55 protein-coding genes (2 of these 55 cut by a window edge) are annotated in these 56863 nt (G+C 58.4%); 36 read left to right on the forward strand and 19 right to left on the reverse strand.

Annotated elements, in window-relative coordinates; translation table 11 throughout:
* Window positions 1-246, reverse strand: the start of a protein-coding gene (locus AC2FJV_RS00845; protein WP_496712108.1) for a hypothetical protein. The gene continues 672 nt to the left of window position 1, outside the view; the window shows 246 of its 918 coding nt (coding positions 1-246); its start codon is at window positions 244-246; its stop codon lies beyond the left edge, outside the window.
* A 174-nt stretch (window positions 247-420) separates the two neighbouring features.
* Between AC2FJV_RS00845 and ettA the strand changes: the two genes are divergently transcribed.
* The 4 genes from ettA (at window position 421) to AC2FJV_RS00865 (ending at window position 4074) form a co-directional block, all read left to right on the forward strand.
* Window positions 421-2076, forward strand: coding sequence for an energy-dependent translational throttle protein EttA (ettA, locus tag AC2FJV_RS00850; RefSeq protein WP_496712110.1), 1656 nt, complete (start codon window positions 421-423; stop codon window positions 2074-2076).
* Window positions 2073-2819: a hypothetical protein gene (locus tag AC2FJV_RS00855; protein ID WP_142635632.1), complete on the forward strand. Its 747-nt coding sequence runs from the start codon at window positions 2073-2075 to the stop codon at window positions 2817-2819. The genes ettA and AC2FJV_RS00855 overlap by 4 nt, the downstream gene beginning before the upstream one ends.
* 311 nt (window positions 2820-3130) lie before the next feature.
* A complete protein-coding gene (locus tag AC2FJV_RS00860; protein WP_142635630.1) occupies window positions 3131-3337 on the forward strand; it encodes a cold-shock protein in 207 nt (68 codons plus the stop codon).
* A gap of 179 nt (window positions 3338-3516) precedes the next feature.
* Window positions 3517-4074, forward strand: a complete 558-nt coding sequence (locus tag AC2FJV_RS00865) for a L,D-transpeptidase (protein ID WP_142635628.1) — start codon at window positions 3517-3519, stop codon at window positions 4072-4074.
* Here the strand turns inward: AC2FJV_RS00865 and AC2FJV_RS00870 are convergent, their stop codons facing one another.
* Window positions 4075-4734, reverse strand: a complete 660-nt coding sequence (locus AC2FJV_RS00870; protein ID WP_496693607.1) for an arylesterase — start codon at window positions 4732-4734, stop codon at window positions 4075-4077.
* A 26-nt stretch (window positions 4735-4760) separates the two neighbouring features.
* Here AC2FJV_RS00870 and AC2FJV_RS00875 point away from each other — a divergent pair, with 26 nt between their 5' ends.
* Both AC2FJV_RS00875 and AC2FJV_RS00880 read left to right on the forward strand, forming a co-directional pair.
* Window positions 4761-5456, forward strand: a complete 696-nt coding sequence (locus tag AC2FJV_RS00875; RefSeq protein ID WP_271948339.1) for an ABC transporter ATP-binding protein — start codon at window positions 4761-4763, stop codon at window positions 5454-5456.
* Window positions 5453-7981 (forward strand): ABC transporter permease, encoded by a 2529-nt coding sequence (locus AC2FJV_RS00880; RefSeq protein ID WP_496712112.1) that lies wholly within the window; start codon window positions 5453-5455, stop codon window positions 7979-7981. The genes AC2FJV_RS00875 and AC2FJV_RS00880 overlap by 4 nt, the downstream gene beginning before the upstream one ends.
* Before the next feature lie 2 nt (window positions 7982-7983).
* Here AC2FJV_RS00880 and AC2FJV_RS00885 read toward each other — a convergent pair whose 3' ends face one another.
* Window positions 7984-8430 carry an RrF2 family transcriptional regulator gene (locus AC2FJV_RS00885; protein WP_142635622.1) on the reverse strand — a complete coding sequence of 149 codons (447 nt, stop codon included), beginning with the start codon at window positions 8428-8430 and terminating at the stop codon, window positions 7984-7986.
* Between the two features lie 93 nt (window positions 8431-8523).
* Between AC2FJV_RS00885 and AC2FJV_RS00890 the strand changes: the two genes are divergently transcribed.
* Window positions 8524-9093, forward strand: a complete 570-nt coding sequence (locus AC2FJV_RS00890; RefSeq protein ID WP_142635620.1) for a gamma-glutamylcyclotransferase family protein — start codon at window positions 8524-8526, stop codon at window positions 9091-9093.
* A gap of 51 nt (window positions 9094-9144) precedes the next feature.
* Here AC2FJV_RS00890 and gltX read toward each other — a convergent pair whose 3' ends face one another.
* Window positions 9145-10470, reverse strand: a complete 1326-nt coding sequence (gene gltX, locus AC2FJV_RS00895; RefSeq protein ID WP_281972507.1) for a glutamate--tRNA ligase — start codon at window positions 10468-10470, stop codon at window positions 9145-9147.
* A gap of 140 nt (window positions 10471-10610) precedes the next feature.
* Here gltX and AC2FJV_RS00900 point away from each other — a divergent pair, with 140 nt between their 5' ends.
* A complete protein-coding gene (locus AC2FJV_RS00900) occupies window positions 10611-11543 on the forward strand; it encodes an MBL fold metallo-hydrolase (protein ID WP_496712114.1) in 933 nt (310 codons plus the stop codon).
* Window positions 11544-11546: 3 nt separating this feature from the next.
* Here the strand turns inward: AC2FJV_RS00900 and AC2FJV_RS00905 are convergent, their stop codons facing one another.
* From AC2FJV_RS00905 to AC2FJV_RS00915, 3 genes are all read right to left on the reverse strand, one after another.
* Window positions 11547-12875, reverse strand: a complete 1329-nt coding sequence (locus AC2FJV_RS00905) for an NAD(P)/FAD-dependent oxidoreductase (RefSeq protein WP_281995372.1) — start codon at window positions 12873-12875, stop codon at window positions 11547-11549.
* Window positions 12876-13029: 154 nt separating this feature from the next.
* Complete coding sequence (locus tag AC2FJV_RS00910; RefSeq protein WP_281972510.1) at window positions 13030-13281, reverse strand: hypothetical protein; 252 nt, start codon at window positions 13279-13281, stop codon at window positions 13030-13032.
* 288 nt (window positions 13282-13569) lie between these two features.
* Window positions 13570-15228 carry an NAD+ synthase gene (locus tag AC2FJV_RS00915; protein WP_281995373.1) on the reverse strand — a complete coding sequence of 553 codons (1659 nt, stop codon included), beginning with the start codon at window positions 15226-15228 and terminating at the stop codon, window positions 13570-13572.
* Between the two features lie 146 nt (window positions 15229-15374).
* On the opposite strand from AC2FJV_RS00915, the gene AC2FJV_RS00920 reads away from it, so the two are divergent.
* Window positions 15375-16844 carry an MORN repeat-containing protein gene (locus AC2FJV_RS00920; protein WP_142635608.1) on the forward strand — a complete coding sequence of 490 codons (1470 nt, stop codon included), beginning with the start codon at window positions 15375-15377 and terminating at the stop codon, window positions 16842-16844.
* 6 nt (window positions 16845-16850) lie between these two features.
* Here AC2FJV_RS00920 and AC2FJV_RS00925 read toward each other — a convergent pair whose 3' ends face one another.
* Window positions 16851-17516: an SDR family NAD(P)-dependent oxidoreductase gene (locus AC2FJV_RS00925; protein ID WP_496712117.1), complete on the reverse strand. Its 666-nt coding sequence runs from the start codon at window positions 17514-17516 to the stop codon at window positions 16851-16853.
* 283 nt (window positions 17517-17799) lie between these two features.
* On the opposite strand from AC2FJV_RS00925, the gene AC2FJV_RS00930 reads away from it, so the two are divergent.
* On the forward strand, window positions 17800-19371 hold the full coding sequence (locus AC2FJV_RS00930) for a 2-isopropylmalate synthase (RefSeq protein WP_496688927.1): 1572 nt from the start codon (window positions 17800-17802) through the stop codon (window positions 19369-19371).
* Window positions 19372-19553: 182 nt separating this feature from the next.
* Here AC2FJV_RS00930 and rlmJ read toward each other — a convergent pair whose 3' ends face one another.
* Window positions 19554-20339: a 23S rRNA (adenine(2030)-N(6))-methyltransferase RlmJ gene (gene rlmJ, locus AC2FJV_RS00935; protein ID WP_496688929.1), complete on the reverse strand. Its 786-nt coding sequence runs from the start codon at window positions 20337-20339 to the stop codon at window positions 19554-19556.
* Window positions 20340-20493: 154 nt separating this feature from the next.
* On the opposite strand from rlmJ, the gene AC2FJV_RS00940 reads away from it, so the two are divergent.
* The 6 genes from AC2FJV_RS00940 to AC2FJV_RS00965 are packed head-to-tail and all read left to right on the forward strand — an operon-like array spanning window position 20494 to window position 27057.
* Entirely contained in the window at window positions 20494-21540 is a 1047-nt protein-coding gene (locus tag AC2FJV_RS00940) for a rod shape-determining protein (protein WP_142635599.1), read from the forward strand.
* A 55-nt stretch (window positions 21541-21595) separates the two neighbouring features.
* Window positions 21596-22498, forward strand: coding sequence for a rod shape-determining protein MreC (mreC, locus tag AC2FJV_RS00945; RefSeq protein WP_496688931.1), 903 nt, complete (start codon window positions 21596-21598; stop codon window positions 22496-22498).
* Window positions 22491-23024: a rod shape-determining protein MreD gene (locus tag AC2FJV_RS00950; RefSeq protein ID WP_496712119.1), complete on the forward strand. Its 534-nt coding sequence runs from the start codon at window positions 22491-22493 to the stop codon at window positions 23022-23024. The genes mreC and AC2FJV_RS00950 overlap by 8 nt, the downstream gene beginning before the upstream one ends.
* Complete coding sequence (mrdA, locus tag AC2FJV_RS00955) at window positions 23024-24973, forward strand: penicillin-binding protein 2 (protein WP_271948353.1); 1950 nt, start codon at window positions 23024-23026, stop codon at window positions 24971-24973. The genes AC2FJV_RS00950 and mrdA overlap by 1 nt, the downstream gene beginning before the upstream one ends.
* A complete protein-coding gene (gene rodA, locus AC2FJV_RS00960) occupies window positions 24970-26109 on the forward strand; it encodes a rod shape-determining protein RodA (protein ID WP_142635590.1) in 1140 nt (379 codons plus the stop codon). Before mrdA ends, rodA begins: the two co-directional genes overlap by 4 nt.
* A 15-nt stretch (window positions 26110-26124) precedes the next feature.
* Window positions 26125-27057 (forward strand): 2-hydroxyacid dehydrogenase, encoded by a 933-nt coding sequence (locus tag AC2FJV_RS00965; RefSeq protein ID WP_496712121.1) that lies wholly within the window; start codon window positions 26125-26127, stop codon window positions 27055-27057.
* Here the strand turns inward: AC2FJV_RS00965 and AC2FJV_RS00970 are convergent.
* The 6 genes from AC2FJV_RS00970 to AC2FJV_RS00995 all read right to left on the reverse strand — a co-directional run bounded on the left by AC2FJV_RS00970 (window position 27054) and on the right by AC2FJV_RS00995 (window position 33593).
* Entirely contained in the window at window positions 27054-29069 is a 2016-nt protein-coding gene (locus AC2FJV_RS00970; RefSeq protein ID WP_496712123.1) for a M3 family metallopeptidase, read from the reverse strand. The two genes, AC2FJV_RS00965 and AC2FJV_RS00970, sit on opposite strands and share 4 nt — an antisense overlap.
* 59 nt (window positions 29070-29128) lie before the next feature.
* Window positions 29129-30172 (reverse strand): HesA/MoeB/ThiF family protein, encoded by a 1044-nt coding sequence (locus AC2FJV_RS00975; protein ID WP_281972520.1) that lies wholly within the window; start codon window positions 30170-30172, stop codon window positions 29129-29131.
* Window positions 30172-30627 (reverse strand): dUTP diphosphatase, encoded by a 456-nt coding sequence (dut, locus tag AC2FJV_RS00980; protein ID WP_496712125.1) that lies wholly within the window; start codon window positions 30625-30627, stop codon window positions 30172-30174. The genes AC2FJV_RS00975 and dut overlap by 1 nt, the downstream gene beginning before the upstream one ends.
* Window positions 30628-30642: 15 nt before the next feature.
* Entirely contained in the window at window positions 30643-31839 is a 1197-nt protein-coding gene (gene coaBC, locus AC2FJV_RS00985; RefSeq protein WP_496688941.1) for a bifunctional phosphopantothenoylcysteine decarboxylase/phosphopantothenate--cysteine ligase CoaBC, read from the reverse strand.
* 63 nt (window positions 31840-31902) lie between these two features.
* Window positions 31903-32718, reverse strand: coding sequence for a ChaN family lipoprotein (locus AC2FJV_RS00990; RefSeq protein ID WP_496688943.1), 816 nt, complete (start codon window positions 32716-32718; stop codon window positions 31903-31905).
* Window positions 32715-33593: an RNA polymerase factor sigma-32 gene (locus tag AC2FJV_RS00995; RefSeq protein WP_281972522.1), complete on the reverse strand. Its 879-nt coding sequence runs from the start codon at window positions 33591-33593 to the stop codon at window positions 32715-32717. The genes AC2FJV_RS00990 and AC2FJV_RS00995 overlap by 4 nt, the downstream gene beginning before the upstream one ends.
* 100 nt (window positions 33594-33693) lie before the next feature.
* Between AC2FJV_RS00995 and cobU the strand changes: the two genes are divergently transcribed.
* From cobU to AC2FJV_RS01015, 4 genes are read left to right on the forward strand one after another with little or no spacing between them, the layout of a single operon-like run.
* Window positions 33694-34215 carry a bifunctional adenosylcobinamide kinase/adenosylcobinamide-phosphate guanylyltransferase gene (gene cobU / locus AC2FJV_RS01000; RefSeq protein WP_496688945.1) on the forward strand — a complete coding sequence of 174 codons (522 nt, stop codon included), beginning with the start codon at window positions 33694-33696 and terminating at the stop codon, window positions 34213-34215.
* Complete coding sequence (locus tag AC2FJV_RS01005) at window positions 34212-34790, forward strand: histidine phosphatase family protein (protein ID WP_496688947.1); 579 nt, start codon at window positions 34212-34214, stop codon at window positions 34788-34790. The genes cobU and AC2FJV_RS01005 overlap by 4 nt, the downstream gene beginning before the upstream one ends.
* A 58-nt stretch (window positions 34791-34848) precedes the next feature.
* Window positions 34849-35733, forward strand: coding sequence for a glutathione S-transferase N-terminal domain-containing protein (locus tag AC2FJV_RS01010; RefSeq protein ID WP_496712127.1), 885 nt, complete (start codon window positions 34849-34851; stop codon window positions 35731-35733).
* A 45-nt stretch (window positions 35734-35778) separates the two neighbouring features.
* Window positions 35779-37290, forward strand: coding sequence for a YifB family Mg chelatase-like AAA ATPase (locus AC2FJV_RS01015; protein WP_282021625.1), 1512 nt, complete (start codon window positions 35779-35781; stop codon window positions 37288-37290).
* Here the strand turns inward: AC2FJV_RS01015 and gshB are convergent.
* The 3 genes from gshB to rsmI are packed head-to-tail and all read right to left on the reverse strand — an operon-like array spanning window position 37287 to window position 39513.
* Window positions 37287-38219, reverse strand: a complete 933-nt coding sequence (gene gshB, locus AC2FJV_RS01020) for a glutathione synthase (RefSeq protein ID WP_281995201.1) — start codon at window positions 38217-38219, stop codon at window positions 37287-37289. The two genes, AC2FJV_RS01015 and gshB, sit on opposite strands and share 4 nt — an antisense overlap.
* 60 nt (window positions 38220-38279) lie before the next feature.
* Window positions 38280-38654 (reverse strand): YraN family protein, encoded by a 375-nt coding sequence (locus AC2FJV_RS01025; RefSeq protein ID WP_142635564.1) that lies wholly within the window; start codon window positions 38652-38654, stop codon window positions 38280-38282.
* A gap of 1 nt (window position 38655) precedes the next feature.
* Complete coding sequence (gene rsmI / locus AC2FJV_RS01030; RefSeq protein ID WP_496693592.1) at window positions 38656-39513, reverse strand: 16S rRNA (cytidine(1402)-2'-O)-methyltransferase; 858 nt, start codon at window positions 39511-39513, stop codon at window positions 38656-38658.
* An 87-nt stretch (window positions 39514-39600) separates the two neighbouring features.
* On the opposite strand from rsmI, the gene AC2FJV_RS01035 reads away from it, so the two are divergent.
* From AC2FJV_RS01035 to murJ, 3 genes are read left to right on the forward strand one after another with little or no spacing between them, the layout of a single operon-like run.
* Window positions 39601-40773, forward strand: coding sequence for a penicillin-binding protein activator (locus AC2FJV_RS01035; RefSeq protein WP_142635560.1), 1173 nt, complete (start codon window positions 39601-39603; stop codon window positions 40771-40773).
* Window positions 40733-43552, forward strand: coding sequence for a [protein-PII] uridylyltransferase (locus AC2FJV_RS01040; protein ID WP_496712129.1), 2820 nt, complete (start codon window positions 40733-40735; stop codon window positions 43550-43552). Before AC2FJV_RS01035 ends, AC2FJV_RS01040 begins: the two co-directional genes overlap by 41 nt.
* Window positions 43549-45090, forward strand: a complete 1542-nt coding sequence (gene murJ / locus AC2FJV_RS01045; RefSeq protein WP_271948384.1) for a murein biosynthesis integral membrane protein MurJ — start codon at window positions 43549-43551, stop codon at window positions 45088-45090. The genes AC2FJV_RS01040 and murJ overlap by 4 nt, the downstream gene beginning before the upstream one ends.
* Here the strand turns inward: murJ and AC2FJV_RS01050 are convergent, their stop codons facing one another.
* Window positions 45091-45777 (reverse strand): rhomboid family intramembrane serine protease, encoded by a 687-nt coding sequence (locus tag AC2FJV_RS01050; protein ID WP_142635554.1) that lies wholly within the window; start codon window positions 45775-45777, stop codon window positions 45091-45093.
* Window positions 45778-45863: 86 nt separating this feature from the next.
* Here AC2FJV_RS01050 and trpS point away from each other — a divergent pair, with 86 nt between their 5' ends.
* The 13 genes from trpS to AC2FJV_RS01115 all read left to right on the forward strand — a co-directional run.
* A complete protein-coding gene (trpS, locus tag AC2FJV_RS01055; RefSeq protein WP_281995207.1) occupies window positions 45864-46892 on the forward strand; it encodes a tryptophan--tRNA ligase in 1029 nt (342 codons plus the stop codon).
* Between the two features lie 60 nt (window positions 46893-46952).
* A complete protein-coding gene (locus AC2FJV_RS01060) occupies window positions 46953-47816 on the forward strand; it encodes a branched-chain amino acid aminotransferase (protein ID WP_496693589.1) in 864 nt (287 codons plus the stop codon).
* A gap of 60 nt (window positions 47817-47876) precedes the next feature.
* The gene (locus tag AC2FJV_RS01065; protein ID WP_142635548.1) at window positions 47877-48332 is read left to right on the forward strand and encodes a universal stress protein; all 456 of its coding nucleotides are present in this window, start codon (window positions 47877-47879) and stop codon (window positions 48330-48332) included.
* A 10-nt stretch (window positions 48333-48342) separates the two neighbouring features.
* A complete protein-coding gene (locus AC2FJV_RS01070) occupies window positions 48343-48936 on the forward strand; it encodes a 2-hydroxychromene-2-carboxylate isomerase (RefSeq protein WP_496712132.1) in 594 nt (197 codons plus the stop codon).
* A 69-nt stretch (window positions 48937-49005) separates the two neighbouring features.
* A complete protein-coding gene (locus tag AC2FJV_RS01075) occupies window positions 49006-49569 on the forward strand; it encodes a NifU family protein (protein ID WP_271948391.1) in 564 nt (187 codons plus the stop codon).
* Window positions 49559-50146: a tRNA (adenosine(37)-N6)-threonylcarbamoyltransferase complex dimerization subunit type 1 TsaB gene (gene tsaB, locus AC2FJV_RS01080; protein ID WP_271948392.1), complete on the forward strand. Its 588-nt coding sequence runs from the start codon at window positions 49559-49561 to the stop codon at window positions 50144-50146. The genes AC2FJV_RS01075 and tsaB overlap by 11 nt, the downstream gene beginning before the upstream one ends.
* Window positions 50143-50556, forward strand: a complete 414-nt coding sequence (locus AC2FJV_RS01085) for a GNAT family N-acetyltransferase (RefSeq protein WP_496712134.1) — start codon at window positions 50143-50145, stop codon at window positions 50554-50556. Before tsaB ends, AC2FJV_RS01085 begins: the two co-directional genes overlap by 4 nt.
* A 158-nt stretch (window positions 50557-50714) precedes the next feature.
* Complete coding sequence (locus tag AC2FJV_RS01090) at window positions 50715-51713, forward strand: BMP family lipoprotein (protein WP_142635539.1); 999 nt, start codon at window positions 50715-50717, stop codon at window positions 51711-51713.
* A 92-nt stretch (window positions 51714-51805) separates the two neighbouring features.
* Entirely contained in the window at window positions 51806-53335 is a 1530-nt protein-coding gene (locus AC2FJV_RS01095) for an ABC transporter ATP-binding protein (RefSeq protein WP_496688964.1), read from the forward strand.
* 1 nt (window position 53336) lies between these two features.
* The gene (locus AC2FJV_RS01100) at window positions 53337-54428 is read left to right on the forward strand and encodes an ABC transporter permease (protein ID WP_142635535.1); all 1092 of its coding nucleotides are present in this window, start codon (window positions 53337-53339) and stop codon (window positions 54426-54428) included.
* 3 nt (window positions 54429-54431) lie between these two features.
* Window positions 54432-55400 (forward strand): ABC transporter permease, encoded by a 969-nt coding sequence (locus tag AC2FJV_RS01105; RefSeq protein WP_142635533.1) that lies wholly within the window; start codon window positions 54432-54434, stop codon window positions 55398-55400.
* A gap of 356 nt (window positions 55401-55756) precedes the next feature.
* Window positions 55757-56677, forward strand: a complete 921-nt coding sequence (locus tag AC2FJV_RS01110) for a sulfite exporter TauE/SafE family protein (protein ID WP_142635531.1) — start codon at window positions 55757-55759, stop codon at window positions 56675-56677.
* A gap of 2 nt (window positions 56678-56679) precedes the next feature.
* Window positions 56680-56863: the start of a TIGR02186 family protein gene (locus AC2FJV_RS01115; RefSeq protein WP_496712137.1), read on the forward strand. It continues 584 nt past the right edge of the window; 184 of the gene's 768 nt are visible here — the first part of the coding sequence; it begins with the start codon at window positions 56680-56682; the stop codon falls past the right edge of the window.

Genomic DNA, 56863 nt, shown 5'->3' on the forward strand with positions numbered 1-56863 from the left:
ACTGATCGTGTGTGTTTTGGGCAACCTGAAGACACGGGCGGAATAGGGTTTGTCACGCACTGCGCCAGTCATAAAATCCCTAGCCCTTTGTGGTGGTGCGTAAACCCAATCGCTTTCGATCACCTCGACACTCCGGAAATCTGCAACAATAGACTCATGATCTGGTGCTGTTCTTATGTTTAGATCGCCAGCGTCTATTTCCAACTGATTTGGATGAAAACCGAAGCTAAGAGATAGCTCTGCCATAAAAATTCTCCTAGTGATCAAATACCTCAAGCATAGGCACCTTCTAACCAAACACACAAGATCGCAACTCGGACATCTAACCGAATTGTTGTCTTACCATGCGCTTATTGCCCCCACCCCACGCATCCGCTATCACACCGCCCAACCAAATTTCTCCGACCCAAAGGACGCGACATGGCCGCCTATCAATATGTCTACCACATGCAGGGTGTCTCCAAGACCTATCCCGGTGGCAAGAAATGCTTTGAAAACATCCACCTGAGCTTTCTGCCCGGCGTGAAAATCGGTGTTGTCGGCGTCAACGGCGCCGGTAAATCGACACTGATGAAGATCATGGCGGGCCTCGACAAGGATTTCACCGGCGAGGCCTGGGCGGCCGAAGGCGCCAAAGTCGGTTACCTGCCGCAGGAACCGAAGCTGGACGAAAGCCTCAGCGTGCGCGAAAACGTCATGCTGGGCGTGGCCGAGAAAAAGGCGGTCCTCGACCGCTATAACGAATTGGCGATGAACTACTCAGACGAAACCGCGGATGAGATGGCCAAGCTGCAGGACGAGATCGACAGCCAGAACCTCTGGGATCTCGACAGCCAGATCGACGTTTCGATGGAGGCCCTGCGCTGCCCGCCGGATGATGCCAATATCGCCAACCTCTCAGGCGGTGAAAAACGCCGCGTCGCGCTGTGCAAATTGCTGCTCGAAGCGCCCGACATGCTGCTGCTCGACGAGCCGACCAACCACCTGGATGCCGAAACAATCGCCTGGCTGCAACAGCACCTGATCGACTACAAGGGCACCATCCTGATCGTCACTCACGACCGCTATTTCCTCGACAGTATCACCGGCTGGATCCTCGAACTCGACCGTGGCCGTGGCCTGCCTTACGAGGGCAACTATTCTGCATGGCTGGAACAAAAGGCCAAACGGCTGGAGCAGGAAGCCCGCGAGGACAAGTCTAAGCAAAAGACCCTGCAACGCGAGTTGGACTGGATGCGCCAAGGCCAGAAGGCCCGTCAGGCCAAATCCAAAGCCCGGATCAACGCCTATAATGATTTGGCGGAACAGTCCGAGCGCGAAAAGCTGACCCGCGCACAGATCGTCATCCCCAACGGCCAGCGCCTTGGCGGTAAGGTGATCGAGGTCGAAGGCCTGTCCAAACACATGGGTGATAAGCAACTGATCGAGAACCTCGACTTTACCCTGCCCCCCGGCGGAATTGTCGGCGTCATCGGGCCCAACGGCGCCGGTAAATCGACCCTGTTCAAGATGCTTACTAGTCAAGAGCAGCCCGACGCAGGCACCATCACGCTTGGCGACACGGTTGAACTGTCCTATGTCGACCAGTCCCGCGACGACCTCAAGGACAACGACACCGTATGGGAGGCGATCACCGGCGGCGCCGAGATCATTCAGTTGGGCGATGCGCAGGTCAATTCCCGCGCCTATTGCTCGTCCTTCAACTTCAAGGGCGGCGACCAGCAGAAAAAGGTCTCCTTGCTGTCAGGGGGTGAGCGCAACCGCGTCCACATGGCCCGCCTGCTGAAAGAGGGCGGCAACGTCCTGCTGCTCGATGAACCGACCAACGATTTGGACGTCGAAACCCTGCGCGCCCTGGAAGACGCGCTGGTCGATTTCGCCGGCTGCGCCGTGGTCATCAGCCACGACCGCTTCTTCCTCGACCGGATCTGCACGCATATTCTGGCGTTTGAGGGTGATGCCCATGTCGAATGGTTCGAGGGCAACTTCGAGGATTACGAAGAGGACAAGAAACGCCGTCTGGGACCAGACGCGCTGGAGCCGAAGCGGTTGAAGCATAAGAAGTTTGCGCGATGAGACGGAAGCTCAAAAGACGGTTGGAAAAATGGCAACGTAGCGCGCTGAAAATCAGCGCGCCGCTGCGCAAGCGCATCCGGCAAATGTACAAGACAGATTACTGTGTGATCGTCGCAAGCAATGGCCGGTCGGGCAGCACCATGACCTACCATGCGCTGCGCGATGCACTGGAAAGGCTGGACCCAAACCTCTCGGGTCAGGCCAGTTTCGTGTCTCGGTTGGACGACGCCACCTTCCAGGCGCCGTTTCTTTACAAGACGCATGATTTTCCGCAGGTTTTGTCAAACTGGTCAAAAGATACCCGAGTCGTCTTTTGCTTTGGCTCGACAAAGGACTCTACCTTTTCAGTCTACACAGCGATGGAAGGCTATGGCCCTGAGTGGATAAAAAAGCACTTCTACAATCTGCATGCGACGGGCACATATGACGAGCTTTTCGAACGTGATGTGCTGCAACAGGCACGGCAGATCAAGGAATGGGTCACTTATGACGACATCCCGGTATTGTGCGTTCACTACGATGCGTTGTGGGAATATCAGGACGAAATCTCTGAATTTACCGGATTGAAATTTGTACCGGCTCCGCGGCGTGAACGGGCTGAAAAAGATATTCCGGAAGATCTGCGAAAGGCCGCGAGCCAAATCTACGATCCGATTGACGAAGTGATTTCCCAGCTTCCCAGATGTTTTGTGGCCTCGCCCGAAATGAACGAGATCGTGGGCAAATTGCCGCTCGCAAAGTGATCCTCGGACGGTCTGGCGCGTGACGTTCTTCCGGGCGCTCGCGAATCCAAAAAATTCAGTCTAACCACATAAATTGTATAGATTGTTTCAGGATATTCTGATGCGTAGATTCTGATGCCTGGCGCTAGTTTCAGTCGTTCAGGATTGCAAATCCGGCTTGTCACATCTCGTCTGAACTGGCATACTCAGAGTGCTACCGTTTTTCTATTTCGACCCACTGTCTCCTTCTACGGCGTTCAGTCTATCGATACAGACGACGACGCCAGGCTGTCGCAACTCCGTGGGCAGCACCAGATAAGGAGAACACGGATATGCCTTCAGGCACCGTAAAATGGTTCAACACCACCAAAGGCTACGGCTTTATTGCACCCGAAGATGGCGGCAAAGACATCTTCGTTCACATCTCGGCCGTCGAACGCTCGGGCCTGACCGGTCTGGCCGACAACCAGAAAGTCACGTACGAGCTGCGCTCGGGTCGTGACGGTCGCGAAAGCGCCGACGACATCCAGCTGGCGTAAGCCGCTGTAAGGGCAGGGTTTTCCTCTGCCCTTTTCTATTTGTGCCTGAGCGACCACCTGTAAAAGTGTGTCTCGGCGATTACATCACAATTCAGTTACTCTTCCCCGACGATTGACCGGATCGGATATCATCCGGACACTATGGTCATGATTTTTCTGTTGTATTGAAGAGAGCTGATATGTTGACACGCCGTACATTCCTGACTGCAACAGCAGCAGCAAGCCTTGTTTCGACCGCCGCGTCGGCAAAGAAAGCCGTCGAATACGACCCTACTCCACAATTTGTTCGAATCAAAAAGCAATTCCTGCCAGGCCAGCTTCTGGTGGTTCCACGCTCGTTCTATCTGTACTTCGTAACAGAACCTCGCAAGGCAATCCGTTACGGGTGTGGGGTGGGCAAAGCCGGGCTGGAGTTCACCGGAACAGCGACCATAGACGTCAAAAAGGAGTGGCCCACCTGGCGCCCCACCAATGAAATGATCGAGCGTGAACCAATTACATATGCTCGTTTCAAGGATAACGACTATGTGCAGCCTGGCGGTGACGGCAATCCGTTAGGTGCACGGGCGCTTTATCTGTTCCAGAACGGCGTTGACACTTATTTCCGAATTCACGGGACCACTCAGCCGCAGACCATAGGCCGTGCGGCCTCGAACGGATGTATACGCATGCTGAACACGCATGTCATCGACCTGTACCAGCGGGTGCCGATTGGAACAGTTGTGACGGTCGTCTGATCAATCTTCTGCTGAATTCACAAGTTCCAAAACCTTTGGTCCAAGGTCTTCAACGATGAGGGCCACACCACTGGCGTTGGGATGGATGCCATCTGCCTGCATGTGTTCCCGTACTTCTTCGGGGTTTCCTGCCGCAGTCAAACCTGTGAAAAAACTTGGCGCATATCCAGTCTGATATCGATCCGCCAGATCGGAGTAGATCGCATCAAATGCGGCTTTGTAATCTGGACCGTAATTCCCCGGCGCCTGCATCCCGACCAACAACACGGCGACCTCAGCGCCATCTGCTGCTTTCAGGATCGTCTCAAGATTTGCGCGTGCAACTGCCGGATCAAGCCCTCGCAACAGATCGTTCCCGCCCAATGCGACGATCATCCCATCCACGTCGGGCGTCAGTGTCCAGTCCACACGTGCCGCCCCTCCGGCGGTGGTGTCCCCGGATACACCCGCATTGATCAGGCGCACATCCGCTCCGTGATCTTTCAACCAACGATCCAGCTGCGGAACAAATCCGTCTTGCTCGGGCAGGCCGTACCCTTGAGTCAAAGAATCCCCGAGAGCTGCAATCACTACGGTTTCTGCTGTGGCCGCAAAGCCGCAACACGTGATAAGCACCGGCATCAAAGCCTTGCGCAACATCTCAACTGCTCCATATCCCATTTGATTACCTCGGTTCGGACCTACCCATGATCGCAACTGTTCTATCGCTTGAAAATGCCGCTTTATCGCTGGATGGCAATGCCGGTCAGGTAGATATCCTGCACGACATCACGCTTTCCGTACACAAGGGCGAGACACTGGGTCTGATTGGGCCGTCCGGGTCAGGAAAATCGTCGTTACTAATGCTGATGGGCGGGCTGGAACAGGCGACGGGCGGCCAGGTAACCGCACTCGGGCAAAATCTGACCCGCATGAACGAAGACGAGCTCGCGCGGTTCCGACGCAACAGCATGGGCGTTGTATTTCAGAATTTCCACCTGATCCCCACGATGACTGCCCTTGAGAACGTGGCCACACCGCTGGAGTTGGCCGGCCACAAAGATGCCTTTCAACGGGCCGAAGCCGAATTGGAGTCCGTAGGGCTGACGCATCGACGCGACCATTATCCGGCGCAGCTCTCCGGTGGAGAGCAGCAGCGCGTCGCGCTCGCCCGTGCCTCTGCCCCGCGACCACAGATCCTGCTGGCGGATGAGCCTACCGGCAATCTGGACGAAACAAACGGAGCCGCCATCATTGATCTGCTGCTTGGCCTGCGCGACAGGCATGGTGCTACTTTAGTTCTGGTGACCCATAGCCACAGCCTTGCGCGCAGATGTGACCGTGTTGTCCGGCTGCGCGATGGAAGGATTGCCGATGACACAAGGCAAGAGGCCGCCGAATGAGCCTGCGGATGGCCGGGCGGCTGGCGCGGCGGGAACTGCGCGGAGGTCTGCGCGGTTTTCGGGTGTTTCTGGCTTGTCTTGCACTTGGGGTCGCTGCCATTGCCGCAGTGGGTTCGGTCCGCCACGCCATCCAAACCGGACTGACGCAAGAAGGCGCGGCTCTGCTGGGCGGGGATGCACAGCTGGAATTCACCTATCGCTTTGCGGATGAGGCTGAGCGTGCATGGATGAACGACGCGGCCTTAGCCATCTCCGAAGTCGTCGATTTTCGGTCAATGGCAGTCGCGCAGCAGAATAGTGACCCACAGCGGGCGCTTACGCAGGTCAAATCCGTTGACGACTCCTATCCATTGTTGGGCAAGCCAATACTAGAGCCCCAGATGCCCCTGCGTGACGCCTTTACAGGCCAGCAAGGGGCGCCCGGTGCCGTAATGGCTCCCGCTCTGATCGACCGGCTTCAGCTATCGGTTGGGGATCGGTTTTCACTTGGAACTCAGGAATTTGTCCTGATGGCAGCCCTGATCCACGAATCGGACGGGGCGGCAGACGGGTTTGGATTGGGTCCGCGCACGCTGATCCGCACACAGGACTTGCTGACTTCCGGATTATTGGCACCGGGTACTCTGTTTTCCACCAAATACCGCCTGGATCTACCGCCGGGGTCTGATCTTACAGCTCTTTCGGCGCAGGCAAGCGAAGCCCTTGAAGGCAGCGGAATGCGGTGGACCGATGCACGGAACGGTGCCCCCGGCATTTCAGAATTTGTTGCCCGGCTCAGCGCTTTTCTGGTTCTGGTTGGACTATCCGGGCTGGCTGTTGGCGGCATCGGCGTATCTGCAGCGGTGCGCGCCTATCTGGCGCAAAAGACTGAAACCATTGCTACCTTGCGTACTTTGGGTGCCGATCGGGCGACCGTGTTTCAGACTTATCTGATCCAGATCGGTATTCTCTCTGGCATCGGCATTTTTCTGGGCATCATATTGGGTGGATCGGTGCCTCTGCTGCTTGCGCCGCTGATCGAAACTCGCCTGCCTGTGCCCGCAGTGTTCTCGTTCTATCCGCAGCCTCTGGCTGAAGCCGCGCTTTACGGCGTGCTCACCGCCTTTTTATTCACACTCTGGCCCCTTGCCCGTACTGAAGAAGTCCGCGCTGCGACCCTGTTTCGCGATGCGCTGTCTTCGGCGCGCTTCCTGCCCCGTGCAAAATACATCCTAGCGACAGGCATCGGGCTTGCGGCGCTGATCGGCGCAGCTGCCTTTTTCAGCGGATCGGCGCGCCTGACCCTTTGGACCAGCGGCGGGTTGGCCGGAGCGCTGGTTCTGCTTTCGATGGCAGCGCTGGCGATCCGCAAACTGGCGCGCCTGACCACAAAACCCGCCCGAGGGAATCCTCCCCTGCGATGGGCCCTGTCGGCCATTTCCGATCCGCGCGAAGGGGCCGCATCGGTTGTCCTGTCGCTGGGGTTGGGCCTGTCGGTACTGGCCGCAGTCGGGCAAATCGACGGCACCCTGCGAAACGCGATTTCAGGAAACCTGCCCGATGTCGCCCCTTCTTATTTCTTCGTCGATATCCAGAAAGAGCAGATGCCCGGCTTTACCGAACGGCTGGAAAACGACCCTGCCGTAAGCCGGATCCAAAGCGCGCCCATGCTGCGCGGGATCATCACGCAGATTAACGGGCAGCCCGCGATTGAGGTCGCCGGGGACCACTGGGTACTGGAAGGCGACCGCGGGGTCACCTATTCCGACGCCCCGCCCTCGAACGCACGGGTCACCGCCGGGGAATGGTGGTCCGAGGACTATTCCGGAACGCCTCAGGTCAGCTTCGCCGCTGAAGAGGCCGAAGAGATGGGCCTGAAGCTGGGTGACCAACTGACCGTCAACATATTGGGGCGCGACATCACCGCAGAGCTCACCTCTCTGCGCGAGGTGGATTTCTCGACCGCCGGGATGGGTTTCATCATGTCCATGAACCCGTCGGCCCTGGCCGGCGCACCGCATAGCTTCATTGCCACCGTCTATGCCGAAGAGCAGGCCGAAGCCGCGATCCTTCGTGATCTGGCGGGTAAATTCCCCAATATCACCGCAATCCGTGTCCGCGATGCGATTGACCGGGTCTCGGGTCTGCTGGCCGGGTTGGCCGCTGCGACGTCTTATGGGGCTGGTGTATCGCTGCTAACCGGCTTTCTGGTCCTGATCGGCGCCGCGGCAGCGGGTGAACCAGCCCGGCGGTACGAGGCCGCAGTCCTGAAGACCATCGGTGCCGACCGTCGGCGCATATTGATCAGCTTTGCCCTTCGGGCTGTTCTGCTGGGGTCTGCCGCTGGAATTGTGGCCCTGATGGTGGGCATCCTCGGCGGCTGGGCGGTTGCGACATATATTTTCGACACCAGCTTTGACGTCATCTGGCCATCTGCCATCGGCATCGTATTGGCCGGGATCATCGTCACGCTGGGCGCGGGGTTGATCTTTGCCTTGAAACCCCTTGCCGTTCGCCCGGCGCGCATCTTGCGCGCCAGCGACTGAGTTTATCGGACGCAGGCGACGGGCTGCAAAATCGTCAGCAGATTTGCATTGTCACACACCAGCGAATCCAGCGTGATTTCGTCCAGCGAGGCATAAAAGACCTCGGCCGCGTCCCGCAGCGCAAGACGCAGCCGGCAGGCGTTGGTGAGCGGACATGTATTGTCGGCATCCGCAAAGCACTCGGCAATCGGCAAGTCGCCCTCGATATGCCGAAAAACCGAACCGATCCGTATCTGATCAGCAGATCTAGCGAGTACCATACCGCCATTGCGACCGCGATGAGTGCTCAGATAATCTAACTGGCTGAGTTGGTTGATCACCTGCGCCAAATGGTTTTCCGAGATATTACAGGCCTTTGCGATCTCGGATTTGGTCACCAACCTGTCTGGATTTGCTGCACAATACATCAGTAGGCGCACAGCAATATTTGTCCGCTTGGTTATCCGCATGTTTGCCTCCCTAAGTTCAACATGCTGCCTTATTGCATGTTGGGCAAAAAAGCGGTTTGACATACATCAATTCCCGGTCAGAAGTGATCCCGCATGGCAGACCCCTATTTCTTTGGCTACGGCAGCCTCGTGAACCTCGCGACCCACGATTTCCCCGACCCGCATCCCGCGCAGTTGAAGGGATGGCGGCGGGCCTGGCGGCATACCGATTTGCGCCCGGTCGCTTTCCTGACCGCCATTCCGGATCCCACTTCTGAAATCGACGGCATGATTGCCCATGTCCCGGGAAATGACTGGGACGCGCTGGATCAACGTGAGTGGGCCTACGACCGCGTTCCAGCGACTAAGGCCGTCACCCATTCTCTGCCACACGAGGTTGAGATCGCTGTTTATGCCGTACCTGATGACCGTCAATCCGCGGCCAGCCGGCGCCACCCCCTGCTGATGAGCTATATCGATGTGGTTGTGCAGGGCTATTTGCGTGCGTTCGGGTCCGAGGGCGCCGATCGCTTTTTTGCCACCACTGATGGCTGGGACGCCCCGATCCTGAATGACCGGGCAGAGCCGCGGTATCCGCGCCACCAGGCATTGAAACCGGATGAGACTTGTTTTGTGGATGATCGGCTGAAGCGAATAGCAGCCCAGATCGTAAAGACCTTATAGAAAAAGGCGCGGCCAGCAGACCACGCCTTATCACAATCTAACGCACTAAGATCAGCCGCGCGCGCGGATCACCTGCAGAAGGGGCAACAGGGTGGCCATCTCGGGGCCGCGCTCCATTCCTGTCAGTGCCTTGCGCAAAGGCATGAACAGACTCTTGCCCTTGCGGCCTGTCGCGTCTTTCACCGCGCTGGTCCACTGCCCCCAGGTCGCGCCGTCGAAAGGGCCTTCTGGCAACAACGCCACGGCCTCGGTGATGAACTCTCGGTCTTCATCGGCAATCAGTGGTTCGGCACCGTTACGGCACAGCTCCCACCACCCTTTCAGGTCTGCCAGAGTGGTGATGTTCTCGCGGGCCATGGCCCAGAATGGTTCGGCCAGTTCGGCCGGTACGCCCGCATCTGCCACAGCATCCGCAACGTCGGCCAATGACAAAGATTGCAGGTGTTTTGCCGTCAACGGAAACAAGTCCTGAACGTCAAACTTGGTCGGTGCGGCACCAAAACGACCAATGTCAAATCCATCGATCAGCTCGGCCATCTCTGTCCGCAACTCAACCGGGTCGGATGAGCCCAGACGCGCCATCAAGCTGAGCAATGCTAACGGCTGTACGCCCTGCTCGCGCAGATCACGCAGAGCCAGCGTGCCCAGTCGCTTAGACAGCGCCTCGCCCTGGGGGCCGGTCAGCAGAGAATGATGTGCAAAACGCGGGCAAGTACCGCCCAGCGCTTGGATGATCTGAATCTGCGTCGCGGTATTGGTCACATGGTCCGAGCCACGCACCACGTCGGTCACACCCATTTCGGTATCATCGACCACCGACGCAATCGTGTACAGAACCTGACCGTCGCCCCGGATCAGAACCGGGTCAGAGACCGAGGCCGCATCAATCGAAATATCGCCCAGAATGCCGTCGGTCCACTCGATCCGTTCATGATCCAGCCTAAAGCGCCAGACACCGTTGCCACGTTCTGCCCGCAGCGCGTCTTTCTTGGCGTCGTTAAGGTTCAATGCTGCGCGGTCATAGACCGGCGGTTTGCCCATATTCAGCTGCTTCTTGCGCTTGAGGTCCAGCTCGGTCGGGGTTTCGAAAGCCTCATAGAAACGACCCATCTCGCGCAGCTTGTCGGCTGCCTCGGCATAGCGGTCCAGACGCTCGGACTGTCGTTCGACCCGGTCCCAATGCAGGCCCAACCACTCGAGGTCCTGCTTGATGGCATCGACATATTCTTCCTTCGACCGCTCGGGGTCTGTGTCGTCGATACGCAGGATGAACGTGCCGCCGGCCTTGCGGGCAATCAAGTAGTTCATCAGCGCTGTGCGCAGGTTGCCCACATGGATGTAACCGGTGGGCGACGGGGCGAAACGGGTGGTTGTCATAGGAGTCTCCTGTTGGCGCGGCTCTTCTCACAGGATGGGCAAATTGTCCAGCCACCGCACCGGTTCACGCCAACGTCAGGTGGCAATCCTCGGGCGATACCCTATCTTCAAAGTGCTGGCACACACAGGGAGATCTCAAAATGACCGTTACACTAACTCGTAGGGCCGCACTGGGCGCGGCGGCAGCATTGCCTTTTGCATCAGCTGCTACCCCAATCCTGGCTGCAGCAAGCGATACCAAAGCGAATTCAATCATCGCGAAATCGTTCCAGCTGGGCGATTTCACCGTAACAACTCTGCTGGATGGCAGCCTGCCGCGCGATGGCGCCAAAGAGATTTTCGGCGGTGGCGCCACGGATGAGGAATTTGCAAACGTATCGGCCCAGAATTTTATTCCTACCGATAAAGCCCAGTTCTTTTTCACACCAACGCTGGTCAATACCGGATCTGAACTTGTGCTGTTTGATACTGGCCTTGGGCAAGGCGGCATTCAGGCGGCATTGGCAGATGCAGGCGTGAACCCGGATCAAATCGACGTCGTCGTCATCACCCATATGCACCCTGACCATATTGGCGGCATGACCACAAATGACGCGCCAACCTTCCCGAATGCGCGCTATGTCACCGCATCATCCGAGTATGACTTTTGGGCCGCGCAGGATTCCGGCAATCGGGTCGGCGATCTGGTCGCCGCCAAAGTGACCCCAATGGCCGAAAAGATGACCTTTGTCGGCGATGGCGGCGAGGTTCTGTCCGGAATAACCGCCGTTTCAGCGCATGGGCATACCCCCGGACACACGGTCTTTCATCTGGAAAGCAACGGTCAACGTCTGGTGCTGACGGCCGATCTGGCCAATCACTATGTCTGGTCCTTCGCCCAACCCGAGTGGGAAGTGAAATTCGACATGGACAAAGCCGCAGCCGCCGCTTCTCGGCGTAATGTGCTGGGAATGCTGGCGGCGGACAAAATCCCGATGATCGGATATCACATGCCCTTCCCTGCCGCCGGTTTCGTCGAGACGCGCGGCGATGGGTTCCGATTTGTCCCGGTCAGCTATCAGATGATGGGTTAACGTCTAATACCCCAGGTCCGGCCGGATTTTCGACCCGTCCGTAAAGCGGGACAGGCGGAAAACGGCCGGATTAACACAGGGGACATTGCCCGAGACCAGATCAGCCATCAGCCGCCCGGCACCGGGCCCGATTCCGAACCCATGACCCGAGAAACCCGTAGCGATGAACAAGCCGGGCCTGTGGTCCACGTGCGAGATGATCGGGATCGCATCCGGCGTTACATCAATCATCCCTGCCCAGCTTTGAACGATTTCAACCTGCTTTAGCGCGGGAATACCACTGATTGCGCTTTTCCAAGCCCGCCGCAACACCCGGAGCGATGGTTCGGGATCCAGAGTGCGGCAAAGTTCGAACGGTGTCACATCCGTGGGCAACCACCTCCGATCTTGTCGCGCCTCTTCGGCCCACCGCTTCGACACCCGAAACCGCAGCGACCGCCACTCCTGGCGAAACGCAGGAAGAAATTGCCACGCCAGACGAAGGCTATCCGGCACGATATCAACGGTGTTTTCGTGCCCGGACGCAATCGTATACCCTCCGTCGTCCCGCTTGCGTATTGCAAAATTGTCCGACCACAAGGCAGCCTCAGGACCGGAAACCGGAGAGGTTCGGAATACGGTGTTCAGCACCTTCAGTTGTGGAAAATCAACTCCAGCATTCCCTGCAAACAAGCGCGACCACGCACCGCCCGCCAGTACGACATTGCCGCAGGCCACGCGACCGCGTTCTGTGAAGACACCGACGACACGGTCCGCCTCTGTATCCAGACAGCGCACTGCACAGTTGGTCATCAACAGGGCCCCCCGGTCACGCGCAGCTTCGGCGATTGCGGGTGCAGCCCATTGCGGTTCCGCCCTACCGTCTTGCGGCATAAACAATGCGCAATCCAACCCCGTCTGATGGTCTGGCATAAGTTCCGCCAACAGAGCCCCGGACACCATCCTTGCCCCAGTATTCAACCCCTCCACATGGCGAAGCCAGCGTTCAAGATTGCTCTGTTCCCGCTTGCCTGAGGCGCCGAACAGGATACCGGCCTGTGTGAAACCTGTCTTGCGCCCGGTGCGTTGATCGAGCTGCGCCCAGATACGCTGTGATTCCTGCATCAGCGGGATTTCCCGAGGATCGCGCATACCCAAACGCACCCATCCCCAGTTCCGTGAACTCTGCTCAGAGGCAATTTGTCCCTTTTCGCACAGAAGGACAGACATTCCCCGCTCTGACAGTTCGAGGGCGGTTGATGCCCCAATAATTCCTCCACCAATGACAACAACATCAACGGCTTTTGGCAGCTTTAGATCGGGTTCAACAGCATTAGGCTTGGGGCCAGGCATCAACCGCTCATAACTCATTGCACGGACCGCAATGAAGGCGCGGGATCAGGACAGACGCAACAGAAGAAACTTCGCTTCAATGACTATTGCTCAGGCCTGTGACCATTCGGCCAACGTGGCAAGCCAGCGCATCTAATTCAGGATTTTGAAAACTTCAGGCCGCGCCGCACAATTCAGCCAGTTTCTGACGCAAAGAGGTAGCGATACTGCCTTCCGGCACCTTGGCTTCTGTTTCCAGAAACTGCGCGCCGGGGCCCACCGTCGTGGATTCCTCTTTGGGCACCTCTTCATTCAACAAATTGGCAATGGCAGCATCTACCTTTGCCTCATCCAGAGACCGACCTTCGGATTGCATAGACCGCCATTTTGGCGGTGAATGAAGCGGTTTATCGTATTCATCGTACATAATGGCACCAAATCGTTAACTCAGACATCCAATTTCGGACGCGTCGCTAAAGACCGAAGGGAAAGCTCATCAACACCTATTTCCCACAATGCGTCGCATCCGCCCCACATAGGGCAACAATCAAGCTAAAATGTGGCAAAAAAAAGACCGAGCATCAAGTGGGGCTCGGATACGCCCAAGAAAATCTAAGCCGCTGCATTCAAAAACAAAAACAGTTCCAGAAGCAGGCGACTATTGCCCATAAATTGGAAACAGTTTTCGCGTCAGAATGGTGATTCCTGTAAGGCGTCAGGTCCTGTCGCGCCAACGATTCACGATAGGATACCTACGATCCAGCCAGAATGCCCGCTTGGTCAAACGTGTCCCCGGGGCGGACTGAAACCGTTTGTATTCGCTGATATAGACCAAATGTTCGATCCGGCGCGCAACGGCTTCTTCGAACCCGGCGGCTACGCAATCCGCGATCGACCCATCCTGATCAACCAATATATCCAGAATGGCGTCCAGAACCGGATAATCCGGCAGGCTGTCACTGTCCTTCTGGTCTTCGCGCAACTCGGCACTAGGAGGTTTGTCGATGACCGAGGGTCGGATGACTTCACCCTCAGGGCCTTTCATCCAGCCGCGATGATTGGCATTGCGCCAGCGGCAGGTCTCGAACACGCGGGTTTTGTACAGGTCTTTGATCGGATTATAACCACCGTTCATATCCCCATAGATCGTGGCATATCCAACGGCGACTTCGGATTTGTTGCCTGTGGTCAGCAGCATCTCGCCGAACTTGTTCGACAGGGCCATCAGCAACAGCCCCCGCAGGCGGGACTGGATGTTTTCTTCGGTCAGATCTTCGTCTCGCCCGGCAAACAATGGGGCAAGCGTATCCGTGATCGCCGCGCGCCCCTGTGCAATAGGGACGAAATCATAGTGAACACCCAACGACTTAGCCACCGCTTCGGCATCATCCAAAGAATCCTGGCTGGTATATTCCGACGGCAACATCACGCAGCGAACATTTTCAGCGCCAATCGCATCCACCGCTATTGCCGCGACAAGGGCTGAATCAACGCCGCCAGAGAGACCCAGAACACCCTTTTTGAACCCGGTTTTGGCCATGTAATCACGCAGAGACTGGACCATCGCGCGATAGTCCTGCTCCCACGCATCTGGCTGCGGCACAATCTCGTCCGGAATTATGCGCCAACCTGCATCGCCGCGTTCAAGATCCACATGCGCTATCGCTTCGTCGAACACAGGCATTCGGAATGCCAGTTCTCCGCCTGGATTCAACCCGAAGGTCGCCCCGTCAAAGACCTGATCGTCCTGCCCTCCGACCATGTTCAGGTAAATCAGCGGCAATCCGGTCTCAACCACGCGCGCCACCATATGGTTCAGGCGCACATCATATTTGTTTCGGAAATAAGGCGAGCCGTTGGGGATCAGCAGAAACTCGGCTCCTGTCTCCTCCAGCGTCTCGGCAACATCCGGATGCCAGCTGTCTTCGCAGATCGGGCTGCCGATCCGAGAGTTGCCAACCGAATAGGGACCGCCCAGCGGGCCGGAATCATATAGGCGCACTTCGTCAAAGACTGTCTCATTCGGCAGGTGATGTTTCAGCACTTTACTGCTGATCCTGCCGTTCTTGAGGATGAGATAGGCGTTATACAGCCGGTCATCTTCGAACCACGGCCCACCGATCGCAATCGCAGGTCCATCGGCGCAACGTTCCGCAAGCGCCTCAACAGCTTTCATTGCGGCTTTGTGGAACGCGGGCTTGATCACAAGGTCCTGCGTATTATAGCCGGTGATGAACATCTCGGGGAAAGCAACAAGTTGGGCACCGGCCTCGCGCGCCTGTTCCCACGCAGAAAAAGCCTTGGCCGCATTGCCTTCCAAATCCCCGACAATGGGATTGAGTTGCGCCAGAGTGATACGGAAACGGTCGGCCATACTGCCCTCTTGCCCTCGTCTGTCCTATTGCCATTTACCAGATCGCACCGCGAGTGAAAGACCAATAAGGCAAAAGCCGTTGCCCTGCCTGCGTCGGTATCCTAGTTTTGCGCAAAAGCACGATGCTCGCGCAGACAGGACCAAACATGAACGTTTTTCGCACTTCAATCGCCGCAGTTGCATTGACCCTGTCAGCGCTGACCGCCTTCGCGCAGAACGATCAGGTAGTCGTGGCCGATGACGAAGTGGGCGGCGTATACGAAGGCACGTTCCTAAATGGCCTGCGGCACGGAACCGGCACCTACCAGTTGCCGGATGGTTTCGAATACGAAGGCGAATGGATCGAAGGCGAAATTCAGGGTCAGGGTATCGCGCGCTATGCTAACGGGTCGATCTATCAGGGCGCCTTTGCCAACGGTCAACCCGAAGGGTTCGGAACGATCATCTATGCTGATGGTGGCAGCTATGAAGGGGAATGGGCCGATGGCTCGTTCAACGGCCAAGGAGTCGCCGTCTATGCCAACGGAGCGAAATACGAAGGTGGGTTCAAGAATGCCCGGCACCACGGCAAAGGCACTCTGACCGACCCGACCGGAGAGGTCTACGAGGGCGACTGGGTCGACGGGGTCAAGCAGGGCAAAGGCAAGATCACCTCAGCCAAAGGCAACGTGTATGAGGGCGACATCAAAGACGGCAAGCGTCATGGCACAGGTAGCCTGACACGGCCGGAAGGTATGAGTTATACGGGTGACTGGTCCGAAAATCGCATGACCGGAAAAGGCCGTCTACTGCAAGCCAATGGCGATTTGTATGAAGGCGACTTTTTTGATGGGCGCCGACAAGGCAAGGGCAAGGCAACCTATGCCAGTGGCGCCATTTACGAAGGTGACTATCACGATGATCGCCGCCACGGCAAAGGCCGTTTTCTGGGCACGGACGGGTTTGACTATACTGGTGAATGGAAAGACGGCCAGATTGAGGGCCTCGGAGAGCTGACCTATCCTGACGGTTCGACCTATGTCGGTGATTTCAGTGCAGACCTGCCCCATGGCAAAGGAATGCACACCTATCCTGATGGCCTGATTTACGACGGCGACTGGATCGCCGGCGTCTTCGAGGGTCAGGGCAAGGCCACTTACCCGAACGGCGCCATCTACGATGGGCAGTTCAAGAACGGTCTGAACCACGGCACCGGTGTTCTGACATTTGCAAACGGGTACAAATATGAAGGCGATTGGGTCGACGGTGCGCGCCAGGGCGAGGGCACAGCCAGCTTCCCGGACGGAACGACCTACAAGGGTGATTTCAAAGATGGGCAGCGCCACGGGCAAGGATCGATAACCACACCGCGCGGCTTCACCTATACAGGCGGTTGGGTCGAGGGGAAGATCAGCGGCACCGGAACCGCTACCTATGCGACTGGTGACGTGTACGAAGGTGGGTTTTTGGACAACAAACGCCACGGTGACGGCACGATGCGCTATGCAGACGGCAAAGAAGAAACCGGCGTCTGGGAAAACGGTGTTCTGCCGGGTGAAAACACCAGCGAGCCGCAGGAGAGTGCTCCGGCAGACGACAGCGCGACAACGGCAACCAGCCCTGCCTCTGACGGTTAGCGGGTCTCACCACGGCACAGGTTTTCCAGCCCAGTCGAAGAACCCGCCCGTGTCTGCGGGCACAAGCGCCTTGGCGACGCTCAGCAGGTTTCGCGCAGCTTCATCCGATTCAACGGCCGGGTGTCGCCCGACATATTTGCGCGTGAATTCTGTACGCACTGTGCCCGGATGCAGGGCCACACAGATCGCCTCTTTGTGGGTGCGGGCCAGCTCAATCGCGGATGTGCGCACAATCTGGTTGGCCGCAGCTTTTGAGGCCCGATAGCTGATCCATCCACCCAGCTGATTATCTCCGATTGATCCGACGCGGGCGGACAACACCGCTACGACAGATCGCCTGTCCCGTGGTAGCAGCCGCGCAGCGTGTGACAGCACAAGGGCCGGACCAACCGCATTCAGGGCAAACTGGTCCATCATTGCTTGCGCTGAAATTGATCTGATGGACTTCTCTGGCTGTGCACCATTGATTTCCAAAGCACCCGTCGCAATGAAGATCATGTCAAACGGGCATTGCAATGCTTCCAGAGCCGGGCCGACAGCTTCGACATTCGTGAGGTCGAAACCATCAGCAGAACGCGACAAGGTGGTTACGTCTACGGATTGCATGGTCAACAGCCTTTGCAGCGCGGCACCGATACCACCCGAGGCACCTATGATGAGAGCTTTTTCCATTCCGGATCAACTAGCGGTCTTCACTCGGCAATCAACCGTCACGGTTCGTGCAGGTTTTGACGTCTGCATGAAATTCCTACTTTTCATTCCCCGCATGCGCTGTATAAGCTCAACCCCATGATCAACCGCGCAGATATCCTTGTTGCCGACACCGCCCCCTGCGGTGCGTCTCTGCGTGGCCTACTGATCCTAATCCGCCTCTGAGCGTGCCACCCGGCGCGCCCGCTCAGAGGAGGACGCCCGCGCGCCATAGGCTTTAGGACAGAAGAAGAAAGAGAATCCCATGACCAATGTGACCGACCAAGACCGCGTCTTGATCTTTGACACCACTTTGCGCGACGGCGAGCAGAGCCCCGGCGCGACCATGACCCATGCCGAAAAGCTGGAAATCGCGGAACTGCTGGACGAGATGGGTGTTGACATCATCGAGGCCGGTTTCCCGATCGCATCAGAAGGCGACTTCAAAGCCGTCAGCGAGATTGCCGAGCGATCACAAAACAGCCGCATCTGTGGGTTGGCCCGTGCGAATTTCGCTGATATCGACCGCTGCTGGGAGGCGATCAAACACGCTGGCAAGAACCGCATCCACACTTTCATCGGCACCTCTCCACTGCACCGTGCCATTCCGAACCTGACCATGGACGAGATGGCCGACAAGATCCACGAAACCGTCAGCCACGCCCGCAACCTGTGCGAAAATGTACAGTGGTCGCCGATGGATGCGACCCGGACCGAGTGGGATTATCTGTGCCGTGTGATCGAGATCGCGATCAAGGCCGGTGCCACGACGATCAACATCCCCGACACTGTCGGTTACACGGCACCTGTCGAATCCGCTGACCTGATCAAGCGCCTGATCGAAACGGTTCCGGGCGCGGATGAGGTGGTGTTTGCCACCCATTGCCACAACGATCTTGGCATGGCGACGGCGAACTCACTGGCGGCTGTCGCTGGTGGTGCGCGTCAAATCGAGTGCACCATCAATGGCCTTGGCGAGCGTGCGGGCAATACTGCGCTGGAAGAAGTTGTGATGGCGCTGCGCACCCGCAATGACATCATGCCGTGGCATACCGGCATCGACACCACCAAGATCATGCATATCTCGCGCCGGGTTGCGACGGTTGCGGGCTTCCCGGTTCAGTTCAACAAAGCCATTGTCGGCAAGAATGCCTTTGCGCATGAAAGCGGAATCCATCAGGACGGCATGCTGAAGAACCGAGAGAATTTCGAGATCATGCGCCCTGAAGATATCGGCCTGTCGGGCACCTCTTTGCCGCTTGGCAAACACTCGGGCCGGGCTGCGTTGCGCGATAAGCTGGAAACGCTCGGCTTTGAGGTCGGTGACAATCAGCTCAAGGACATCTTCGTGCGGTTCAAGGATCTGGCCGACCGCAAGAAAGAGGTTTTTGACGACGACCTGATCGCGTTGATGAGCCAGGATGATGAGGCCGACGATCACCTGCAGTTGGTTTCGATGAAAGTCACCTGCGGCACCGGCGGTCAGGCGGAATCGACGGTCGAACTGGAAGTGGATGGCAAGGACATTGTCGCGACCGAACATGGCGACGGTCCAGTCGATGCCACCTTCAAAGCCGTTCGCCGAATCTATCCCAACACCGCCCGCCTGCAACTGTATCAGGTCCATGCTGTGACCGAGGGTACTGATGCGCAGGCAACCGTATCGGTTCGGCTGGAAGAGGACGGCATGATCGCCACCGGTCAGTCAGCGAATACCGATACGGTCGTGGCATCCGCCAAGGCCTATATCCACGCACTGAACCGCCTGATCATGCGCCGTGAAAAGGCCGGGCCAGGTGCAGACACGCGTGAAATCAGCTACAAGGACCTGACCTGACCGCCAGATGAAACTCCCAAGGGCTCCCGCACCTGCAGGTGCCCGGCTACGCCGGACGCCCTTGCGGCTTTGGGCCCGGCAGCGCGCCTGCGGCGCGCTGCCGGGCCCAACACGTTTGACGGCATCTTTAAGATGCTGGCAAATGGGGCGGGAGAACCCTATGGTCCGAAATCAGACTGGCGTCACAGCCCTTTGAACAGCTCTGACAGACGGTCCATTTCATCTTGGATGCCAAAGGGCGCGTTCAGCAGGAACATCCCTGATCCGACCATTCGGTGACCTTCCCGCGCAGGTGCAAACTGGACTTCATGACAGATCGCCTTGGGAAAGCCCTGCGCCTTCAACGCGGCAATCATCGGGGCCTGGCGTTGATCGGTCAGGATCGGATACCACAGCGCGATGACGCCCACATTCCATTTACGGTGCAGTTTTGAGATCACGCCCGGCAGCCGGTCATAATCCGCCTTCACCTCATAGCTGGGATCAATCATCAGCATCCCGCGCCGCGGCGTTGGCGGCAGCAACGACTGCGCCAGCTCAAACCCGTCCTGTTTGTACTCCTTTGCCCCAAAGGGGGACATGGTCATCGACAATGCCGCGTATTCCTGCGGGTGCAGCTCTGCGAAATGCAGGCTGTCCTGATCCCTCAGCAGGTTGGCCGCGATCAGCGGCGAACCGGCATAGCTGTTTTCTCCGTGCCGTTCATGAACCTTGGCCAGCGCCTGCGACAAAGGATGATCAGATGGAAACCACCCTTCGCGCTGCGCTCGCTTGATACCTACGGCGGCCTCGCCTGTGCGCACGGCTTCTGCTGCGTCTAACTGGTACAGGCCACGCCCGGAATGGGTTTCAAGATAGGTTATCGGCTTATCTTTTCGCGTCAGATAGTCCAGTACCCATGCCAAAAGAGCGTGCTTTTGAACATCAGCCAGATTCCCGGCGTGGTAAATGTGTTGATAAGAGAGCATGTTGCCTTCTAAAGTCCCTCTCAATAAGGCGGAAAGGTGCTGAGTTACGCGGAATCAGCCCTTTTACCGGGCGAGATGGCACCCTATAAGACATCCGTCCCGGAACCGTCGAGTCGCGGGCAGTAGAAATTCTGACGAACGGGATCAGTACAACATGGGCATCTTTGGCAATCTGGGCGGCTTGTTCTCAGCGGACATGGCGATCGACCTTGGAACAGCAAATACGCTTGTTTATGTCAAAGGGCGCGGTGTGATCCTGTCGGAACCTTCAGTTGTGGCTTACCACGTCAAGGATGGGGTTAAGAAAGTCCTCGCCGTCGGTGAGGATGCCAAGCTGATGCTGGGCCGAACCCCTGGTTCGATCGAAGCGATCCGCCCCATGCGCGAAGGCGTGATTGCGGATTTCGACACCGCTGAAGAAATGATCAAGCACTTTATTCGTAAGGTGCATAAACGCTCCACATTCTCAAAGCCCAAAATCATTGTCTGCGTCCCCCATGGTGCTACGCCTGTTGAAAAACGGGCCATTCGCCAATCGGTTATGTCCGCAGGCGCTCGCCGGGCGGGCCTGATCGCCGAACCCATCGCTGCGGCTATTGGTGCAGGAATGCCCATCACCGACCCGACCGGCAACATGGTTGTGGACATCGGCGGCGGTACCACCGAGGTTGCCGTTCTGTCGCTGGGCGACATTGTCTATGCCCGTTCGGTCCGCGTCGGCGGAGACCGGATGGATGAGGCGATTATCTCATACTTGCGCCGCCAGCAGAACCTGTTGGTGGGTGAATCCACCGCCGAGCGGATCAAGACCACCATCGGAACCGCCCGTATGCCTGATGACGGGCGCGGCCAGTCGATGCATATCCGTGGCCGCGATCTGTTGAATGGCGTGCCCAAAGAAATCGAAATCAGCCAGGCGCAGGTCGCCGAGGCCCTGTCGGAACCGGTTCAGGCAATCTGCGAAGCCGTTATGACCGCACTTGAAACCACGCCACCTGATCTGGCCGCAGATATCGTGGACCGCGGCGTCATGCTGACCGGTGGCGGTGCTTTGTTGGGCGATTTGGATTTGGCACTGCGGGAACAGACAGGTCTGGCCGTGTCAATTGCTGATGAAAGCCTGAACTGTGTGGCTTTGGGCACCGGCAAGGCACTGGAATACGAAAAACAGCTGCGCCACGCGATTGACTACGAAAGCTAAGGCGCGCACCCTCTAAAGGGTACATTCGGGCGCGAGCAGCACGGGAAGGAGTCCTGTGGCAAAGGACCGATCACAGCGCGATGAATACACCACCCCGCTCCGCCGTCTGCTGCTGGGGATCGTGGTTCTGTGCCTTCTGGGCATCTTTCTGGTCTGGCGCATTGACAGCCCTCGCGTCGAACGGTTTCGGGCGCAGGTTGTCGACAACGTGGTGCCCTCGATGGATTGGGCGATGGTTCCGGTTACCGCTGCGGTCAATCTGGCACGGGATTTTCAGAGCTATCAACGCCTGAGCGAGCAGAACCAGGAATTGCGCAGCGAGTTGCGTCTGATGCGCGCCTGGAAAGAGGCCGCACTGCAACTTGAGCAGGAAAATGCCCGGCTTCTGGATCTAAACAATGTGCGTCTCGATCCGCGCCTGACCTATATTACCGGGGTCGTCATGGCCGATAGCGGTTCTCCGTTCCGGCAGTCGGTTCTGTTGAACGTGGGCGAGCGTGACGGAATCATGGATGGATGGGCCACCATGGACGGGATTGGCGTTGTCGGCCGTATCTCGGGAGTTGGTCCAGATACCGCACGGGTGATCCTGATGACCGACGCAACCAGCGCGATACCTGCCACGATTCAACCGTCGGGGCAGACCGCTCTGATTGCCGGGGACAACACCGCCGCGCCTGTGGTTGAGTTTCTGGAGAATCGCGAACTGGTCCGCCCGGGCGACAGGGTTGTGACCTCGGGGGATGGCGGCGTTTTCCCTGGCGGCCTGCTGATCGGTCAGATTACCGCTGATCCGGGTGGCCGCCTGCGGGTGCGGCTGTCTGCAGATTTTGAACGGCTCAAATTTCTAAGAGTGCTGCGCTATCAGTCTGCGCCACTTATTCAGAACCCCGGAGGAATTGTCGGCCCACGCCAACCCGAGGCGGCACTGACACCGACGGAGACCGGCGATGGATAGTGCCGCGTCCGATCTGTGGCCCAAACGTGGCCTGTATCTGCTGTTGGCGCTGCTGGTCTTGTTCCTGCACCTGCTGCCACTGGACACGCAGCCGGATCGCTGGCCGTTTCCGGATTTCCTGATTGCGTTGACCTTTGCCTGGGTTCTGCGGCGCCCCGAATATGTGCCAACCCTGCTGGTCGCCCTGATCATGCTGGCAGCCGACCTTCTGTTTCAACGTCCCCCCGGGTTGCTGGCCGCGCTTGTTGTGTTGGGTACTGCCTATCTTCAGTCCGCAACTCCCGGGTTGCGCGACGCGGGCTTTTTGGGCGAATGGACCACCGTTGCCGTCGTGATCACAGCTGTTTTTTTCCTGAATCGCGTCATTCTTGCTATTCTGTCCGTGCAACAAGCGGCATTGGGGATGGTCGTGGTGCAAGTGGTTCTGACAATCGGGATCTACCCATTGATCGTTCTGCTCAGTCAGAACGGTTTTGGTGTGCGTCGTGCCGCACCTTCTGACCCTGGCCTGTCCGGAGGGCGGTAATGAAACAGCGCAAACCCAAGTCACAGGGCCTCGCCTATAAACGTTTGCCACGCCGTGCGTTGATCCTTGGAGGCCTGCAAGCCGCTTTTATCGGGGGTCTGGCCGCCCGGATGCGGTTTATGCAGGTAGATCAGGCTGACGAATACCGCCTGTTGGCCGAGGAAAACCGGATTAACATCCGACTGATCCCGCCCACACGTGGTCGAATATACGATCGCAACGGGCAGATCATCGGGCAAAACTCTCCGTCCTACCGTATCGTCATGGTGCGCGAAGATGCGGGCGATGTTGAAGCTGTCATCTCCAAGCTTTCTGAACTGATCCCACTGACCGAGGATGAGATCGAACGCGCCATGACCGAAATGCGCAGATCGGCCCCGTTCCTGCCGGTCACTCTGGCCGATCAAGTCACGTGGGAAGATATCTCGAAAGTTGCCGTCAACGCCCCCGCCCTGCCCGGTGTCACACCCGAGGTTGGGATGACCCGGCAATATCCCAGATATGAGGATTTCGCGCATATCGTCGGCTATGTCGGACCGGTCAGCGATTACGACCTCAGTCAGATAGAAGATCCGGAACCCGTTCTGCGCATTCCCCGTTTTCAGATTGGCAAGGTCGGGCTTGAGGCCAAACAGGAAATCAGCCTGCGCGGCAAAGCAGGCGCCAAACGCGTCGAAGTGAACGCCACCGGCCGCGTGATGCGTGAACTTGACCGTCAAGAAGGTTTGGCCGGAGCCGATTTGCAACTGTCGGTCGATGCCGATCTTCAACAATACGCTCAGGCCCGTTTGGCTGGTGAAAGCGCCGCAGCAGTGGTGATCGACTGTGAGACCGGTGATATCCGCGCCATCAGTTCCGCACCCAGCTTTGATCCCAACCTTTTTGTGCGCGGAATCTCGGTTGCCGATTACCGGGCTCTGACACAAGACAACTATCGCCCGTTGGCCAACAAGACAGTACAGGGCACTTATCCACCCGGCTCGACCTTTAAGATGATCACCGCCATGGCCGCGCTTGAGGCTGGGGTCATCGGTCCTGGAAACACTGTTTACTGCCCCGGCCACTTGAAAGTCGGCAGTCGCCGGTTCCATTGTTGGAAACGCGGCGGGCATGGTACAGTTGATCTTGGTCTGTCTCTGAAACGCAGCTGCGATGTGTATTATTACGACGTTGCCCTGCGCACAGGCATCGACAATATCTCCGACATGGCTCGTATCTTTGGGCTGGGCGTGAAGCACGATATCCCGATGTCCGCAGTGGCTGCAGGGCTTGCCCCCAATCAGGCTTGGAAAGAGCGTGTCCACGGCGAAGAATGGCTGGTAGGTGACACTGCCAATGCCTCAATCGGTCAGGGCTTTATGCTGGCCTCACCGCTGCAACTAGCCGTCATGACAGCCCGGATTGCAACTGGGCGTGCGGTCTCGCCACGCCTTGTGCGTTCGGTCAATGGGGTCGAACAACCCTCGGGCGCCGGGGAACCGCTGGCGGTCAATCGGACTAATCTGGAATATGTCCGCAAGGCGATGTTCTCGGTCTCGAACGACCGGCGCGGGACGGCCTATCGCAGCCGCATCATTTCGGATGAGTTCCGCATGGCGGGCAAGACAGGCACCAGCCAGGTCCGCAATATCACCAAGGCAGAGCGTGCGGCTGGCGTTATCCGCAACGAAGACCTGCCGTGGGAACGCCGTGACCACGCGCTGTTCGTCAGCTTTGCCCCCTATGACAACCCGAAATACGCCGTAGCCGTCGTGGTGGAACATGGCGGGGGGGGGTCGAAGGCCGCGGCACCAGTTGCACGGGATATCATGCTGCAGGCGCTGTACAACGGTACGCCACCACTCGAAGCCTATCCGGCCGCCGATCGTGAGCGTATCAAGGAACAGCAAAAACGGCTGGAGGGCGACCGCCGCCCCAAAGCGCGTCCGCCCCAGAAGGACCGCGCATGAGCTATCTTGAATATGCCGTCAAATCCACGCCATCGGGGTTCCGCAAGTTCCTGTATATGAACTGGCCCCTGACCCTGCTGCTGATCAGCGTGGCCAGCGCAGGGTTCCTGATGCTGTACTCGGTGGCGGGTGGATCATGGACCCCTTGGGCCGAACCTCAGATGGAACGCTTTGGGTTGGGCCTGACCGCGATGTTCATTGTGGCACTGGTCCCGATCTGGTTCTGGCGAAATATGTCGGTTCTGGCTTATCTGGCCTCGATCGCTCTACTTGTGGTGGTCGAGTTGTTCGGAACAGTTGGCATGGGCGCGCAACGCTGGATCGACCTGGGGTTCATGCGCCTGCAGCCATCAGAGGTGATGAAAGTAGCACTGGTGATGGTGCTTGCGGCCTATTACGACTGGCTCCCATCGCATAAAACGTCACACCCCCTTTGGGTTCTGATCCCTGTCATCCTGATCCTGATCCCAACCTTCATGGTGTTGCGCCAGCCGGATCTCGGCACCTCGATCCTGCTGCTGGCGGCGGGGGGAGGCCTGATGTTTCTGGCCGGCGTTCACTGGGCCTATTTCGCTGCGGTTATTGCCGCAGGTGTCGGTCTGATCGCCACGGTCTTCAACAGCCGCGGAACCGAGTGGCAGTTGCTCAAGGATTACCAGTTCCGCCGCATCGACACCTTCCTTGATCCCTCCACCGATCCGCTGGGCGCGGGGTATCACATCACCCAATCCAAGATCGCGCTGGGGTCCGGAGGCTGGAACGGGCGCGGGTTCATGCAGGGCACACAATCGCGCCTGAACTTCCTGCCCGAGAAACACACAGATTTCATCTTTACGACGCTGGCCGAAGAATTCGGATTTGTCGGCGGCATCACCCTGCTGGTTCTCTATGGGCTGATCCTGATCTTCTGCCTGGTTACGGCCCTGACAACCAAGGACAGGTTTTCCTCTTTGGTCACGCTGGGTATCGCACTGAACTTCTTCCTATTCTTTGCCGTGAACATGTCGATGGTCATGGGCTTGGCCCCAGTCGTAGGAGTTCCCCTGCCGATGGTCAGCTATGGCGGTTCGGCCATGCTGGTTTTGATGGCAGCTTTCGGCATCGTCCAAAGTGCCCATATTCACCGCCCCCGCTGATCCGAAAGGCCCGTTATGACTGCAAACATCCTGTTCTCGGCACGCCCCGAACTATGGCCCGTGTATCAACCCTTGATGACACAGTACCTGACTAATGCCGGGGTCGTGTTTCAGCTAGGCACCACGTTTGAACCAGATCAGGTGGATTACGTCGTCTATGCGCCCAATAGCGGCTTACGGGATTTTGCACCTTACACCCGCCTCAAGGCCGTGCTCAGCCTATGGGCTGGGATCGAAAGCATCGTCGAGAATGACACTCTGACTGTGCCGCTGGCGCGAATGGTGGACCACGGGTTGACGCAGGGAATGACCGAATGGGTCGTCGGTCACGTGCTGCGCTATCATCTGGGTATGGACCTGCACATCACGGTTCAGGATGGGGTTTGGGCCCCAGATCCACCACCGCTGGCCTCGGACAGAACCGTCTGCATCCTGGGCCTTGGCGCATTGGGAGAGGCCGCAGCCCGCGCGCTGTCGACACTGAATTTCAACGTTACCGGCTGGAGCCGCTCGGCCAAGGCCATCCCCGGGGTCACCTGCTTTCACGGTGAGGATGGGTTGCGTGCGGCACTGACACAGGCCGAGATCGCGGTTTTATTGCTGCCCGATACGCCTGCCACGGAAAACACACTGAACGCCGAAACCCTGTCGCTGATGCCTAAGGGTGCGCATATCATCAACCCGGGCCGAGGACCGCTGATCGACGATCACGCCTTGCTGGCAGCTCTGGATACGGGCCAGATCGGTCACGCAACGCTGGATGTTTTCCGGGTCGAGCCGCTGCCTGCGAGCCACCCGTATTGGACGCATCCAAACGTCACGGTGACGCCTCACATTGCCTCTGAAACCCGCCCCGTTACATCGGCGCAGGTGATCAGTGATAATATTCGCAGAGGTGAGGCGGGCGAGCCTTTCCTGCACCTCGTTGACCGCGAATTGGGATATTAGGCTGCGATAAGGCCGCGCCCCTTCAGCAGGGCCTCGACCCCCGGCAAACGACCGCGGAAGGCCAGATATAGTTCTTCGGCTTCGCGGGAACCGCCGGTGGACAGGATATTTTCCTCCAGCGCTTTTGCGCGTTCGGAATCAAAGGCGCCCCCCGCCTCTTCGAACGCGGCGAAGGCGTCTGAATCCATGACCTCGGACCACATATAGCTGTAATAGCCAGCGCTATAGCCGTCACCAGCAAACACATGCGCAAAATGCGGCGTGGCATGGCGCATCCCGATTGCCGCGGGCATTCCAAGATCCGCCAGAACTTCGGCCTGTCTCGCCATCGGATCGTCGGGCACAGCGCCCTCATGAAAGGCCAGATCAACCAGCGCCGAGGCCACATATTCTACAGTCTGGAACCCCTGATCGAAATTGACGGCCTTGAGCACTTTCTTTAGCATCTCCTGCGGCATCGGTTCGCCGGTTTCGGCATGGGTGGCGAATTCGGCCAGAACTTCAGGGACTTCAAGCCAGTGTTCGTATAGCTGGCTGGGCAGCTCGACAAAGTCGCGCGCAACGGAGGTGCCCGAGATGCTTTCATAGGTCACGTCCGACAGCATCTGGTGCAACGCATGGCCGAATTCATGGAACAAAGTCCGAGCGTCGTCATAAGACAGCAGCGCCGGATCACCCTTGGCGAAATTACAGACGTTGGTCACGACCGGAGCCTGCACCTTGGGAAACTTTGCCTGCCCGCGCATCGCGCTGCACCAAGCGCCTGACCGTTTGGAGCCGCGTGCAAAGTAATCCCCAATGAACACCGCGATATGTTGCCCGTTCCGTGTCACCTCCCAGGCCCGGCAGTCCGGATGGTACAGCGGTATGTCCAACTGCTTGAATTCCAGCCCGAACAAACGGTTCGCGCAGGCAAAAGAGGCCTCGATCATGCGATCCAACTGCAGGTACGGTTTCAGCGCCGCCTCATCGAGATCGTGTTCAGCCTTGCGGCGTTTCTCGGCGTAGTAACGCCAGTCCCACGCTTCCAAGGGCCCATTGACCCCATCATTCTGCATCATCTGCGTCAGGATTTCGGCATCAGCATTGGCGCGCGTTTTGGCAGGCTCCCAAACCTGCATCAGCAGATCACGGACGCGGTCGGGCGTGCGGGCCATTTCGGTTTCCAGTTTGAAATCGGCAAAGCTTTCATAGCCCAGCAGCTTTGCACGTTCCTGACGCAACTGCAGGATTTCGGCGGCAATTTCCCGGTTGTCAGTCTCGCCGCCATTTGCCCCCCGGGCAGTCCATGCGCGATAGGCTTTCTGGCGCAAATCCCGGCGCGGTGAAAACTGCAGAAACGGTACGATCAGTGACCGGGACAGGGTGACAACCGGTCCTTTTGCACCCTTTTCCTCACCCGCTGCCCGGGCAGAATTGACCACAAAATCAGGAAGCCCCTGTAGGTCATCTTCGGACAATTCCATGAACCAATCGCGCTCATCGGCAAGAAGGTTCTGGGTGAAGGACGTCCCCAGCGAGGCAAGCCGCGCTTTGATCTCTTGCATCCGCGTGTCTTCGTTTCCCTCAAGCGCCGCACCAGCGCGCACAAACCCGCGATGCGACAGCATCAGAACGCGTGCCTGCTCATCCGTCAGGCCCAGTTCATCCTTGCGCGCCCACAGGTCGGCGACCCGCTGAAACAACGCCTTGTTGGACGAAATCCCCGAGAAATGCGCGGCCAGCTTGGGTGAAAATTCGCGCTGCAACTCCTCACGCAAGGGATTGCTGTCTGCGCCCGCGACCGTGAAGAATACAGACAGAACCTTGTCCATCATCTCTCCTGCAGCTTCCAGCGCTTCGACCGTGTTGGCAAAAGTCGGGGCCTCCGGGTTAGAGGCAATCGCGCCAATCTCAGCGTTATGGGCCTGCATGGCCGCGTCCAGGGCCGGGGCGAAATCCGTGTCGGATATCGTGTCGAACGGTGCAATTTCGAACGCGCTGGTCCAGGCGGACAGAATCGGGTTGGTCATTGAAGTCTCCTTTGTCCCCTACCTAAGAACGACGGCGCGTTCGATCCAGAGCAGGGGGGTTATCCTTTGCCACAAACGGGGCAATCTGCACGGCGAGGCAGTGTAATCTTGCGGCTTTCGCCATAGAGAGCGTCGTAAATCAGCATCTCACCCCTCAGTGCCAGACCCGCCCCGGTGATCACCTTGATCGCCTCAACAGCCATCATCGAACCGACGACGCCAGGCAAGGGGCCGATCACCCCAGCCTCGGCGCAGGACGGGGCCAGACCTGGAGCCGGAGCCTCGGGGAAAATGCACTGATAACAAGGCGCATCGTTGGCCGGGTCGAAAACGCTGAGCTGGCCTTCCCATTGCGACAGAGCCCCCGAAATCAGCGGCTTACCCAACGCGACCGCCGTGCGATTGGCCAAATAGCGCGTGTCGAAATTATCAGTTCCGTCCAGGATGACGTCAAAATCGGAAAATAGCTCGGTGGCGACCTCTTCGGTCAGTCGGCGGTGATAGGGCAGAACAACCACATTCGGGTTTTGCGCCAGCATGGCCTGCTGGGCCGAAAAAACCTTGGGCATGCCGATATCCGCATCCTGGTGGATCACCTGACGCTGAAGATTGGCGTTCTCAACCTCATCATCATCAATCACCCCGATCGTGCCGACCCCGGCCGCAGCCAGATACTGCAAAGCGGGCGCCCCAAGCCCCCCGGCGCCGATCACAAGCACGCGGGCCTGCTTCATCTTTTTCTGCCCTGGCCCACCAATTTCGCGCAACACGATATGGCGGGCATAGCGGTCAAGCTCGGTCTCGGAGAATTTGTCTGAGGGCATGGCTGGCTCCTTGTTCGAGGCCGGCGCCGCGCGTTTTCGCAGCGCTTTCAGTCCCTTTCCATAGATCAGAACCAGAACCGCCGTACCAACCAAAATCAACCAGGTCGCAGCAGAACCACCCGTGGCCTGACGCAGGGGGTTACCAAGGGGCAAAACCAGCTGTGCCGAGATTACCCCCAGCAACAACACCCCAACCGAAATCATCCGTGCATTGCGTGACACGCCGGCCAGATAGCCGAGCCCCCAAAGCGCTGCGGCGATGATCAGGACAAGTAACATCAGCCGCGCCCGGTCGAACCGAACCCGCCTGCACCGCGGTCAGTATCGCTGAGCGTATCCGTGGCCTCAAATGACGCCTGCACCACCGGGGCGACGACCAGTTGGGCGATACGTTCCCCATGTGTGATTTCAAAGCTCTCCTGCCCAGCGTTCAACAGGATCACCCCCAGAGGGCCGCGATAGTCGCTGTCGATCGTACCCGGCGTATTGGGCAGCGTGATCCCGTATTTCAGCGCAAAGCCCGAGCGGGGCCGGACCTGCACCTCATACCCATTTGGGATTTCAATCCGCAGTCCGGTGGGAACCAGAGCCCGTTGACCGGGCAGCAGCGTGACCGGCGTCTTGTCCGGCAAGTTTGCACGCACATCCGCACCTGCCGCTCCGGTGGTTTCATAAGATGGCAAGGGCACCGAAGGGTCGGCCCCGTCCTCACGGATCACACGAATTGCTACCATCGGATATCCTCTTGTCTAACCGGCCAACGCGTCGGAAATCTTGCGTGCCAGTTTTTCGGCCACTGCGTCTTTGCCCATGCGTGGCCATTCCTCGGCCCCATCGTCGGAAATCAGGATCACCGCGTTTTCGGCCCCCCCCATGATCCCGGTCCCCGGGCTGACATCATTCGCAATGATCCAGTCGCACCCTTTGCGGTCGCGTTTGGCGGTCGCATGTTCGATCACATTGTCCGTTTCCGCGGCAAAGCCAACAACTAGCGCGGGGCGTCCATCGTCCAGCTTGGCGACCCGCTTCAGAATGTCCGGGTTTTCAGCAAAATCCAGCGCCGGAAGACCGTCGCGTGTCTTTTTCAGCTTGCGGTCCGACGCGCTGGCCACCCGCCAATCCGCCACGGCGGCGGCAAATACCCCGGCATCGACAGGCAAGGCTGAATCCACCGCGTCTGACATCTGCTGGGCTGTTTCAACCCGCACAACCTCGACCCCATCGGGTGCAGGAACCTCGGCAGGTCCGGTTACAAACACAACCTCTGCACCCAACGCAGACAGAGCACGTGCAATCGCTGTGCCCTGCGCCCCGGATGAGCGGTTCGCGATATAGCGGACCGGGTCAATCGGCTCGTGCGTGGGACCCGAGGTCACAAGAATGCGTTTACCGCTGAGCGGTCCGCCGCCCAGCGATGCCTCAACCGCGGCGACGATCTCAAGCGGTTCCGACATGCGGCCCGGACCAAATTCGCCACAGGCCATGTCGCCTTCGTTCGGCCCGACAAAACGAATGCCGTCCGCCTGCAACTGTTCAAAATTACGACGCATCGCCGGGTGATCCCACATACGGACATTCATCGCAGGCGCACACAGAACCGGTGTGTCAGTCGCCATCAATAGGGTCGAGGCCAGATCATTCGCCAACCCACCTGCCATTTTGCCCATTAAATCCGCAGTCGCCGGAGCGACTACGACAAGATCCGCAGATCGGGACAGCTGGATATGCCCCATCTCGGCCTCATCGGTCAGATCGAACAGATCGCGATAGGCCTTCTCGCCGGCCAGCGCGGCAACAGACAGAGGTGTCACGAATTCTTCTGCTGCGCGGGTCAGGACCGGCGTAACGGCGGCGTCGCGTTCCTTCAGTCGCCGGATCAGATCCAGTGACTTATAGGCAGCAATACCGCCACCAATGATCAGCAGAATCCGTTTCGATGCCAGCATGTTGTGCCCTTCCCGTCTCGGTCGGCCCCGACATTAGGCAAGCGCGCCCGACAGTTCCAGCGGTTAATTCTGCGGTTGAAAGGCCAGGCAGGGGTCTTCTCGGTCCGCGGTCGGGCTGTCGATGACTGCATCATAGTCCCCTTGGATCGTACCGTCTTCAGACTGACCCAGGACATACACTTTAAGACCCGGACGCAGACGCGACAGGAATGTCGGAATACCGCGGTCCTTTCGTGCGTGGCCATTTCCGGTGATAACTGCAACCGGGCCACCGGTTTCGTCAACGGCACGCAATATGGCCCGTGCCAGCACCGCATCGCGCAACCTTTGGATCGCAACCAGCTGCGGCAGAGCGCTTTCCGGCAGCGCATCGCAATGCGCCGCCATCTGGTCAGCCTCGCGCGCCGCCTGTTCCGCCTTTGACAGAGGTACGGTCAACCCAAATCGCGCTGCGTCAGCGCCTAGCGCAGTTGCAGCGCCACGTTCCATCGCTGTACGCGCTGCCTTACGCGGGACCATTGCGCCATAGACCGGCGCATCCGTGGCCTGAAAGATCGGGTAATACAGGCTGAGAGGGGGCCAGCCGGATTCCGCCCAACGCAGGATGCGTGACAGTTCTTCGGGATCGGACGCCGCTTTTTGCGCCAGGCGCTGCGCGCCTTCCTCGGTGACCATTTCCCAGACTACAGCGGAGGGGTCGATCAATGTAATCGCCTGTTCCTGAACCAGATGATGGCGGGGATTGTCATGGGTTTCGCCCAGCAAAACAACGTCTGCCATTCGCATCGCTGCCGCGACATCGTCAGGGATCAGGTCATCGGCATGACCGGACCCAGCCATAACCATCAGCGTACACATCAGAATCGCAATCTGTTTCATGCGATGAAGTGTTGCACCTCGCGCGATTGAGCTTCAAGGTTCTTACGCATTTTTACAAAAGCCGCGGCTTCAAGCTGACGCACCCTCTCTTTCGACAGGCCCAGTTCCTGACCCAGACTTTCCAGTGTGCGCACCGGTTCGCGCAGCTTGCGTTCACGCACGATGAAGCGCTCTCGGTCGTTGAGGGCCTGCATCGCCATCACCAACCATTCGCGCAACTGTTCGGTGTCGTGCTTGTTTTCAACGGTTTCAGCGGCCTGTGCCCGGTCATCCTCTAACGCGTCGATCCATTCGCGCCCGTCTTCATCCGTAGATTGCACAGCGTTCAACGAGAAATCCGACCCTGCCAGCCGGCCTTGCATCATCTCAACGTCGCGCAACGGAACACCGATCTCGGCTGCTATCATCTGGTGCAACTGGTGACGGTCCAGCGCCATTCCATCAGTGGCCGCTTCGCGTTCAAGCCGGGCCTGGACGCGACGCATGTTGAAAAACAGGGATTTCTGGGCAGAGGTGGACCCGGTCCGAACCATTGACCAGTTTCGCATTACATAGTCCTGGATACTCGCCTTGATCCACCAGACGGCATAGGTCGAGAACCGAACCCCGCGATCCGGGTCAAATTTGTCAGCGGCCTTCATCAGACCCAATCCGGCCTCTTGGATCAGATCGTTCATCGGCGCGCCATAACGTTTGAACTTGGCCGCCATCGAAATTGCCAGTCGCATATAGGCAGTGATTAACCGGTGCAGCGCCTTTTCATCGCGCTGGTCGCGCCAGGCATAGGCCAGCTTCAACTCGGTTTCTGCATCCAGTAACTCGGCCTTCATCGCCCTGCGCGACATCGAGAAATCGTTTGCGCTGTCCAGTGCCATGGAAATCTCCCTTTTTCGCTGGCGCGGCCCGGGCTTGCCTTGCCGACCCATGGTCGATACGCAGAACAACACCAGGTGGATCACTTAAAAGGTAATGATCGTGGGTTCGGATTTAACCTTTGTGCTGGGCGGAGCAGCCTCAGGCAAGTCGGCATTCGCCGAGCAACTTGTTGTTTTATCACGGAAAAGCCGCGTTTATCTGGCTACATCACAAGTGTTTGATGATGAGATGCGCGATAAGGTTAAGCGCCATGTTTCACAGCGCGGCAGCGGTTGGGAAACGATCGAGACCCCCCTGGACCTTGGCGCAACGCTGGCCGAGCTGACCCCGGATCAGATCTGTCTGATAGATTGTGCTACCATGTGGCTAACCAATCACCTGCTGGCGGAACACGACCTGCAGCAGGCCCAGACAGCACTGATTGATGCGTTACGAGACTGTCCTGCCCCGGTCGTCATCGTCTCGAACGAGGTTGGCCACGGGATCGTCCCGGGCAACGCCCTGTCTCGCCAATTCCGTGAGGCGCAAGGCCGCCTGAACATCGCGCTCGCCGCGCAGGCTGATCTGGTGGTTCAGGTCACCGCCGGGCTTCCTGTGGTGTTGAAAGGGCAACTGCCATGACGCGTCTGCATCTAGTCAGGCACGGTCCGACCCATGCCAAAACCATGGTCGGCTGGTCCAATCTGCCTGCTGACCTAAGCGACCACGCCGCCATTGGCCGGCTAAAAAGCTACTTGCCGGCCAACGGGTTGTTGATCTCATCCGACCTGTGCCGTGCCGTTGACACGGCTTCGGCGGTACAGGGCACCCGGCACCGCCTGCCCCACCACCCCGACCTGCGAGAGATCAATTTTGGCAGTTGGGAATTGCGCGGGTTCGAGGAAATCGAGGCCGAAGACCCCGAACTAACCTTCGCCTACTGGGACAATCCCGGTGAAGTTCGCCCGCCAAACGGCGAAAGCTGGAATGAAGTCCGAGCCCGCGTCAACGCGGTTATTGACAGGTTGATTGGCGATCACACCGGCCAGGACCTGATCATTGTTGCCCATTTCGGCGTCATCCTGACACAGGTCCAGCGTGCCATGGATGTGGACGCGCAAGAGGCTTTCGGCCACCGGATCGACAATCTTTCCGTGACTGAGATTACTCATCACGGCGACGGTTGGTCGGTCGGTCGGATCAATCACTGCCCGTGATCAGGCCGCGCACAAATCTCTGTTTTACGGATTGAATAGCTTGAGTCATCCTAGACCCATGACCTATGATTTGTTTATCGGAGACCGCCTGTTTTCCAGTTGGTCCTTGCGTGGTTGGTTGATGCTGGAAAAGTTCGACCTGCCCTATCGAAACCACATGATCGGCCTTTATTCAGGCACTATGGCCGAGGATATGAAACCCCTGTTCCCGGCGCGTCTGGTGCCTGCTCTGCGCCTGCCAGACGGAACTGTGGTTGGTGAAAGCCTTGCCATGGCCGAGACCTTCGCTGAGCGCCACCCACAGGTCGGATTGTGGCCCTCTGACGCGGCTGCCCGCGCCACTGCACGGTGGCTTTGCACCGAGATGGTGGCCGGGTTTTCAGCCCTCCGCGGGGAATGCGCGATGCAGCTGCTTCATAGTTGGAAGGGTTTCGAACCGGCGGCCGAAACGCTTGCTGACCTGCGCCGGATCGAAACCCTTTGGGATCATGCGCGCCAAGTGTCTGGGGCGAACACCGGCCCTTTGTTCGGTACATATTCTTTGGTGGATGTGTTTTACACGCCCGTTGCCGCGCGGATCATCGGTTATGGGCTACCTGTTTCGGACGCCAACCGGGACTATTGCCTGACCCTCCTGTCGGATCCGGTTGTCAGGCAGTGGCGTGCGATGGGTCTGACAGTCCAGTACGACCCTTTCCCGTATTCGCTGGACCTTCAATCGGATCCCTGGCCAATCGGCGGGGCATCGTCTGCTGTGGCCGCCCAGAGCGGTCCCTCGGTCAACCAGACCTGCCCCTATTCCGGAGAGCCCGTCACAGATTTTCTGGACCTGGACGGTCAGCGCTGGGGATTCTGCAATCGGTTCTGCCGCGACAAAACCCTCGCCGATCCGGAGGCATGGCCGAAATTCACTCAGATGGTCAGCGCCGTTAACGATTCCTAAACCGGCGGCGTGCCAGTAACGACCTGTTAACCAAGCAGGTCGTTCATGGTCGCTCGTTCTCATACAGTCGCCTTTCAAGGTGTCGACGCCCGCCCGGTCGAGGTGCAATGCGCGGTTTCACCGGGGTTGCCTGCCTTTTCCATCGTCGGCCTGCCCGACAAAGCAGTTTCAGAGGCCCGCGATCGCGTCCGAAGCGCGCTAAGCTCGATGGCCATTGCCCTGCCGTCAAAGCGTATCACCATCAACCTATCCCCCGCTGACCTGCCCAAAGAAGGCAGCCATTTCGACCTGCCCATTGCGGTGGCTCTGTTGTCAGCCCTGGAAATCATTCCCAAGGACGCGGCTGAAGGGGCCGTTTCACTGGGGGAATTGTCACTGGACGGGTCTCTTGTGCCTGTTGTCGGGGCGCTTCCTGCCGCGATGACCGCCGCGGCCGAGGACCGAACCCTGCTGTGCCCTCGGGCCTCCAGCGCCGAGGCGGCTTGGGTTGACGCTACTCAGGTGATCGGCGCTGAATCTTTGGGCGATGTTGTCCGCCACTTCTCGGGCCAAGCCCCTTTGCCCGCTGCCCTGCCCGGCGAGGTCAACCTTTCCCCCAGCACCCGCGACCTGCGCGATGTCAAAGGGCAGGAGCGGGCGAAACGCGCGTTGGAGATTGCCGCCGCAGGGCGGCACCACCTGATGATGATCGGCACGCCGGGGTCCGGGAAATCCATGCTGGCCGCGCGCCTGCCGGGGATATTGCCGCCGCTGACACCGACCGAGGCGCTTGAAACCTCGATGATCCAATCCCTGTGCGGCCTGCTTGACGAAGGCGGCATCAGCCGCACCAGACCATTTCGCGAGCCGCATCATACGGCATCGATGGCGGCCATTGTTGGTGGAGGGAAAGGAGCCAAACCAGGAGAAATCTCATTGGCCCATAACGGGGTTTTGTTCATGGATGAATTTCCCGAATTCCCACGAACCGTTCTGGAAACCCTGCGCCAACCCATCGAAACCGGAGAAGTCATGATTGCACGTGCCAATGCGCATGTGAAATATCCCTGCCGCTTTATGCTGGTTGCCGCCGCCAACCCCTGCAAATGCGGCTACCTGACAGATCCGGCGCGGGCCTGCTCGCGTGCGCCGGTCTGCGGCGAGGATTATCTGGGGCGCATATCAGGCCCGCTGATAGATCGGTTCGACCTGAGGATCGAGGTGCCTCCGGTCGGGTTCACCGACCTTGACCTGCCTCCATCCGGGGACAGTTCGGCCACGGTTGCCGCGCGTGTCGAGCAGACGCGTGCGGTTCAAGCGCAAAGATACACTGGAACGTCCGCGCGCCAGAATGCGGATGTTGAGGGCAATGTGCTGGAAGAAATCGCCGCGCCGGATGCCGAAGGAAAAGAGCTGCTGTTGAAAGCGGCCGAGAAATTTGGTTTGTCAGCGCGCGCCTTTCACCGCATCTTGCGGGTCGCGCGCACCATCGCCGATCTGGACGGCGCATCAGATGTCCGAAGACCCCATGTGGCCGAGGCGCTGAGCTTTCGCATCAGCGCCAATATTGCATCTTAAAGCCTGGCTTCGATGGCCTGCCAAATCTTTTCTGCGATGTTCACGCCATCAAACCGTTCCAATTCCTGAATTCCGGTTGGCGAAGTCACGTTGATCTCGGTCAGGTAATCGCCGATTACATCGATACCAACAAAAACCTGCCCTTTTTCCTTCAACAAAGGTCCAATGGCTGCGCAAATCTCAAGATCGCGATCCGTCAGACCAACCTTTTCGGGCCGTCCCCCCACATGCATGTTGGATCGTGTTTCACCTTTGGCGGGAACACGGTTGATTGCACCCACAGCCTGACCGTCCACCAGAATGACCCGTTTGTCGCCATTGCTGACATCGGGCAGGAATTTCTGAACGATCAGAGGTTCGCGCGAAAACCCGGTGAACAATTCGTGCAAAGATGTCAGGTTCCGGTCGTTGCCATCCAACCGGAACACCCCCGCACCGCCATTTCCATAAAGCGGTTTCAGGATAATATCGCCGTGCTTTTCTTTGAACGCCTTAATCGTCTGCAGATCGCGGGCGATGGTTGTCGGTGGCGTCAGATCAGGGAAATCCAGCACCAGGAGTTTTTCGGGATAGTTCCGAACCCAGAATGGATCATTTACCACCAGCGCCTGTCCCTTAAGCCGGTCCAGCAGGTGGGTGGAAGTGATATAGTGCATGTCAAACGGGGGATCCTGACGCAGCCAGACCACGTCGAACTCGGCCAGATCAACCTCGCGCTCGGGCCCCAATTCTGCCGGGTTTCCAGCCACGCGCTGCACCGTCATATCGTGGCCGCGGGCCGTGATCCGGCCCTCCTGATAAGCCAGTTTGTCAGGGCTGTAGAAGAACAGCGTATGCCCGCGCGCCTGTGCCTCTTCGGCCAGACGGAATGAGCTGTCGGCATTGATATCCACGGCCCCGATCGGGTCCATCTGAAAGGCAATTTTCATGGCGTGTCCCTCAGTTTCACGCCAGATACATGGCCCAGCCAGGCCGGGGGTTCAATGGGGTCAGACCTGATCAAAGGCGTTTTCGATGATTTGCACCGCGCCGAACGCATCCACCAAAGCCGCATCAAACCGAACATTTGTCAGCTGGCCGTTGGGTTCCCCTTCCAGAAATTGGGCAGCCGAGGCACAGATACGGTCCATCTGGCGCCGTTTGATCCGGGCAGCAGCCATCTCAAAGCTTGTGCTTTTCTTGACCTCGACGAAAACCAATCCATCGCCGTTGCGGACGATCAGATCAATCTCGCCCCCTGCCCCGCGCCAACGGCGATGTGCTATGGAATATCCCCGCCGCTCGTAATCTGCCGCAACCTGCTGTTCCGCCGCCTGACCCGCATGATAAGAAACCGAACTTCGGACAGTGCTGCGTGAGGTCATCTTACCTTTTCCCGAGTTTCAGCGCCTTCTGATAGATCGGTCGACGCGGCAGTTTATACATCTGCGACACCAAATCCGCCGCATCGCGTACTGAATGAGTTTCCAGGGCGCGTATCAAAGCCTCTTCTATGTCTGAATCGTTAACAGTTTCCGAAGCGCCACGGTCTACCAGCAGAACAATTTCGCCTTTGACCGTCTGACTCGCCAATTCTTCTGCCAGCTCTGCCAGCGACCCGCGCCGAACTTCTTCGAATTTCTTGGTTAATTCGCGGCACATCGCGGCCTGCCTGTTTTCCCCTAGAACCTCGGCTAGATCCGACAGACAGGACGCCACACGTTTCGGAGATTCATAAAATACCAACGTCCCAGGCACATCTCGCAGCGTCTCGATCCGCGTCCGGCGCGCGCCTGAGGCATTGGGCAAAAACCCCGCAAAGAAAAAGGCATCCGTCGGTAAACCGGCCAGCGTCAGCGCCATCAGCGCGGCGGACGGCCCCGGCGCGCAGGTGACAGTATGCCCCGCCTCGGCCGCCTGTCGTCCCAGATCATATCCCGGGTCCGCGATCAGAGGCATTCCGGCCTCAGACGCATAGGCCACCGATTTCCCCTCAGCCAGCGCGTCCAGGATTTTGCCGCGGGCGCCTGCACCGCTGTGATCGTGATAGGCAAGAATGCGGCGCCCCTCGAGAGGAACGCCGTGAATCTCCATCAACCGGCGCAGGCTGCGCGTGTCTTCGGCGGCGATCATATCCGCCGACGCCAACACGTCTAGCGCCCTGAGTGTAATGTCGCGCGCCGCCCCGATCGGAGTGGCAACAAAATACAGGCCCGTGCCCAATTTGACTTTTTGAAAATTCAAAGCTGGACCCTCACAGCGTGACGTCTATTATCGCGGCGCAAATAATGGCAGCATCCCAAGCCGCCGGATCAGGGAGTTTTCATTTAGATGTTTACCGTTTGCAAGCCCGTTCGCAAGTTGGCGCGTGCAGCCGCCGTCTTGGCCACCGCGACCATTCTGACGGCGTGTGACGTCAGCAGTATCGGCGGAGGCCCGTCGATCAACACTTCAAAACCTGTACCGGTTGCTTTGCTGGTTCCGGCTGGATCTGGAAATTCCGGGGACGCTGAACTGGCGCGCAGCCTTGAAAACGCAGCCCGCCTGGCGATGTCCGATCTGCAGAATGTACAGATTGATTTGCGGGTCTACGACACCCGGGGCAATTCGGGTACCGCCGCAACAGTCGCGCAGCAAGCCGTGGCAGACGGTGCAAAGATAATCATCGGTCCGGTCTACGCCCAGGCGGCAAACTCAGCTGGTCTTGCGGTACTGAACAACAAGGTCAACCTGCTGTCGTTTTCGAACAATACCAGCATCGCAGGCGGCAATGTCTTCGTGCTCGGCCCCACTTTTGAAAACACCGCCAACCGGTTGGTCAACTATGCCGGTTCGCGCGGCAAGACCGGAACGGTCATCGTGCATAGCAACGATGCCGCAGGGCGGCTTGGACAATCGGCTATCGCAACCGCGCTGAGCAACAGCCGAGTGGGTAATGCAGGCACGGTCGGCTATGACCGCTCTCAGCAGGGGGTCATCAACTCGGTGCCGACAATCAAGGCTACTGTAGCGTCCTCGGGGGCGGATTCGATCTTTCTGACTTCGACCACAGCAGGGGCGTTGCCGCTGTATTCCCAGCTTCTACCAGAAGCAGGCGTTTCCCCGGCAACCACGCAATATATGGGCCTGACCCGCTGGGACATCCCGGCCCAGACACTGGAACTGCCAGGCGTTCAGGGTGGCTGGTTCGCATTGCCGGACCCATCCAAGGCACAGGCTTATCGTCAGCGGTACAACAACACCTATGGCGAGGCACCACATCCGATCAGTGGCCTAGCCTATGATGGCATAGCCGCGATTGCTGCCTTGGTCAGCCAGGGCAAATCCGACGCTCTGACCGCATCTGCCCTAACTCAGAACGCCGGTTTTCAGGGCGTTGGCGGTATCTTCCGTCTGCGACCCAACGGTACGAATGAACGTGGTCTGGCCATTGCCACGATCCAGAACAAACAGGTGGTTGTGATTGACCCTGCCCCCCAAAGCTTCTCTGGCGCCGGATTCTGATCGGCTGGCTCTGACACTCATCCCAAGGGGTGACCTGATTTGCCAGCCCGAAGAAATCTTTGACAGCGCAGCCGTTATGGCACAGCTGTCAGAGGCCTTCGACAAGACATCTGATAACGCCGAAAGGCGCGGCGAAACCGTGCGGATTTTGCGCAACGTCCAGAAATCCGGTCGTCAGGCAATCGCCGATGCCTTTGTCCGCGATCCATTTGACGCGCGGCGGCTGACCCATTCCTATACCTACCTGACCGACGGGCTGGTCTGCACCGCGATGCAAGTGGCCAGTCGCGAGCTTCACCCGCTGGCCACGCCGACACAGGGAGAAAAAATGGCCGTGCTGGCAGTGGGCGGCTATGGGCGCGGGGAAATGGCCCCGTCCTCGGATGTCGATCTGCTGTTTCTGACCCCCTACAAAATCACTGCCTGGGCAGAGAGTGTGATCGAATCCATGTTGTATATCCTGTGGGATCTGCGGCTGAAGGTCGGGCATTCTTCGCGCACCATCAAGGATTGCCTGCGCCTGGGATCCGAGGATTTCACCATTCGCACCGCGATGTTGGAACAGCGCTATTTGGCTGGCGACGCCGATCTGGCAAATGAGTTGGAAACGCGCCTGAAAGACGATCTGTTCAAAGGCACTGAGCGCCAGTTCATCGAGGCCAAGCTGCAGGAACGCGACGCGCGCCATCTGAAACAGGGCGAGCGGTATATGGTCGAGCCCAACGTAAAAGAGGGCAAAGGCGGATTGCGCGACCTGCAATCGCTCTACTGGATTGCCAAATATATTTACGGCGTTCAGGACGTGGCCGAGTTGGTACCGCTGGGTCTGTTCACCCCCGAGGAATTCAGCACTTTTGTGGAAGCCGAGGATTTCCTGTGGGCCGTTCGCTCGCATTTGCATCTGGTGACCGGGCGCGCAACCGAACAACTGACCTTTGACATGCAGGTCGAGGTTGCTTCCAGAATGGGATACGAAGACCGGGTCGGTCGTCGGGCGGTCGAAGTGTTTATGCAGCGCTATTTCCGCGAGGCCACGAAGGTTGGCGAGCTGACGCGCATCTTCCTGACCAAACTCGAGGCGACGCATATGAAAGGCGCGCCTCTGCTAGAGCGTATTTTCCGCCGCCGCCCCAGGATCAAAGCCGGATATAAAGTCGTCCATGGACGTCTGGATGTAGCCGACCCGAACAAGTTTCTGGCGGACAAGCTGAACCTTCTGCGCCTGTTCGAGGAAGGTCTGCGCACCGGCATGCTGATCCACCCGGACGCGATGCGGCTGGTCAGCGCCAACCTGAACCTGATTGATGACGACATGCGCGAAGACAAAGAGGCGCGGCGCATCTTTCTCGACCTGATGCTGAAACACGGCAACCCGGAACGCGCCCTGCGCCGCATGAACGAACTGGGGGTGCTGTCGGCCTTTCTGCCCGAGTTCGAACACATCGTGGCGATGATGCAGTTCAACATGTACCACAGCTATACGGTGGATGAGCACACCATTCAGTGCATCGTCAATCTGGCCCAGATTGAACGCGGAGAGTTGGGGGAATCCCTGCCGCTGGCGTCTTCAATCCTGGAGGACGGGGTCAATCGCAAGGTTCTGTATGTTGCCCTGCTGATCCATGACATTGCTAAGGGGCGACCCGAGGATCATTCGATTTTGGGCGCACAGATGGCCCGCAAGATTGCACCTCGGCTGGGTCTGAACAAATCGGATTCAGAAACCGTGGAATGGCTGGTGCGTTATCACTTGTTGATGTCGGACATGGCGCAGAAACGCGATATTTCCGACCCGCGCACGGTGCGCGACTTTGCCAAGGCCGTGAAAACGGTCAAAAGGCTGGACCTACTGACCGTGTTGACCGTCTGCGACATTCGCGGCGTTGGACCCAACACCTGGAACAACTGGAAAGCCACCCTGCTACGCGCGCTGCATGCAGAAACCAAGCGCGCGCTTGAGACCGGGATGGAAGACCTCAACCGTGCCAATCGCGGTGCCGGTGCCAAAAAGGCGTTGCGGGCCGAGCTGGCGGGATGGACAAAAGCCGCCCTCAAAACCGAGACGGGTCGGCACTATGACCCCTATTGGCAGGGCCTGAACCTTTCGACCCATGTAGAATTTGCCGAGATGCTGAAAGAGCTGGACCGCAGCGGTGATGCTGGCGCGATGGAAATCCGTCTGCACCCGGATGAAGACCGCGATGCGACGCGGGCCTGCTTTGCCATGGGTGATCACCCCGGCATTTTTGCCCGTATCGCAGGCGCTTTGGCGCTGGTCGGGGCTAATGTGGTTGATGCGCGCAGTTACACCACCAAAGACGGCTATGTCACCGATGCGTTCTGGATTCAGGACGCCGATGGACACCCGTTCGAGGCCAGCCGCTTGCCGCGCCTGACACAGATGATCCACAAGACCCTGAAAGGCGAGGTCGTGGCGCGGGATGCCCTTAAATCACGCGACAAGATCAAGAAACGCGAACGGGCCTTTAACGTGCCGACCCATATCATCTTCGACAATGACGGGTCCGAGATCTACACGATCATCGAGGTCGATACCCGGGACAGGCCCGGCCTGCTCTATGATCTGACACGAACGCTTGCTGCCGCCAATGTCTATATCGCCAATGCGGTGATCGCTACCTATGGCGAACAGGTGGTGGACACCTTTTACGTCAAGGATATGTTTGGGTTGAAATATCACTCGGAAAGCAAGCAGCGCGGGCTTGAGACCAAGCTGCGCAAGGCCATCTCCGAAGGCGCCGAGCGCGCGGTCTCATGAAGCAGATCCGGCTGTTTTCAGGCCTGTTCACTGTCGGGTTCTGGACCCTGGCCAGCCGTATTCTGGGCTTTCTACGGGAAATCCTGCTGACCGCCTACATCGGGCCCGGGCCAGTAATGGATGCATTCGTCGCCGCCTTTCGCCTGCCCAACATGTTCCGCCGCTTCTTTGCCGAAGGTGCGTTTAACGCAGCCTTTGTGCCGATGTTTTCCAAACGGCTGGAAGGCGGGGAAAACGCGCAAGGCTTTGCACAGGACGCGTTCAACCTGCTGGCCGTGGCGGTGCTGGCGCTGGTCGGGCTGGCGATGGTTTTCATGCCTGGTCTGGTCTGGCTGACGGCTGAGGGCTTTTACGGTGACGACCGCTTCGACCTTGCCGTTGATTATGGATATGTGGTCTTTCCCTACATCTTTTTCATGTCGCTTGCGGCGCTGTTCTCGGGCGTGCTGAACGCAACCGGCCGTTTCGCGGCTGCCGCCGCCGCGCCGATTTTACTGAACATCTTTGCCTGCATAGCACTGATCGCCGGCGCTATATCAGGCGGAGAGGTCATCCGTTGGCTGATCGCCGTCATCCCCATCGCTGGTGTTGCGCAGCTAGCGCTGGTCTGGGTTGCAACCGAACGTGCGGGCATCCGTATCCGCCCGGGCCTGCCGAAACTCAGCCCTGAAATGCGCAACATGGTCCGCATTGCGGTTCCGGCCGCCTTGGCCATGGGGGTTACACAGGTCAATCTGGTGGTGGGCCAGCTGGTTGCTTCGAAAACCGAAAAGGCCGTCAGCTGGTTGTTTGCAGCGGATCGCTTGTACCAGTTGCCATTGGGCGTCGTGGGCATCGCCGTCGGCATCGTCCTGTTACCCGATCTATCTCGCCGCCTGCGCGCTGGGGACAAATCGGGCGCCCGCGATGCGTTTTCTCGCGCAGGTGAGTTTACGTTGCTGTTGACCATCCCGTCGACCGTTGCCTTTGTGCTCATCCCCACCCAGCTGGTCTCGGTTCTGTTCGAGCGCGGACAGTTCACCCCCGAAGACACCGCCGCCACCGCACTTGCCGTGGCGATCTATGGCATCGGCCTGCCCGCGTTCATGCTGCAGAAATTGTTGCAGCCTTTGTATTTCGCGCGTGAAGATACACGCTCGCCCTTTCACTATGCAGTGTTTGCGATGGTCGTGAACGCTGCACTGGCTTTCGGGCTGTATCCGTTGGTGGGATGGTTCGCACCTGCGATTGCCGCCTCGGTGGCCGGATGGGCCATGGTTGGACTGCTGGCCTTGGGCGCGCGAAAAATGGGGGAAGAAGCGCAGTTTGACGACCGGTTCAAGAACAGGGCATGGCGGATCATTGCGGCGTCCCTGGGGATGGGAGCTGTCCTGTATGCCGCTATTGAGCTGTTTGGCTGGGCCTTTGCCCTGGAAGGCTGGCGTTACCTGGCACTGCTCGGTTTGATCATCGTTGCTGCAGTCACGTATTTCCTGCTCGGCCACCTGATTGGTGCATTCAAACTTTCCGAGTTCAGAAAGGCTCTGCGTCGATCCTGATCAGTCGCGTCGGATGCGCCCGACAATCCGCGCCCACCCCCCCGGAGCAACCAGGAACGACAGGGCAAAACCAGTGGCAAAACCGCCCAGATCAGCCACCCAGTCCAGCGTTCCGCCAAACAGCAGGCCGAACAACAACTGAATGCCCATCAAAACGGCGATCAGGCTGAAGGCGCGGGATTGGTTTGCGCCCACCAGCGACAGCTTGCGCCATAATATCCACGTAAACGCTCCGATCAGCCCATAGACCGGAGGGAACCCACCCACCAGCGGAAAGCGCGGATCCAGCAACAGTGCATAAGCCAGCGCACCACCCACGCCCGACAGCACAAAGATCACCAGCATCTGAACGCTGCCAAAAACCTCGGCCACCATTTTACCCATGGCCAGCACAAAGACGCAGACAAAGATGGCCTGTGTGAACGTACCGGATACAAACGGATAGGTGACAAAGCGGATCAGATGCTCGAACGGCCAGCGCCCGTTTTCCACCATCCAGTCGAAGATATCCGGCGAAAACGAATAGTGCTGCAAAGCGTCCAGGCGCCAGCCTACAGCAGTTGGCCCCCCAATGATCCCGCGCGTACCTAGAGTAAATGCCAGTTCAACCCCCATGATGAACACACACAAAGCCACCACCACGGGCGGCAGAGGGTTCACGGCGGGTGTATAATGCTCACTGCTCATTGGGCGGGCCTTTCGCGGCTGTTGACGTCCCTTTGCCTCATGGGTAAGCGACGGGGGCTGATTTTTCCAGACGGGAGTTCCCTTCGATGACCGATTCCAAGTTCACGCCGCGCGTGTTTTCCGGTGCACAGCCATCCGGTAACCTGCACCTTGGCAACTATTTGGGCGCATTGCGGAACTGGGTTCGGATGCAAGGGTCCGACTATCAGACAATCTACTGTATGGTCGATTTGCACGCGATCACCGTTTGGCAGGACCCCAAAGAGTTGCAGCACGCAACGCGTGAGCTGTGCGCGGGGTATATCGCATCAGGATTAGATCCCGAAAAATCGATCCTGTTTAACCAAAGCCAGGTTCCTGAGCACGCGCAACTAGCATGGATTTTTAACTGCGTTGCCCGGCTTGGCTGGATGCAGCGCATGACACAGTTCAAAGATAAGGCTGGCAAGAACGCACAGAATGCATCGTTGGGCCTATTCGCCTATCCGGCGCTTATGGCCGCAGATATCCTTGTATATCACGCGACACATGTACCCGTCGGAGATGATCAAAAGCAACACCTGGAACTAACCCGAGATATCGCAACTAAGTTCAATCATGACTATGGCGTCGATTTTTTTCCGTTGACCGAACCCGTCATCAAAGGTGCGGCAACTCGGGTCATGAGCTTGCGCGATGGGTCAAAAAAGATGTCCAAATCCGACCCCTCTGACATGACCCGGATCAACATGACCGATGATGCCGAGACGATCGCCAAGAAAATCCGAAAGGCCAAGACCGACCCGGACGCTCTGCCTTCGGAAGTCGATGGCTTGGACAACCGCCCCGAGGCCCGCAATCTGGTGAATATCTACGCCGCCCTCAGCGATCAGACGGCGGATCAGGTTCTGGCCGACGTTGGCGGCAAGCAATTTGGCGAGTTCAAACCGATGCTGGCCGATCTGGCGGTTGCCAAACTGTCTCCGATCTCGACCGAAATGGCCCGCCTGATGGGTGAAGAGGCCGAGATTGATCGCATTCTGGCCAATGGCGCAGAAAAGGCGCGGGCGATTGCAGCCCCGATCCTGCAGCAGACCTATGACATCGTCGGCATGGTTGGTGCGAAACGGGGCTGATTGGCTCTGGACGTTGCCTTAACGCCTTCCTAGGTTTGCCTCAAAGCTTGGGAGGGCGTCATGGCAGTCGGCAAGAACATCCGCACCTATTTCAACGGGCAATGGCATGATGGGGATGCACCGATCATGCGCGCTGCGGATCATGGTGCGTGGCTGGGATCATCCGTCTTTGACGGCGCGCGGTTCTTCAACGGGCTGACCCCGGATCTGGAGGCCCATTGCGCCCGCGTGAACCGCTCTGCCGAGGCGCTGATGCTGACCCCGACCGTCACTAAAGACCAGATGGTCGAGATCGTGCTGGAAGGGCTTGAAGCCTATGCGCCCGACGCGGCCGTGTATATCCGCCCGATGTATTGGGGCATCGACGGAGATGCGACAGCGATCGTACCGCAGGAAAACAGCACCGGGTTTGCTGTCTGCCTGGAAGAGATTCCGATGGCGCCTGAGACCGCCTCGGACACGCTGGGACTGACCCGATTCCGCCGTCCGGTACTGGAATCAGCAGTGGTGAATGCCAAGGCCGGGTGCCTGTATCCCAACAACGCACGGATGCTGAACGAGGTACGTGCGAACGGGTTTTCGAATGCTTTGGTGGCTGACGCATTGGGCAACGTAGCCGAAACCGCAACCGCCAATATCTTTATGGTCCGCGACGGCGAGGTCTTTACCCCCGTCCCCAACGGCACCTTCCTTGCCGGCATCACCCGTGCACGACATATCAAAAACCTGCGGGCCGACGGCGTGGCTGTGCATGAGGCGGTTCTGAGTTTCGAGGATTTCTACGGGGCCGACGAGGTATTCATGACTGGCAACATGAGCAAGATCACCCCGGTGACCGCGCTGGAGGACACCCGGTTTCAGGTCGGGCCCGTCGCCCGGCGTGCACGCGACCTGTATTGGGACTGGGCCGCCAGTGGGCGTTAGGCTCTGGTTGCCAGCACGCACCTAGTCGGGCATGATCCCCGGAAATGAATGAGGACACCCATGCGCAAGTTCCTAGTGGTTCTGGATGACAGTCGCGAATGCCTGAATGCGATGCGATTCGCGGCTATGCGCGCGGCCCATACCGGCGGCGGCGTAACAATCCTGTCGGTAATCCCACCGGACGAATTCAACCATTGGATCGGCGTTGCCACCGTCATGCGTGAAGAAGCGCGCGAGCGTATCCATGCGCATTTTGAAGTTTTCGCAAAATGGATGCGCGACAAGCAAGACGTTGATCCTGAACTGGCCATCCGCGAAGGCGAGCCCGTTGCCCAGATCATCGAGCATGTGCAATCCGATCCTGATATCGGCGTTCTGGTTCTGGGTGCAGGCACCGACAAAAAGGGACCTGGCCCATTGGTGACTCAACTGACCAAAAACTCAGGCAGCCTGCCGATCCCAATCACTATTGTTCCCGGTGATCTGAGCAAAGAAAAACTCGAAGCGATTACCTGAGGCCACACCGATGCAGCGCAGCATTCAATTCTGGTTCGAATTCGCCTCGACCTATTCCTATCTCAGCGCGATGCGTATCGAAGAGGTCGCCGCCCGCCATGGCGTGTCGGTTGAATGGCAGCCTTTTCTGCTGGGGCCGATCTTTGCCGCCCAAGGGTGGGATAATTCTCCGTTCAATCTGTACCCGGCAAAAGGCCGGTACATGTGGCGGGATATGGAACGCCTGACCGCCCAGCGCGGCTTGCCATTTGTCCGGCCCGATCCTTTTCCGCAGAACGGCTTGAAAGCGGCCAGGTTAACATTGGCGATTGAAGATCAGGGGCAAAAAGCTGCCTTTGTGCGCGCCGTCTATTCTGCCGAATTTGCCCAAGGGCAGAACATCGCGGATGAGGCTGTTTTGGCCGGATGCCTCAGCTCAGCCGGGCTTGCCGCTGATTTACTTTCCCAGACCCAGAATCCGGCGATCAAAGCAGCGCTTATCGCGCAGACAAAAACCGCTCAGGCCAAAGGGCTTTTTGGCGCGCCCAGCTTTCTGGTCGGTGACGAGCTGTTTTGGGGCGATGATCGGCTGGACGATGCGATAAGCTCAGCTGCAGAAATTTAGAATCGTTCCAATTCTTGACTTCCAGCTCGTGGACCCGCATATCAGAGACAACAGATACGGAGCCGCGCCATGTTCATCCAGACCGAATCCACACCGAACCCTGCAACCCTGAAATTCCTGCCCGGCCAGACCGTGCTGGAAGCGGGCACTGCAGATTTCCCATCGGCTGAGGCTGCGGAAAAGTCGCCGCTGGCCAACCGCATTTTCGCAGTGAGTGGCGTGACCGGAGTCTTTTTCGGCAATGACTTCGTGACCGTGACCAAAGCGGACGACGTTCAGTGGGACCACATCAAACCCGCCATTCTGGGCGCGGTGATGGAGCATTACCAGTCCGGCCAGCCGATCATGGGCGCGGATGCCAATGCGGGTTCGGGCCATGCTGAACACAGCGGTGAGGACGCCGAAGTGGTCAACCAGATCAAAGACCTGCTGGACAGCCGGGTGCGCCCGGCAGTCGCGCAGGACGGGGGCGACATCACGTTTCACGGTTTTGACCGCGGCGTTGTCTACCTGCATATGCAAGGGGCCTGTGCAGGCTGCCCATCATCGACACTGACATTGAAGATGGGGATCGAAAACCTACTGCGTCATTACATTCCCGAAGTGACCGAGGTTCGCCCTGTTGCCGTCTGATCCTATCATTCTGGCGTTTGACACATCGGCCGCGCATTGCGCGGCCGCTTTGTTGCGCGGTGACCGGATTGTGGCGTCTTGTGTCGAGCCCATGTCGCGGGGACAAGCCGAACGTCTGATGCCGCTGCTCGAAGAGGTGCTGTCATCAGAACAATGCTCATGGCGCGACCTGTCAGCGATCGGCGTTGGAATAGGCCCCGGTAATTTCACCGGAATACGCATCTCGGTCTCGGCCGCGCGGGGTCTGGCCTTAGGTCTGGGTATACCGGCCATTGGCGTATCGGGCTTTGACGCGCTTGCTGTCCTGGACAGCGATGCGTTGCCCGCAATTCGCGCGCCCAGAGATCAGGTCTATGTTTCGCAGCCTGATATGGAACCGGCACTGATCCAGCTTGATCAGGCAGAATCGCTGGGTACGCTGATGTTCAACGACAACCCAAAGGCTCAGGTCTGCGCTATTGCCCGCGTGGCAGCGCAAAGATGGCAGACTACGACCGAGGCACCGGCCCCCCTGTACATACGCCCCGCAGACGCGGCGCCCTCCAAGGATCAACCGCCGATGTTGCTGGACGGATGACCCCGGAAGACCTGGCCGATACCCATGCGGCGGCTTTTACGCAAGCGCGCCCCTGGACCGCCACAGAGTTTGCAGAGCTGCTGCAGAATCGCTTTACCCAAATCGTCGGCGACACCCAGTCCTTTGCCCTTTTTCAGGCAATCGCTGACGATGCCGAACTGCTGACGATTGCCACCCATCCCACAGTTCAGCGTCAGGGACTGGCTAGGAAACGTATGGTCGAATGGCACACGGCTGCCAAAAAACTGGGCGCTATCCGGGCGATTCTGGATGTTTCCATCGCCAACCAGCCCGCGATTACACTTTACAAGCATTGCGGGTATCGTGTGTGCGGCACGCGCAAGAATTACTATACGGTTGAAAATAATCAGAAAATTGATGCCATCGTCATGGAATGCAATTTAACCTGAGACAGGCCGCGAATTTTCTTGGACCAAATGGTCAAAAATCTGTTGACCGCGGCGGTTGCAAACGGCCTTAATTCCCGCCATCACAACGGTTATGCTCGCTAACAGTGGGTAAACGGGGCTATCTTGGCTCCGACCGAAAAAACAAACGGGAGTAACAAATGACCCTGATGAAATCCTTGATGGGCGCCGCAGCGGCGGTTGCACTGACAGCGGGTGCCGCACTGGCCGAACCGGCACTGATCTTTGATCTGGGCGGCAAGTTCGACAAATCGTTCAACGAAGCCGCGCATAACGGCGCCTCACGCTGGGCGGAAGAAACGGGCGGCACATACCGCGAGATCGAAATGCAGTCCGAAGCGCAACGCGAACAGGCCCTGCGCCGCTTTGCCGAAGCAGGCTCGAACCCGATCATCACCATGGGTTTCGGTATGGCTGACCCGCTCAGCGCGGTTGTTGCCGACTATCCGGACACGAAATTTGTCGTTGTCGATGTAACCTGGCTGGACGCGCCTAACCTGCGTCAGGTTGGATTCGCTGAACACGAAGGGTCTTACCTCGTTGGTATGATGGCGGCGATGGCATCCGAATCCGGGACTGTTGGCTTCATCGGCGGCATGGATGTTCCGCTGATCCGTCACTTTGGCTGCGGCTATGCTCAGGGTGCCAAGGCGGTGAACCCCGATATCAACGTGGTTGCCAACATGACCGGCACAACGCCTGCGGCATGGAACGACCCGGTTAAGGGCTCGGAACTGACAAAGGCACAAATCAGCCAGGGTGCCGACGTGGTCTATGCCGCAGCTGGCGGCACCGGTGTTGGTGTTCTGCAAACCGCTGCTGACGAAGGCATCCTGTCAATCGGTGTCGACAGCAACCAGAACCACCTGCACCCGGGCAAAGTTCTGACCTCGATGCTGAAGCGCGTGGACGTCGCTGTTTACGAGGCGATGAGCGCAGGCGAGAACGTTGAGACCGGCGTATATATCATGGGTCTGGCCGAAGACGGCGTTGGCTATGCGATCGACGACAACAACGCTCCGCTGGTTTCGGATGATATGAAAGCAGCAGTCGACAAAGCCCGTCAGGACATCATCGACGGCAATGTTTCAGTTGTCAGCTATTACGAGAACGACAGCTGCCCAGCACTGCAGTTCTGATATCGCGCGGGTCGGGGGTGATGCTCCCGGCCCGATTCCACTTTGCTGCACCGGGATGACCGGGCAGTCCTTTCGGCAACTGAGGACAAGACATGACCGTCCCCGCCATTGAGCTCAAAGGGATATCCAAATCCTTTGGGCCGGTTCAGGCCAACAAAGACATTTCCATCAGCGTCGCCCCCGGTACGATCCATGGGATCATCGGTGAAAACGGTGCGGGCAAATCCACGCTGATGAGCATTCTCTACGGCTTTTACAAAGCCGACAAAGGTGAAATCTGGATCAATGGTCAAAAGACCGAAATCCCTGACAGCCAGGCCGCGATCGCCTCGGGCATCGGGATGGTGTTTCAGCATTTCAAACTGGTCGAGAATTTTACCGTTCTGGAAAACATCGTGCTGGGCGCCGAGGATGGAAGGCTGTTGGCCCCGTCCCTGAATAAAGCCCGCAAAGAGTTGAAAGAGCTGGAAGAAGAATACGAACTGTTCGTTGACCCCGACAAGCGTATCGACGAAATCGGTGTGGGGATGCAGCAAAGGGTTGAGATTCTTAAGGCGCTGTATCGCAAGGCCGAGATCCTGATTCTGGACGAACCAACCGGCGTGCTGACCCCATCCGAGGCGGATCAGCTGTTCCGCATCCTCGACCGGCTGCGGGCCGAGGGGAAGACGATCATCGTGATCACCCACAAACTGCGCGAGATCATGGAAAACACCGACACCGTGTCGGTCATGCGCCGCGGGCAAATGACGGCCACCGTGAAAACCGCCGAGACCAGCCCCGAAGAACTGGCCGAGCTGATGGTGGGCCGCAAGGTTCTGCTGCAGGTCGACAAGGTTCCGGCACAGCCCGGTAAGCCCATCCTCGAGATTGAAAACCTGCGTGTTTTCGACAGCGCGGGCGTCGAGCGTGTCAAAGGCATCGACTTGACCGTGCGCGCTGGTGAGATCGTGGGCATCGCAGGCGTCGCCGGCAATGGCCAATCCGAACTGCTAGAGGTTCTGGGCGGGATGCGCCCGGGCCAGGGCCAGATCAAACTGAACGGCACGCCGCTTGCGCTCAGCGGGGCGGGGTCAGATGGCCAGGCGCGGCGCGCGCAGCACATTGCGCATGTGCCCGAAGACCGCCAGCGCGAAGGCCTGATCATGGATTTCCACGCCTGGGAGAACGTGGCCTTCGGCTATCACCGAGACCCGGCCTATAAGCGTGGCCTCTTCATGGATAACGCCGCCCTGCGCGCCGATACCGAAGCCAAGATCGAAAAATTCGATGTGCGCCCGCCGAACCCCTGGCTGTCGGCTAAAAGCTTTTCGGGCGGCAATCAGCAGAAGATCGTCGTCGCGCGTGAAATCGAACGTAACCCGGACCTGCTGTTGGTCGGTCAGCCGACCCGAGGCGTGGATATCGGGGCGATCGAATTCATTCACAAACAGATCGTCGATCTGCGCGACCAGGGCAAGGCGATCCTGCTGGTCTCGGTCGAGCTGGAAGAGATTTTCTCGCTGTCGGATCGAATCGCGGTCATGTTTGACGGACATATCATGGGCGAACGCCTGCCCCATGAAACTGATGAAAAAGAACTTGGCCTGTTGATGGCCGGTGTTGCGGGAGAGGCAGCGTAACATGGAAAAAATGCCCAAATGGGCCGATGTCGTTCTGATCCCGGTGATCAGTCTGCTTCTGGCTGCAATCCTGTCGGCGCTGGTGATCCTCGCCATTGGCGAAAACCCGATCGAAGCGGTGAACCTGATGGTCACCGGCGCGCTGGGATCGACCTATGGCTGGGGCTATACGCTGTATTACGCCACGAATTTCATGTTCACCGGACTCGCTGTGGCGGTCGCCTTTCACGCACGGCTGTTCAATATCGGTGGCGAAGGTCAGGCGATGCTGGGCGGGCTTGGCGTGGCGGTGGTGTGCCTTTACATCGACTGGCCGCATTGGAGCATCGCCTTGCTGGCCGCCTGTGCCGCATCGATGGTGTTTGGGGCCGCTTGGGCGGCCATTCCGGCCTATCTGCAGGCCAAACGCGGCAGCCATATCGTGATCACCACGATCATGTTCAACTTCATCGCTGCTGCCTTGCTGAACTATATGCTGGTCAACGTCATGCGCCCGCAGGGCTCGCAAGACCCGGCAACTGCACGCTTCCCCGAGGCGGTGCATCTGCCGACGTTCCAGTCGATGTTCTCGACCGCTGAAAACGTCGTATTCCGTGGCGCACCTGCCAATATCTCATTCTTTGTTGCAGTCCTGGCCTGTGTGATCGTTTGGGCGCTGATCTGGCGCACCCGGCTGGGCTATGAGATCCGCGCCTATGGGCATTCGGAAACCGGTGCCGTCTATGCCGGTATTTCTCCGGTTCGGATCACCATCATCGCCATGCTGATCTCGGGCGCGCTGGCTGGTCTGATGGCCACGAACAACGTGATGGGTGAGGCAGAGCGGCTGGTTCTGAACTCGACCGAGGGCGCTGGCTTTATCGGTATCGCCGTGGCGCTGATGGGTCGATCCCATCCGTTTGGGGTGTTTCTGGCGGCGCTGCTGTTTGGTTTCCTCTATCAGGGCGGGGCCGAGCTGGCGTTGTGGACGTCGATCCCACGCGAGCTTATCGTGGTCATTCAGGCCCTGGTGATCCTGTTCACCGGCGCCTTGGACAACATGGTCCGCATGCCGCTGGAAAAGCTGTTCCTTGCCATGCGGAAGGAGGGCTAAGCGATGGATACTTTCGTTACCCTCATCCAGGTCCTCGATTCGACCGTCCGCCTGGCTACGCCGCTGTTGCTGGCCTGTCTGGCCGGTCTGTACTCCGAACGCGCCGGTATTTTCGACATCGGGCTTGAGGGCAAGATGCTGATCGCGGCGTTCTTTTCTGCCGCCGTCGCCGCCGTGACCGGATCGGTCTGGCTGGGATTGCTGGCCGGGATCGCGGCCTCTCTTGTTCTGTCCGCCCTGCATGGGGTGGCCTCGATCACCTTTCGGGGCAACCAGCTGATTTCAGGCGTCGCCATCAACTTTCTGGCCTCTGGGCTGACGGTCCTGATCGCGCAAAGCTGGTTCAAACAGGGCGGGCGTACCCCCTCGCTGTTCGGCGGAGGGCGCTTTGAACCGATCACCTTCCCTTTTGCGGATGCGGTGAGTGATGTCCCATTTCTTGGGCCAATCTATTCCGAGCTGCTGTCCGGCCATTCGATCCTGGTCTATGTGTCTTTCCTTCTGGTCCCGACAACCTGGTGGGTTTTGTACCGCACCCGCTTTGGCCTGCGCCTGCGCGCGGTGGGTGAAAACCCAGCCGCTGTGGATACGGCCGGGGTTTCTGTCGTTGGGCTGCGTTTTGCGGCTGTAGCGATCTGTGGCGTGCTGTGCGGCATTGCCGGTGCCTATCTGGCCACGGCCCTGCAAGCTGGATTCGTCAAGGAAATGACTGCCGGTCGCGGGTTCATCGCGCTGGCGGCGCTGATCTTTGCAAAATGGCGGCCATGGCACGCGATGTGGGCTTGCCTGCTGTTCGGACTGTTGCAAGCCGTTGCGTTGCGGTTCCAAAATATTGACCTGGGTGGCGTGGTGATTCCTGTGCAGGTCATGGATGCGCTGCCATATATCCTGACCGTCGTCATTTTGGCCGGCTTTGTCGGCAAGGCCGTTCCACCGAAAGCCGGTGGCGAACCCTATGTAAAAGAGCGGTAATAGGTCCAGTTTGAAACACACGTCAGTCCTGTTCGCTGCATGGCGGCATGTAGAGTTGATTTTACATGCCGCAACGGCTCTAAAGGGGCATGGATGTGTTTCCAGTGACAGCTGATTTGAGAGAGTTTCTCGCCGGGGTGCCGGATGCTAGGTCTTGCGCTTGGTCTAAGGGGATACTCCCTGTCAAAACGCCTTTTGCGGATGCACAGTTTCAGACTGGTCCAAGCCGCCAGCCCTGCTTTACCCTGCCTCGCCAAGGGCGTGATTCTGCGCGTCAGATACGAACCCTTTCACAAATTCCAGAAGTCGAATGTGTCACATTGCGCGACGCAGCTGGCCCTAATTACTAGTACCTCATGCAAATTTACCTTCCTATCGCTGAAGTTTCCGTAAACGCCTTTCTGCTGCTGGGGTTGGGCGGCATGGTCGGCATCCTGTCAGGGATGTTCGGGGTCGGCGGCGGGTTTCTGATGACCCCGCTGTTGTTTTTCATTGGCATCCCACCAGCAGTTGCCGTAGCCACCGAAGCGAACCAGATTGTCGCCTCGTCATTTTCTGGTGTTCTGGCCCATTTCCGCCGAAAGACGGTCGACCTGAAGATGGGCACGGTATTGCTGGTCGGGGGACTGATCGGAGCTGCGTTCGGGGTGGTGATCTTCAACTATCTCAAAAGCCTCGGACAAGTCGATTTGCTCGTAACCCTGTGTTACGTGGTCTTTCTGGGCGTCGTCGGCAGCTTGATGTTCATCGAAAGCCTGAACGCGCTGCGTAAATCCAAAAAGGGCACCGCCGCCCCTGTTGCACGTCGTCAGCGCGGCTGGATTCACGCGATGCCGTTCAAAATGCGGTTCCGTACATCGGGCCTCTATATCTCGGTCATCCCCCCCGTCCTGGTCGGGCTTAGCGTAGGTATCCTTTCTGCGATCATGGGTGTCGGAGGCGGCTTTATCATGGTTCCTGCCATGATTTACCTGCTGGGAATGCCCACCAAAGTCGTTGTCGGCACCTCCCTATTCCAGATTATTTTCGTAACAGCGTTCACCACGATGCTGCACGCGACAACCAACTACACAGTCGACATTGTTCTGGCTGTGTTGTTGCTGGTCGGCGGCGTGATCGGGGCGCAGATCGGAACGGTGATCGGCGCACGAATGCCTGCCGAGCAGCTGCGCGTATTGCTGGCTGCACTGGTCTTGGTGGTTTGTGGCAAACTGGCGCTGGATCTGCTTCTGGAACCCTCCGAGCTCTATTCGCTCGGCGTTGCAGGGGGGCACTGATCATGCTGAGACGGTTGATCCTGCTACTCGCCCTCTGTGTCACCCCGGCCATCGCCGAGGAGGAACAGGTCGTGCTTGGCCTAAGCCAAGACCGGGTTGCCATCACGGCGAATTTCGATGGCTCGGAAATTCTTATTTTCGGTGCCGTGAAACGTGAAACGCCGATCCCTTCCGGCCCACCGCTTC

The sequence above is a fragment of the Ruegeria sp. CDSA241 genome (assembly GCF_059611265.1).

Coding starts and splice junctions, on each gene's coding strand:
- ettA (WP_496712110.1), top strand. CDS start 421: ATGGCCGCCTATCAATATGTCTACCACATGCAGGGTGTCTCCAAGACC.
- AC2FJV_RS01025 (WP_142635564.1), bottom strand. CDS start 38,654: ATGACCTCACGCAGCACTGTCCGAAGTTCGGTTTCTTATCATGCGGGT.
- AC2FJV_RS01005 (WP_496688947.1), top strand. CDS start 34,212: ATGACGCGTCTGCATCTAGTCAGGCACGGTCCGACCCATGCCAAAACC.
- AC2FJV_RS01095 (WP_496688964.1), top strand. CDS start 51,806: ATGACCGTCCCCGCCATTGAGCTCAAAGGGATATCCAAATCCTTTGGG.
- AC2FJV_RS00930 (WP_496688927.1), top strand. CDS start 17,800: ATGACCAATGTGACCGACCAAGACCGCGTCTTGATCTTTGACACCACT.
- AC2FJV_RS00990 (WP_496688943.1), bottom strand. CDS start 32,718: ATGAAACAGATTGCGATTCTGATGTGTACGCTGATGGTTATGGCTGGG.
- AC2FJV_RS01035 (WP_142635560.1), top strand. CDS start 39,601: ATGTTTACCGTTTGCAAGCCCGTTCGCAAGTTGGCGCGTGCAGCCGCC.
- AC2FJV_RS00915 (WP_281995373.1), bottom strand. CDS start 15,228: ATGGCCGACCGTTTCCGTATCACTCTGGCGCAACTCAATCCCATTGTC.
- AC2FJV_RS01070 (WP_496712132.1), top strand. CDS start 48,343: ATGCAGCGCAGCATTCAATTCTGGTTCGAATTCGCCTCGACCTATTCC.
- AC2FJV_RS01065 (WP_142635548.1), top strand. CDS start 47,877: ATGCGCAAGTTCCTAGTGGTTCTGGATGACAGTCGCGAATGCCTGAAT.
- gltX (WP_281972507.1), bottom strand. CDS start 10,470: ATGACAACCACCCGTTTCGCCCCGTCGCCCACCGGTTACATCCATGTG.
- trpS (WP_281995207.1), top strand. CDS start 45,864: ATGACCGATTCCAAGTTCACGCCGCGCGTGTTTTCCGGTGCACAGCCA.
- AC2FJV_RS01075 (WP_271948391.1), top strand. CDS start 49,006: ATGTTCATCCAGACCGAATCCACACCGAACCCTGCAACCCTGAAATTC.
- AC2FJV_RS01110 (WP_142635531.1), top strand. CDS start 55,757: ATGCAAATTTACCTTCCTATCGCTGAAGTTTCCGTAAACGCCTTTCTG.
- AC2FJV_RS00905 (WP_281995372.1), bottom strand. CDS start 12,875: ATGCCTGGCCCCAAGCCTAATGCTGTTGAACCCGATCTAAAGCTGCCA.
- rodA (WP_142635590.1), top strand. CDS start 24,970: ATGAGCTATCTTGAATATGCCGTCAAATCCACGCCATCGGGGTTCCGC.
- AC2FJV_RS00910 (WP_281972510.1), bottom strand. CDS start 13,281: ATGTACGATGAATACGATAAACCGCTTCATTCACCGCCAAAATGGCGG.
- AC2FJV_RS00865 (WP_142635628.1), top strand. CDS start 3,517: ATGTTGACACGCCGTACATTCCTGACTGCAACAGCAGCAGCAAGCCTT.
- mrdA (WP_271948353.1), top strand. CDS start 23,024: ATGAAACAGCGCAAACCCAAGTCACAGGGCCTCGCCTATAAACGTTTG.
- AC2FJV_RS00925 (WP_496712117.1), bottom strand. CDS start 17,516: ATGGAAAAAGCTCTCATCATAGGTGCCTCGGGTGGTATCGGTGCCGCG.
- AC2FJV_RS00870 (WP_496693607.1), bottom strand. CDS start 4,734: ATGGGATATGGAGCAGTTGAGATGTTGCGCAAGGCTTTGATGCCGGTG.
- dut (WP_496712125.1), bottom strand. CDS start 30,627: ATGGTAGCAATTCGTGTGATCCGTGAGGACGGGGCCGACCCTTCGGTG.
- AC2FJV_RS00880 (WP_496712112.1), top strand. CDS start 5,453: ATGAGCCTGCGGATGGCCGGGCGGCTGGCGCGGCGGGAACTGCGCGGA.
- AC2FJV_RS01090 (WP_142635539.1), top strand. CDS start 50,715: ATGACCCTGATGAAATCCTTGATGGGCGCCGCAGCGGCGGTTGCACTG.
- AC2FJV_RS00860 (WP_142635630.1), top strand. CDS start 3,131: ATGCCTTCAGGCACCGTAAAATGGTTCAACACCACCAAAGGCTACGGC.
- coaBC (WP_496688941.1), bottom strand. CDS start 31,839: ATGCTGGCATCGAAACGGATTCTGCTGATCATTGGTGGCGGTATTGCT.
- AC2FJV_RS00855 (WP_142635632.1), top strand. CDS start 2,073: ATGAGACGGAAGCTCAAAAGACGGTTGGAAAAATGGCAACGTAGCGCG.
- rlmJ (WP_496688929.1), bottom strand. CDS start 20,339: ATGCTCTCTTATCAACACATTTACCACGCCGGGAATCTGGCTGATGTT.
- AC2FJV_RS01085 (WP_496712134.1), top strand. CDS start 50,143: ATGACCCCGGAAGACCTGGCCGATACCCATGCGGCGGCTTTTACGCAA.
- AC2FJV_RS00965 (WP_496712121.1), top strand. CDS start 26,125: ATGACTGCAAACATCCTGTTCTCGGCACGCCCCGAACTATGGCCCGTG.
- AC2FJV_RS00975 (WP_281972520.1), bottom strand. CDS start 30,172: ATGTTACTTGTCCTGATCATCGCCGCAGCGCTTTGGGGGCTCGGCTAT.
- AC2FJV_RS01060 (WP_496693589.1), top strand. CDS start 46,953: ATGGCAGTCGGCAAGAACATCCGCACCTATTTCAACGGGCAATGGCAT.
- AC2FJV_RS00995 (WP_281972522.1), bottom strand. CDS start 33,593: ATGGCACTGGACAGCGCAAACGATTTCTCGATGTCGCGCAGGGCGATG.
- AC2FJV_RS00875 (WP_271948339.1), top strand. CDS start 4,761: ATGATCGCAACTGTTCTATCGCTTGAAAATGCCGCTTTATCGCTGGAT.
- AC2FJV_RS01050 (WP_142635554.1), bottom strand. CDS start 45,777: ATGAGCAGTGAGCATTATACACCCGCCGTGAACCCTCTGCCGCCCGTG.
- AC2FJV_RS01015 (WP_282021625.1), top strand. CDS start 35,779: ATGGTCGCTCGTTCTCATACAGTCGCCTTTCAAGGTGTCGACGCCCGC.
- AC2FJV_RS01010 (WP_496712127.1), top strand. CDS start 34,849: ATGACCTATGATTTGTTTATCGGAGACCGCCTGTTTTCCAGTTGGTCC.
- AC2FJV_RS00900 (WP_496712114.1), top strand. CDS start 10,611: ATGACCGTTACACTAACTCGTAGGGCCGCACTGGGCGCGGCGGCAGCA.
- murJ (WP_271948384.1), top strand. CDS start 43,549: ATGAAGCAGATCCGGCTGTTTTCAGGCCTGTTCACTGTCGGGTTCTGG.
- AC2FJV_RS00885 (WP_142635622.1), bottom strand. CDS start 8,430: ATGCGGATAACCAAGCGGACAAATATTGCTGTGCGCCTACTGATGTAT.
- AC2FJV_RS00950 (WP_496712119.1), top strand. CDS start 22,491: ATGGATAGTGCCGCGTCCGATCTGTGGCCCAAACGTGGCCTGTATCTG.
- AC2FJV_RS00940 (WP_142635599.1), top strand. CDS start 20,494: ATGGGCATCTTTGGCAATCTGGGCGGCTTGTTCTCAGCGGACATGGCG.
- AC2FJV_RS00920 (WP_142635608.1), top strand. CDS start 15,375: ATGAACGTTTTTCGCACTTCAATCGCCGCAGTTGCATTGACCCTGTCA.
- AC2FJV_RS00970 (WP_496712123.1), bottom strand. CDS start 29,069: ATGACCAACCCGATTCTGTCCGCCTGGACCAGCGCGTTCGAAATTGCA.
- AC2FJV_RS00890 (WP_142635620.1), top strand. CDS start 8,524: ATGGCAGACCCCTATTTCTTTGGCTACGGCAGCCTCGTGAACCTCGCG.
- AC2FJV_RS01105 (WP_142635533.1), top strand. CDS start 54,432: ATGGATACTTTCGTTACCCTCATCCAGGTCCTCGATTCGACCGTCCGC.
- AC2FJV_RS01100 (WP_142635535.1), top strand. CDS start 53,337: ATGGAAAAAATGCCCAAATGGGCCGATGTCGTTCTGATCCCGGTGATC.
- gshB (WP_281995201.1), bottom strand. CDS start 38,219: ATGAAAATTGCCTTTCAGATGGACCCGATCGGGGCCGTGGATATCAAT.